Raw genomic sequence first — 57029 nt, 5'->3', positions numbered from 1 at the left:
ACCCCGTGCTCGGCGAGGGCGCGCGGCGCCAGTGAACGCACCAGGCCGATGATCCCGGCCTTGCTCGCCGCGTAGTTGGTCTGGCCGACGTTGCCCGCGACGCCCGCGATGGAGGCGGTGGCGACGATCCGGGCGCCCCGGCCGAGGGTGCCCGCCTTGAGCAGGTGGTCCGTGGTGCGCAGCACCGAGGCGAGGTTGACCTCCAGGACGGAGGCCCAGCGCTCGGCGGGCATGTTGGCGAGCTTGCGGTCCCGGGTGATGCCCGCGTTGTGGATCAGGATGTCCAGGCCCTCGGGCAGGGCCCCGGCGATGTGCTCGCCCGCGTCCTCGGCGGTGATGTCCAGCGGCAGCGCGCTGCCGCCCAGCCGGTCGGCCGCCTTCACCAGGTCGGCCTGGGCGCCGGGCACATCGAGCAGCACGACCTTGGCGCCGTCCCGGGCCAGCGTCTCGGCGACGGCCAGGCCGATGCCCCGGGCCGCGCCGGTCACCAGGGCGGTCCTGCCCTCCAGCGGGCGGGCCCAGCTGGCGGGCGCGGTCACCTCCGCTGCCCCTGCGCCGGAGACCTCGATCACCTGGCCGCTGACGTACGCGGACTTGGGGGAGAGCAGGAAGCGCAGCGTCGACTCGGCCGCGGCGGCCGAGCCGGTGCGCACCAGGGTCACCGCGCGGCCCTTGCCGATCTCCTTGCCGAGCGAGCGGACGAAGCCCTCCAGGCCCTGCTGGGCGGCGGCCTGGTGGTGGTCCTCCGGGTCCGGGACCGAGCCGAGGACCACGATCCGGCCGCTCGCGGCGACCGAGCGGACGACCGGGTGCAGGGCGGCGTGCACCTCGGCGAGGGCGGCGACATCGCGTACCCCGGTGGCGTCGAGGACGACGGCGGCCGGGCGCTCGGCCTCGGCCTGCACCGGCAGACCGGTGCGGCGCAGCACCTCCTCCAGCGGGTCGGCGAGGGCGGAGCCGCCCGCGGTGAGGTGCAGCAGGGGGCCGCCGAGGTCCGGCTTGCTGTCGCTGTACCGCTTGAGCGGGAAGGGCTGCGGCAGTCCCAGCCTGCTGGTGAGGAAACGGCCCGCGCCGGTGCCGGTGAAGTTCAAGTAGCGGTCGGCCATTGTCCAACTCCCTGCTCGGTCGTAAATTTACTTCTGAGTAAGGTTACTCAAGAGTCAGGAGCTGGTCGAGATGCAGTACCGCCCCGGGGACAAGGCCCCCGACGCCCGCCTGCCCCAGATCCGGCGGGTCGCCGTGGTCGGAGGGAGCCGGATCCCGTTCGCCCGCTCCGACGGCGCCTACGCCACCGCCTCCAACCAGGAGATGCTGACCGCGGCGCTGGACGGGCTGGCCGAGCGGTACTCCCTGTCCGGGCCCGGGGCGGTCGGCGAGTTCGTCGCCGGGGCGGTCCTCAAGCACAGCCGGGACTTCAACCTCGCCCGCGAGACCGTCCTCGGCTCGGCCCTCGACCACGCCACCCCCGCCTACGACCTCCAGCAGGCCTGCGGCACCGGGCTCCAGGCCGTCATCGCCGTCGCCAACAAGATCATGCTCGGGCAGATCGACTCCGGTGTCGCGGGCGGCGCCGACACCACCAGCGACGCCCCGCTCGGCGTCAACGACGAGCTGCGCCGCACCCTGCTCGCGGCCCGCCGCGGCAAGACCACCGGGGCCCGCCTGAAGGCGCTCGCCCGGATCCGCCCCGGCCACATCGTGCCGGACATCCCGGAGAACGCCGAGCCCCGCACCGGCCTCTCGATGGGCGAGCACGCCGCGATCACCGCCCGCAAGTGGGGCATCGGCCGCGAGGCGCAGGACGAACTCGCCTACCGCAGCCACCGCAACCTCGCCGCCGCCTACGAACGCGGCTTCCAGAACGACCTGGTGGTCCCCTTCCGCGGACTGGCCCGCGACAACAACCTGCGCCCCGGCTCCACCCTGGAGAAGCTCGCCACGCTCAAGCCCTGCTACGGCGTGCGGGACCCCGAGCCGACGATGACCCCCGGCAACTCCACCCCGCTGACCGACGGCGCCTCCACGGTGCTGCTGGCGAGCGAGGAGTGGTGCGAGGCCCGCGGGCTCAGCCCGCTCGCGTATCTGACGGTGTACGAGACGGCGGCCGTCGACTACGTCAACGGCGATGTGCGGGACGGCGAGGACGGGCTGCTGATGGCGCCGACCTACGCCGTGCCGCGGATGCTGGAGCGGGTCGGCCTCGGCATCGAGGACTTCGACCTGGTCGAGATCCACGAGGCCTTCGCCTCCCAGGTGCTCGCCACCCTCGCGGCCTGGGAGAAGCGCGGCCTCGCCCCCGTCGACCGCGAGAAGCTCAACGTCGCGGGCTCCTCCCTCGCCGCCGGGCACCCCTTCGCCGCCACCGGCGGCCGTATCGTCGCCAACCTGGCCAAGCTGCTCGCCGAGCGCGAGGGCCCGGCGCGCGGGCTGATCTCGGTGTGCGCGGCGGGCGGACTCGGCGTCACGGCGGTCCTGGAGAAGGTCTAGCCGGGCCGGGGACGAGCGGGCGCCGGGGAGCAGAGGGGCGCCGACCGGCCGCCCCACCCTCCTCACCTTCACCTTTTCCGCCCCGGCCCCCGCCGTCCCCGCTCTTGTCCCGCACAGCTCCCGTCGCATACGGTCCCGCAACCGCTGTACGCAAAGGAGTGCAAGTGCCCCGTAAGGCGTCCTCGCTGCCCGCCCTCGTCGCACCGCAGAAGAAGTCCGTCGACGGCGTCGTACGCGAGGTCGGCATGCCCGCCCTGGCCGCGCCGCCGGTGCACGGTTCGCTCGCCGACATCCCCTTCGACAACGCCCGCGAGGAGCCGGCGGCACGTGTCCTCGCGCGCAAGGACGCGGCGGGCCGCTGGCAGGACGTCACCGCCGCCGCCTTCGCCGAGGAGGTCGCCGCGCTCGCCAAGGGCCTGATCGCGCAGGGCCTCGCGCCCGGCGAGCGGCTCGCGATCATGGCGCGCACCCGCTACGAGTGGACCCTCCTCGACTTCGCCGCCTGGGCCGCCGGGCTGGTCACCGTCCCCGTCTACCCGACCTCCTCGGCCTTCCAGACCCGCGCGATCCTCCAGGACTCCGGGGCCGTCGCCCTCGCCGTCGAAACGGCCGCGGCGGCCGCCGCCCTCGGCCCCGAACGCGACCGCCTCGCCGACCTCGCGCACGTCTGGGCCTTCGAGGCGGGCGACCTCGGGCGGCTCGCGGAGCTGGGGCGCGCCGCCGGTGTCACCGACGCCGAGCTGGCGGCCCGCCGCGCCCGGCTCGGCCCCGCCGACCTGGCCACCCTGATGTACACCTCGGGCACCACCGGCCGCCCCAAGGGCTGCGTCCTCACCCACGGCAACGTCTTCGCCGAGATCGACAACGCCGTGCAGCTGCTCTACCCGGTCTTCCGCGCGACCAGCGAGGAGCAGCCCGCCACCCTCCTCTTCCTGCCGCTCTCCCATGTCTTCGGCCGGATGGTGGCGCTCGGCTGCCTGCGCGCCCGGGTGCGCCTCGGCCACGCGCCCAGCATCGCCACCGAGGACCTCCTCGCCGACCTCGCCTCCTTCCGCCCGACCTTCCTGCTCGCCATCCCGTACGTCCTGGAGAAGGTCTTCAACACCGGCCGCGCCACCGCCGAACGCCTCGGCCGGGTCTCCTCCTACGACCGGGCCGCCCGCATCGCCCGCCGCTACGGCGAGGAGACCGAGGCCCAGCAGCTCGGCACCGGACCGGGCCCCGGCGCGGGACTGCGCTTCGCGCGCGGGGTGTACGACCCGCTGGTCTACCGCCGGATCCGCGCGGCCCTCGGCGGCCGGGTGCGGTATGTCATCAGCGGGGGTTCCCCGCTCGGGCGGCGGCTCGGCACCTTCTACACCGGCGCCGGGATCGAGCTCTTCGAGGGGTACGGGCTGACCGAGACCACCGCCGCCATCACCGTGACCCCGCCGCAGCAGCAGCGCCTCGGCACGGTCGGCTGGCCGATGCCCGGCGCGCGGCTGCGGCTCGGGGCGGACGGCGAGGTCTTCCTGAAGGGGCCGCAGGTCTTCGCCGGGTACTGGGACGCGCAGAGCCGCGGCGCGGTGCCCGCCACCGAGGACGGCTGGCTGCCGACCGGCGATCTCGGCACCCTGGACGCCGACGGCTATCTGACCCTCACCGGACGCAAGAGCGAGATGCTGATCACCACCGGCGGCAAGAACGTCGCCCCGGCCCCGCTGGAGGACTGGCTGCGCGCCCACCCGCTGGTCAGCCAGTGCCTGGTGGTCGGTGACGGCCGGCCGTTCATCGGGGCGCTGTTCACCCTCGACCCGGAGGGCATCGCGCACTGGCAGCAGATGCGCCGCAAGAACGTCCCGCTGGAGCGGCTCGCCCAGGACCCGGAGCTGCACGAGACCCTGCAACGCGCCGTCGACGAGGCCAACAAGCTGGTCTCCCGCCCCGAGTCCATCCGCAAATTCGCCGTCCTCGCGGGCCAGTTCACCGAGGAGGCGGGCCATCTCACCCCCTCGCAGAAGATGAAGCGCGAGGCGCTGGTCCGCGACTTCGCCGGGGAGATCGACGCCCTGTACGAGCGGTAGGCGGGCGGCTTCGCGGGGCGGCGCGGACTCGCGTACAGCCGGAGCGGACTCACGTACGCCCGGGAGCGCACCCGGGCATGCGGATGCCCCGCCTCCGTGGTGCCGGTGGAGGCGGGGCACTGTGCCGCAAGGAGGTCGCCCGGCTGCCGGAGCAGTGGGGTCTGTGCACTTGCTGCGTAAGGCAGGAGCCCCGTGGTACCGCACGAGACGGGGGTGGGGCTCCTTGGGTACTACTTATCCGTTCCGGATCAGCTCCCGAGTGGCCTCGGGAACCTGGATCACACCGGGGTGACGTTCTCCGCCTGCGGACCCTTCGGGCCCTGCGTGACGTCGAAGGACACCGCCTGGTTCTCCTCGAGGGAACGGAATCCGCTCGCGTTGATCGCGGAGTAGTGAACGAAGACGTCCGGGCCGCCGCCTTCCTGGGCGATGAAACCAAAGCCCTTTTCGGCGTTGAACCACTTCACGGTTCCGGTAGCCATAAGCCCTCCTTGGGCCAAAGGGTTGCCCTGCTCCAGAACCTGCTGTTGTGACAACTGCAAAAGTCTGAAAACGACGAAAGCCTGCGGGTTACATGCTCCGCAGGCTTTAGTACTGCAAGGGAAACCAAACTGCAACTTGCGTTCAGCCTAGCACGCGGGCAGCCGAAAGCGATAGAGGGCAAGATCACGTCACCCGGATGTTTGACGATCGCGAGGATCGGGGTAACGCCGGACCGTCGGGCGGCCCTTAAATGATCTGACTTTTCTGCCCCGGCGGGGTGTCATGCGCGCGGCGCCGGGCGGGCCTCGTATCCGTACCGCCCGCCCCGAAGAGGGCCCCGGCTCCGCCGGACCCGGGCGGACGCACGCGGCGCGCGGCGCCGCCGGACCACCCTGGAGTTCGCACCGTACCGCACGAGGGCTAGCCTCGCGATGTGGACAATTCTCCCGCGGACTCGCTCGCCGGACCGGCCGCCGCACAGCCGCCGGCCGCAGAACAGGTGCCAGGACCCCGCCGCACCAGGCCGCGCGTCGGCCATATCCAGTTCCTGAACTGCCTTCCCCTCTACTGGGGCCTCGCGCGCACCGGGACCCTGCTCGACCTGGAGCTGACCAAGGACACCCCCGAGAAGCTCAGCCGGCAGCTGATCGAGGGCGAGCTCGACATCGCCCCGGTCACCCTCGTGGAGTTCCTCAAGGCGGCCGACGACCTGGTCGCGCTGCCCGACATCGCGGTCGGCTGCGACGGCCCGGTGATGTCCTGCGTGATCGTCTCGCAGGGCCCGCTGGAGGAGCTCGACGGCGCCCGGGTCGCCCTCGGCTCCACCTCGCGCACCTCGGTGCGGCTCGCGCAACTGCTGCTCAGCGAGCGCTACGGGGTGCGCCCCGACTACTACACCTGCCCGCCGGACCTCGGCCTGATGATGCGGGAGGCCGAGGCCGCGGTGCTGATCGGTGACGCCGCGCTGCGCGCCAATCTGCACTACGGGCCGAAGCTGGGCCTCCAGGTCCACGACCTCGGCCGGCTGTGGAAGGAGTGGACCGGGCTGCCCTTCGTCTTCGCGGTCTGGGCCACCCGCCGCGCCTATCTGGAGCGCGAGCCCGAGGCGGTACGCGAGGTCCACCGCGCCTTCCTCGCCTCCCGCGACCTCTCGCTGGCGGAGGTCTCCAAGGTCGCGGAGCAGGCGGCGCGCTGGGAGCTCTTCGACGAGGACGTCCTGGAGCGCTACTTCACCACGCTCGACTTCCGCTTCGGCGACCACCAGCTCGCCGCGGTACGGGAGTTCGCCCGCCGGGTCGGCCCGACCACCGGCTTCCCCGCGGACGTACGGGTGGATCTGCTGCACGACTGAGCCCGCTTCCGGGGGCCGCTTCCGCTGTCGCCGGGGCTGCCTCGGCTGTCGCCGGGGCTGCGGTATGGCGGTGCCGAGACGCCGCCGGGGTCCGGGCCGGGTCGCCTTCTCGGTGCCGTTCGCTGCGGGCGGAAAGCGGTTGCCCCGGCCTCGGCGCGTCGCCGGAAGCGCCGCGGTCCGAGGGGTGCCGGACGCGAGCCGCGAGGGCGCCGCGGGTAATAGCGGAATTCACCCGAGCGGAATGCCAGACGTGTGACGGTCAAGCGGAATCATTTATTCCGAGCGTTCGCCGCACGACCCGAAGCCTTTCCGTCCGCGCGCCGCCGAGGGCTTTCCCCCCGAGTCGCCGCCCGGTGGTCTCGCGGGCCCTCGGGAGTTTCCCGCCCACCGGAATGCGAATTCTCTGTGGCAGCGGTACGTCGGCCCGATGAACTCTTCCGCTCCGTGAGAGGGAAGGGCCCCGCCGGGCGGACCCGGACGGGTACCGCACTCTCCGGATAGGTCCTCGTAACTCTCCGGATGTGTCCTCGTACGTGCCCCTCACCGGCGCCGGAACCGGCGAATTCACCGCCCTGGAGAGGCCCTGGAGAGGACCTGGAGAGGTACGGGCAGGCCCCGGAGAGGCACGGGCAGGAAGCGGAGAGGAACGGACAGGTACCGGACGCGGGCCGGAGTGGGGCCGGAGTGGGCCGGGGAGGAATGCGCACCGCCCGGCCCCCGCTCGCGGGCAGGGCGGCCGGCCGCGGGAGCCCCGGCAGGAACCCGGGGCTCCCGCGGCGGCCGCCTCTGCCCCCGGAACCGTCCAGGGCCTACGCTGCTCGGTGCAGCCGGACAGCAGGGGGAGGCCATCGCGTGGGGGACAGCGCCGTGCAACCGCTGAACGCCGACGAGCCCGCGGCCATCGGCCCCTACCGCCTCCTCGGCCGGCTCGGCTCCGGCGGCATGGGGCGGGTCTACCTGGGGCGCAGCACCGGCGGGCGCACCGTCGCCGTCAAGGTGGTCCATCCGCACTTCGCCCTGGACGAGGAGTTCCGCGCCCGGTTCCGGCGCGAGGTGGCGGCGGCCCGCACGGTCGGCGGGGCCTGGACCGCGCCGGTGCTCGACGCCGACCCGGACGCCCCGGTCCCCTGGGTGGCGACCGGCTATGTGGCCGGGCCCTCGCTCACCCACGCGGTCGCCGGGTCCCCGGACCCCTCGCCGCTGCCGGAGCAGGCGCTGCGCGTCCTCGGCGCCGGTCTCGCCGAGGCGCTGACCGAGGTCCACGCCCACGGGCTGGTCCACCGGGACGTCAAGCCCTCCAACGTCCTGCTCGCGCTCGACGGCCCCCGGCTCATCGACTTCGGCATCGCCCGCGCGGTGGACGGCACCACCTCGCTCACCTCCACCGGCGCCTCCATCGGCTCACCCGGCTACATGGCACCGGAGCAGATCCTCGGCCAGGGCGTCACCGGCGCCGCCGACGTCTTCTCGCTGGGTGCCGTGCTGGTCTACGCGGTCTCGGGGCTGCCCCCGTTCCCCGGCGACACCTCGGCGGCGCTGCTGTACAAGGTGGTACACGAGGAGCCCGAACTCCGCGCCCTGACCGGGGAGTTGCGCGAACTGGCGGCCCGCTGCCTGGCCAAGGACCCCGCCGCGCGCCCGGCCCCGGCGGAACTCGCCCGGGCGCTGGCCCCGCAGGGCACCCGGCAGCTGATGACCGAGGGCTGGCTGCCGCGCCGCCTGATGGAAGAGGTGAGCCGCACCGCCGTGAGCCTCCTCGACCTGGAGGCCACCACGACCGACCCGCCCTCGACGCCCCAGGCGCCCCAGGTGCCGCCGACCCCGCCGCGTGCCACCGACTCGCCTTCGGTCCCGCCGCAGCTCAGCGCCTCGGACTCCGCCGCCCGGCACGCTGCCGCCCCGGACTCCGCTGCCCTCAACTCCGGCGCCCCAGACCCGGCTGCTTTCGCCTCCGCCGCCCCGGAAGCCTCCGCCCGGCAGGCCTCCGCCTGGCAAGCCTCCGCCTGGCAGGCCTCCGCCCCGGACTCCGCCCCCGGGCTCCCGGGGACCGCCCCGCCCCAGCCCGGCGTCTTCGGCCCCCCTGACCCCTCGTACGGAGACCTGGCCGCCGCGCCCGCCTGGCCCGCGCCCGCGGCCACCGGGGTGCCCTCGTACGCGACGGGCGGCGGTGAGCCGCGGGGCGGGACCGGCCCGGCGGACGGGGAGACGCGGCGCGGTCCCGGGCGGCTCTCGGTGACGGTGGACGCCCACAGCACCACCGTGGGCCCGAACAGCCGTGGCCGCAAGCTCAGTTGTACGGTCGCGCTCGCGGTGGCCGGTGCGCTCGCGGCGGTGACCTTCGGCTCCGTCTTCGTCTTCGACCTGCTGCCGGGCTCCGACTCGGACTCGTCCCAGGACGCCGGACCGGCCCCCGGCGCCAGCAGCCCCGGCGGACCGAGCACCGGCGGCGCCGCCTCCGCGCAGGTGCCCGCCGCGTACCTCGGCACCTGGGAGGGGCCCGCGTACAGCCGGGGCAATGAACTTCCCCTCGGAACCTTTAAGTTGACGGTCCATCAGGGAGTGCCCGGCAAGAAGTTCGCGGTGATGCGCCAGACGGACCCGCTCGGCGGTGTCTGCGAGGTGGACCTGAAGCTGGACCACAGCACCCCGCAGGAGGTCGTCGCGACCGGCCAGGGCAGGCCGGACAGCGCGGCGACCTGCACCAAGAACGCCCACACCGTCCACCTGGTACGCACCGGCGACGACCTCTCGTACATCTCGGAGAACGAGAAGGCGGGCCGTCCGAAGGCCAGGATGGAGAAGAAGGCGGAGAAGCCGTAGGGATCGGAAGGAACGGGGGGGGAACGGAGGGAACGGGGGAACGGGGAGATCGGAGGGAGCGGAGTAGCCACGCGCCCGGCGGTCCGGGCCCTGGCCGATCCGCCAACCGGTCGTACGTACAAGCCAGTTGAGCCCTTTCGGCCGGTCGCATATACAAGCGAGTTGAGCCGCTGCGGCCGGTCGCATGTACAAGCCAGTTGAGCCCCTGCGGCCTCAACTCCCGCCCCGTCCCGACCGGGTCAGTGCTGCGCCGCCGTCTGCGTGAGGTGGTAGACGCTGACCTCCGGGTGGGCGATCGGCAGGTCGGGGCGCCAGGTGCTGAGGACCTGGCCGCTCGGTACGAAGAGCGGGGAGGGCAACTGCTCGGGGGCGTGCCAGGTCCAGCGGGAGACCAGGTGCGGCTCGGCGGCGAAGGGGCGCCCGGTGAAGCGGTGCACCCGCGCCGCCATCGTCACCCGGGTGACCCCGCCGACCTCGTCGAGCAGCATGGCGAGCACCTCGACGTCCTCCGCGAGGGCCACCAGGCCTGTCTCCTCGGCGAGTTCACGCACCGCCGCCTCGGCGACCGGCTCCCCGCCCTCCACCTTGCCGCCCGGCAGCTCGTGCACCCCGGAACGGTGCCGCCCGAGCAGCAGCCGCCCCTCCTCGTCCGTGACGATCACCCCGACACCGACCGCCGCGTGCGGCACCGGCGGCTCGGGCGCCCGGGGCGCGGTGGTCACGGTCAGCCGGTCGCGGGGTGCCGGGTTCACGGGTCCTCGTCCTTCCTGTCGCCCCGGTGCGGGGCGCTCTGGTCCGTCGCAGGATCGGCCCCTGCGCGGGCCCGGTGGGGATTCTTCCGCAACGTCCGGCGCCGTCGTCCGCGAGGGTCGCGGGCGCACACGCCGCTCGGCCCCCGACGCGGGCGGCCACTGCGACGACGGCCACCCGGGAGGAGCGGAACGGAGGTTACTAGTCTGTCCACTGTCATCACAGACCGCATCGAGACGCGCACGCTGCCGATCCGGCGGCGGAGCGGAGACGCGGTAGGCCAGTGCCCGGGCCGAGGTCACCGGGCCCAGGAGGGGTGGGTTGCGGGGATGGAGCCGCTGCAGGCAGGCGATCCGCGGCAGTTGGGCAGCTTCCGGCTGCTCGGACGGCTGGGCGCGGGAGGGATGGGCCGCGTCTATCTGGCGCGTTCGCCCGGCGGCCGGACGGTCGCGGTCAAGGTGGTGCATCCGCACTTCGCCCAGGACGCCGACTTCCGCCTGAGGTTCCGTCAGGAGGCGCGGGTGGCCCAGGCCGTCTCCGGCCGCTACACCGCCCCCGTCGTGGACGCCGACACCGAGGGCCCGGTCCCGTGGCTCGCGACCGCGTACGTCCTCGGCCCCGATCTGACGGATGTGGTCGACAAGCACGGCGCGCTGCCCGAGCGCACGCTGCGCGCGCTCGGCGCCGGACTGGCGGCGGCGCTCCAGGAGATCCACGCCGCGGGCCTGATCCACCGGGACCTCAAGCCCTCCAATGTCCTGCTGGCCGCCGATGTACCGCGGGTCATCGACTTCGGCATCGCCCGCGCGGTGGACGGCAACCGGATGACGCAGACCGGTGTGGTGGTCGGCTCGCCCGGCTACATGCCCCCGGAGCAGGCGCTCGGCCGGGAGGTCGGCGCCGCCGGGGACGTCTTCTCGCTGGGCGCCGTGCTCGCCTTCGCCGCCACCGGACACAACGCCTGGGGCAATACGGGCTCGCACGCGGCGATGCTCTACAACGTGGTGCACGGCGCACCCGAGCTGAACGGCGTACCCACCTCGCTGCTCGGACTGGTCAGGGCCTGCCTGCTGAAGGACCCCGCCCAGCGGCCCGCGCCCGCCGAGCTGGTCGCCGCGCTGGCCCCCCAGGGCCTCGACGAGGCGCTCGCCGACTGGCTGCCCTCCGCGGTCTCCTCCACCATCGCCCGCCACGCCGCCGGGATCCTGGACCTGGAGGCACCCGGCACCGAGCCCCCCGCTGAGCCCGGCCCGGCCGCACCGCCCCCGCCCGCCTACGGCCCGGCGCCGACCGGCGCCCCCGCCCCCGGGTCCGCCCCGACCCACGGCACCCCCGGCCACGCCCCGACCCAGGTGCCGCCATCCGGCGGTTCCCCGAGGCGCCGCGTGCTGGGGCTCGCGGCGGCCGGTGCCGCCGTGGTGGCGGTCGCGGGCGGGGCCGGTGCCTGGGCGCTGACCCGGGACGCGGGCGGCCGGGACGCCGAGGGATCCGGCGGGCGGCAGGGCCCGGAGCCCGAGACCTTCAGCACCCCGCCCGAGGGAGTGGCACCGCAGCCGCTGTGGCACCGCACGGTCCCCGAGGACTCCCTCACCGCGAGCGTGCCGCCCGCCGTGCACGAGGACCTCCTGCTGATCAGCGCCGAACCCCTGGTCGCGTACGAGGTGAGCACCGGCAAGCCCCGCTGGACGAAGAAGGACGCCAACTCCACCGGAAATCCGGTGCTGTTGCGGGACGGCACCCTCTATCTGCGCGGCGACTCCGTGGACGGCACGGTCGTCGGGCGCGGCGCGGGCGACGGCAGGGAGAGCTGGCGCAGCCGCCTCGGCGAGGACGTGAAGGTCGCGGATGTGATCGCCGTGGACGACAAGCAGCTCTACGCCACGGTCACCGACTACAGCAAGAGCCGTTCCGCGACCGACTTCCGCACCGGTGTCGCCGGGATCGACCGGAAGTCCGGCAAGCAGGTCTGGCTGCAGTACCGGGACTGGGGGACCGACGACTACGACGTGCGCGCCGTGGTCTCCGGCGGCTTCCTCGTGTACACGGACTCCCGGTCCAATATGACGGTCCGCTCCACCGCCACCGGCGCACAGCTGTGGACCCGCAAGATCGGCTCGGACCTCGCCTGGGCGCCGACCGTCGCCGCGGGCCTCGTCTTCGTACCCGGTGACGAACTGCGCGCCTACGACGTCGAGAGCGGGCAGGAGCGCTGGAAGCTGTCGCCCCGGGGCAGGCGCGGCTTCAAGAACCCGGTCGCGGTGGACGGCGTCCTGTACGTCCGCGACCTCGACCGCGGGCTGTGGGCGGTGGACCCCGCCGAGGGCAGCCGGATCTGGCTGAACGAAGACGCGGGCGACTCCGGCGCGGAGAGCGATGTCGTGGTGCACGGCGGGCACCTGTACGCCTCCGGCATGGACCGGAGCGGCGTCGTCGCCCTCGACCGGAAGACCGGCGAACACCGGTGGACGTACGGCGACTCCGCGGACACCATCGAACCCTGGCGCCTGACACGTTCCGGCGCACGCCTGCTCGCCACCCACGGCACGGAGATCTACGCGCTGCCCGCGGTCTGAGAGCGGGGCCCCGGCCCGGCGCCGGGCCGGGACGGCGCCCCAGTAGGGTCTGTGGGCGGGCAGGACCGAACAGCGGCCCGGACGGCCGGCGGGGAGGAAGACGAGCATGCGAGTCCTTGTGACGGTCGTACGCGAGGGCGGGCGGCCGCAGGACGCGATGATCAGCACCGACGACACGGCCACGGCGGTGGACGTCGCCCAGGCCCTCGCGGCCTTCACCGACGGCGAGGCGCACCCGGCGGGTCAGCCCGTGCCGCAGATCGTCGTCCCCCTGCCCGGCACCCCGCTCTCCTCCGTCCCCGGCTTCGGGCAGGCGCCGGGAACGCGGACCCTGTGGGTGGACGGCGAGCCCTGCGACCCCTCCGCTCCGGTGGCGCAGATCCTCCGGGACGGCACGCGGGTGTCCGTGGACGACTCCGTCGGTCCGCTGCTGCGGCGCGGTGAACCCGTCGGCTGGTACGAACTGCGGGTCGCGGGCGGCCCCGCCTCCGGCCGCATCGTGCGGCTCGGCGCGGGAGCGGCCACCGTCGGCTCCTCGGACCGCTGCACCCTGTTCGTCCCCGACACCGAACTGCCCGCCCTGGCGATCCGCCTGACCGTCGACATCAAGGGCGAGGCGCGCCTGAGCCCGGGGCCCGGCGCCGAGGTCCTGCTCGACGACACCGCGGTGGAGGAGGAGACGAGCTGGCCGCTCGGCGGCGTCGTCCGCGCCGGGGACTCGCTGCTCGTGCTCGACCGGGTCCACGAGCCCGACGCGCACCTGTCGGTGATGAGCGAGGGCGGTCTCGCCTACAACCGCCCGCCCCGCCTCTCGCCGCTGCGCCCGCGCCAACGGCTGGTGGTGCCGCTGCCGCCGTCCCGCGCGGAGCGGGCGAAGTTCCAGTTCATCATGGCGTTCATGCCGATGATCTTCGGCCTGACCATGTACTTCATCACCAAGCAGATCTACATGCTGCTGTTCTGCGCGATGAGTCCGCTGATGATGTTCGGGCAGTGGATCAGCGACAACCGCGAGGGCAAGAAGAAGAACAAGACCTCGATGAAGCAGTACAAGAAGGACGTGGCCGCGCACGAGGTGGAGCTGGAGCGGGTCGGCAAGCAGGAGCAGAAGAACCGCCGCGAGGGCAGCCCCGACCCGGCCGAGGTCCTGCTCTTCGCCACCGGCCCCCGCCGCAGGCTGTGGGAGCGTCGGCTCACCGACCCGGACGCCGTCCAACTCCGGGTCGGCGTGGGCGGATTGCAGTCCGAGGTCGAGCTCGTCCTCGGCCGCGGCGGCGGCAACTACGACGAGGACAAGCCCGAGGCGCCGATCCTGCCCGATGTGCCCGTCAACCTGCCCTTCGCCGAACTCGGCGTCGTCGGCGTCGCGGGCGACCGGCCCCGAGCCCTGTCCACCGCCCGCTGGCTCGCCATCCAGGCCGCGGCCCTGCACAGCCCCCGCGAACTCTCGCTGGTCTGCCTCGCCGCGAACGCCGCCGCCGGTGCCGAGTGGGGCTGGGCGCACTGGCTGCCGCACACCGCGCCCGACCTGGGCCAGGACTGCATAGCCCTGGTCGCCTCGGACTCCGAGACGATCTCCCGCCGCGTCAACGAACTCCTCAACGAGCTCAACCGCCGCAAGGCCGCCCGCGAGCAGCAGAACATGCTCGGCCAGCTCTACCCGGACGCCAACGTCCTCGTCGTCCTGGACGGCGCCCGCCTGCTTCGCCGCATGCCCGGCGTGCCCCAACTCCTCGCCGAGGGGCCCCGGTTCGGCATCTTCGCGCTCTGCCTCGACGAGGACGAGCGGCTGCTCCCCGAGGAGTGCAAGGCCGTCGTCTGCTGGACCCCGGACCAGCCCCACCACGTACGACTGCGGGGCTACGGACTGGAGGAGGCCGGTGCCGTCCTCGCCGACCAGGTGACCTCGGAGTGGTGCGAACTCCTGGCCCGCTCGCTCGCCCCGGTCCGCGACGTCAGCCGCGACGACGCCGACAGCGCGCTGCCCACCGCGGCCCGGCTGCTCACCCTGCTCGGCATGCCCGACCCGACCGGCGCCGATGTGGAACGCGTCTGGGCGGCCGGCGGTTCGACCACCGCGGCGCCCATCGGCATCGCCGCGGACGGGCCCTTCGTCCTCGACATCCGCCGCGACGGGCCGCACGCCCTGGTCGCGGGCACCACCGGCGCCGGCAAGTCGGAGCTGCTGCAGACGATCATCGCCTCGCTCGCCGTCGCGAACCGGCCGGACGCCCTGAACTACGTGCTCATCGACTACAAGGGCGGCAGCGCCTTCATGGACTGCGCCCGGCTGCCGCACACCGTCGGCATGGTCAGCGACCTCGACGCCCACCTCACCGAACGCGCCCTGGCCTCGCTCGCCGCCGAGCTGCACCGCCGCGAGGAGATCCTCTTCAACACCGGCACCAAGGACATCGAGGACTACAACGACACCCGCAGGCTCCGGCCCGAGCTGGAGCCGATGCCCCGACTCGCGCTGATCATCGACGAGTTCGCCTCCCTCGTCGCCGAACTGCCCGACTTCATCGCCGGACTCGTCGACATCGCCCGCCGCGGCCGCTCCCTCGGTGTCCACCTCGTGCTCGCCACCCAGCGCCCCGCCGGTGTGGTCAGCGCCGACATCCGCGCCAACACCAACCTGCGCATCGCCCTGCGGGTCACCGACGCCTCCGAGTCGCAGGACGTCATCGACGCCCCCGACTCCGGCGCCATCGCCAAGTCCACCCCCGGCCGCGCCTTCGTACGCTCCGGCGCGCAGTCCCTGGTGGGCGTGCAGTCGGCCCGTATCGGCGGCCGCCGCCCCGCGACGGGCCAGAGCGGTCCCAAGGCCACCCTGCTGCCGCTCGCCTGGAACGCCTACAGCCGCCCGCTGCCCCAGCAGAGCGGGGCCGAGGACGACGGCACCATGGTCACCGACCTCAAGGTCCTCGTCGACGCGATCCGGGACGGCTCCGAGCGCATGGGCTTCGGCCCGCAGCGCAGCCCCTGGCTGCCGCCGCTCGGCGAGCACATCACCCTGGAGGAGCTCTCCGCCTTCGCCACCGCCGCGCCGGACACCGGCGATGTCGCGCCGATCCCCTTCGGCCTCGTCGACCTCCCCTCCCAGCAGAGCCGCCGCCCCATGTCCCTCGACCTGGTGCACGGCGAACACACCCTGCTGGTCGGCGGCGCCCGCTGCGGCCGCTCCACCGCGCTGCGCACCCTGGCCGGCTCACTCGCCCGCACGGCCTCCCCGTACGACGTCCATGTCTACGGAATCGACTGCGGATCGAACGCGCTGCTGCCGCTGATGAGGCTGCCGCACGTCGGCGCCATCGTCAGCCGCGACGAGCCGGACCGGGTGCGGCGCCTGATCGACCGGCTGCTCGGGGAGATCGCGCGGCGCCAGCAACTCCTCGCCATGGAGGGCGCGTCCAGCGCCGCCGAGCAGCGCGCCGCCGCCGCTCCCGAGGAGAAGCTGCCCTGGATGGTGGTGCTCCTCGACAGCTGGGAGGGCTTCACCTCCACCTTCGAGAACTACAACTACGGCCAGCTGATCGAGGCCATGCAGCGGGTCTTCCGGGAGGGATCCGCGGTGGGCCTGAAGGTGGTCATGACCGCGGACCGCAGCGGTCTGTCCGGGCATGTGTCCTCCGCCTTCGCGGACCGCCTCGTACTGCGCTTCGCGGACTCCAACGACTACTCCACGGCGGGCCTGCAGGCGCGTGAGGTGCCCAAGAGCATGCCGCCCGGCCGTGCGCTGCGCATCACCGACCGGGGCGTGGACGAACTCCAGATCGGCCTGCTCGACCCGGATCCGGCGGGCCAGGCCCAGGTCCGCGCCCTGCGCGAGATCGCGGAGTCCGCGGCAGCGCACTACGGACGGCTGCCCGCCGGGAGCCGCCCGATGCGCGTGGACGCCCTGCCGCCGCGGATCACGGCCTCCGAGGCGACGGCCCTGGACCCGGAGTTCCGGGCGCCGAACCCGCTGTGGGCGCTGATCGGCGTCGGCGGCGACGAACTCCGGCCCATCGGCATCGACTTGGAGGAGAACGGCCCCGGTTTCGTCATCGCGGGCCCGCCGAAGTCGGGCCGGTCCACCATCTTGCTCGCCGCCGCCGAGTCGCTGCTCGCCGCCGGTACGCGGCTGATCCTGGTCACCCCGCGCCGCTCGCCGCTGCGCGGTCTCGAGGGCCGGGACGGCGTCCTCGGCATGCTCAACGCCGAGAGCAGGGAGGACGACCTGGAGGAGCTCCAGGAGAAGGCGGAGGGCGGCCCCTACGTGGTCGTCGTCGACGACGCGGAACTCCTCTACGACACCCGCCTCGACGAACCCCTCGAAGGAGTCGTCCGCGCGGGCGCCGACGGCGGCGTGGGCCTGCTCGCCGCGGGCGCGACGGACAGCCTCTCCGGGCAGTACCGCGGCTTCGCGGTGGACGCCCGCAAGTCCCGCAACGGCCTGCTCCTGACGCCGCAGACCCCGGCCGAGGGAGAGCTGTTCGGGATCAGGCTGCCCGCCAACAGCGGCGGCGGCCCGGCGGGCAGCGGACTGCTCGTCACCGGCGGCACCTTCATGCCGATCCAGGGGGTCATGAACGGCTGAGCGCTCCCGGGTGGCCGCTCCCCGGTGGCCGGTCGCCGACCGGCCACCGGACGGCCGGGGGCCAACTCCCTTTTGCAGTAAGGGAGTTCGCGCTCAAATACGTCCGCGCCATATACACCGGGGCACCCCTCGCGTACCGCTTGCGAGGGGTGCCCCGGTGTATATGGCGCGGGTCGCCTTGCTCAGGTGGCGCGCTCGATGTTGTCCGCGCTCGTGTTCGCCGACTTGCTGGCGTTGTTCAGCGTGTCGACCCACTTCTCGAAGGTCGGCTTCACGTCGTGCCAGTCGTCACGGAACCGGTCGGCCTTGGGGCCCTTCCAGTAGCTCGTGCTGTCGGAAGTCGACGTCTGCAGGTCCTTGATCAGAACCTGAAGGTCGTGCGCCTTGCGGCTGTAGAGCTTGGACAAATCCCGGAGCCTAGGTAGATCTGCACCGCGATCCATGGCCACCTCCCCGTGTAGCAGAGTCAAACGGACCTCCCGTTTGCCTCAGGGGACGCTACCGCACCGCCCGTGGTTCCCGGAACCTGCCTCGGATTCGGCGATCGTCGCAGGCGGGAGACGATATCGATACGGCTCGCCACCACGCCGATCCGGTCGGTGGGCGCCCCGTTATGCTGGCGTTCCTGGAAGAACGGGGGAGGCCGATATGGCGAATCCAGACATACAGGAACTCAACCAGCGCGCTGCGCAGTTGCGTTCGCTCGCGGACCACATAGATTCGCTGGTCGATTCACCGAAAAGGCACAGCACCGTCACCATGAAGTCCTGGTCGGGACCGAATGCAGACAATGTACGGGGCAAGCTGAAGAGCTGGCACACCACCTGCGCGGCGGTCGCCAAATCCCTCCGTGACGAGGCGCACAAGTGCAGCCAGGACGCCAAGGATCTCAACGACCCGAAGAAGAAGTGACCCCGGCAGCACGTCACTTCACCGAGAGGAAACCGCTCACGTGCCCTCGTACGACAGCTCACGCGCCCGATTCCGGTTGGCGGACCGGCACATCGCCGTCTTCGCGCACCTCGTCGACGGTCAGACGCCGCCCGAGGAACTCTGGGAATCCCTGGTCGAGTTGCAGCGCATCGGCCTGGTGGGCGAGGAGGGCGAGCTGGCTCCGGTCCTGCGCGAGCTGCTCGGGGCGATCGCGGAGCCGCTGGTGATGATCAGCGTGGAGGTCACCGGCGCGCACGGGCCCGTGGAGCACGGCGTCGCGGTCGGCCAGGAAGCCGTCATCTCGTACGACGGCTGGCCGGGCGAGGAGGAGTCGGAGTTCGTCTCGATCGAGCCGAGCACCCTGGTCTGGGAGCTGGCCCGCAAGGTCAACCTGCACCGGGGCGAGCCCTGGACGGAGGAGCCCGCCGTCACCTGGATCGCCACCACCATGGCGGCCCTGGACGCCGCCTTCGTCGCCGTCGACGCGGCGGACGGGGACGAGGAGGCCGTCCGGGCGGCGGTCCGTACCGCCCTCGCCACCGCTGATCCCGAGCTGACCGGCCCCGGCCTCGACCGGCTGCTCGACCTCGTCCTCGCCCTCAACGCCACCTGGCGCGTCACCACGGCCTGGGACGGCGACCACGAGGGCGAACGCACCGCGATGGTACGGGCGTTGGCGGTCTGGGACTGCGGACCGGAGGGCTACTGGATCCGCGAACAGCCCGAGGAGCCGATCGTCTCGGGCCAGGTCGGCCCGGACAGCGCGCTGGTGGTGGCCCTGACCACCCCGGGACAGGTCTGGGACCGGGTCACCGATCTGCTGCCGGACAAGGAGGACCTCTTCCTCAGCGAGGACAGCCCCGAGGCGCGCGGCTGAACAGGGTTGGGGCGAGCGGCCGGGCAAGGCTGAGGCGGGCGGCCGGGCGGGTTCGCCGCGGTCGCCTGCGCGATGCCGCCTCCTGTCAACTGCGGGGCGCCGCACGTGAGATGAGCGCGGGCGGCGCCGACAGCTAGAACCAGTTCGCCGGGTTCGCCTTCTTCGCCACGCTCTTCGCGCCGTCGGCGATGCCCTTGCCGATGTCCTTCGCCTTGTCCTTGGTCCAGTCGACGGCCTTGCCCGCGCCCGCCTTGATGTCGTCCCAGTGCTCGACGACCTTGGCGCCGCCGTAGATGAGGCCGGTGCCGACGGCGAGGCCGATCGTCACCGGGTTCGGGGCGACCATCGCCGCGGTGAGCGAGGCGTTGAAGCCGACCTCGGCCACGTCCGCGACATAGCCGGCGCCCCGCTTCTTGAAGGCGTTGACCGGGCCGCCCGCCCGGATCGTCTGGTCGATGACGTTGGCGGCGCTGACACCGGTGGAGACGACACCGCCGACCACACCGGCGCCGCGGAGGAGGCCCGCGGCTTTCCCCGCCCCCGCGAAGGCCTTGCCGACGGACGCGGCCCGGCTGAAGTTCAGCCCGCGGGCCCTGCTGAAGATGTTGCCGCCCACCTTCAGCAGGCTGGCGTTGGCCGCGCGTCCGGGCACCTGCCCCGCGTGCGTCAGCCCACCGTACCGAGCGGCGATCTTGTCGGAGCCGACGATGAAGTCGATGGCCTTGTTGGCGCCGAGGTTGCGCATGAAGCCCATGCGCCGGGCCGCGTTGTAGCCGTTGCCGATGAGGTCGCCCCGCACACCGGCGGTCAGCGGGACGCGGGTGATGTTCTGGTAGGTGGAGCTCCGGGCCAGCAGGTTGCCCAGCTGGCCGGGAAGCCAGCTGCCCGGTGCGCTGAGGGAACGGATCTTGGGAGCCCATTTCACCAGTCCGTTGCCCGCATTGCGGATCAGACCGCTCTTCGACCCGCGCAGCACACTGCCCACCCGGATCTTCCAGGCGCGGACCGCGCCCTTCTGCAGCGAATTGCCCACCAGGATCTTGGTCAGCGTGGCGCCCTGGACGGTGACCACAGCCGAGGCCGCGCTGACCGCTCCCCAGTCCCCGACCAGCCCGATGACGGTGGCGATCGTCTCCTCGTGCGGCTCCAGACCGGGGATCTTGGCGACGGCGTGGGCCTCCAGCCGCTGCATCCACTCCGAAAGCGTCTCGTCCTTCTTGCGCTTGAAGGTCGAGGCATTGGGGTCGTTGCTCGCCGCCACGGAGTTGGCGAGCAACATCTGATCCGGACGGAGCCCCTCCTTCTTGAACTTCGCCAGATCCTTCTCGCTGAACCCGGCCCAGAGCAGTCCGGCAACAGGGTCGCCGCTCTCCAGCCGCGCGAAAATGGCACGCTTGCGCAAATCGGGAGCGGTTTCCCGTACCCAGGAGCGCATGGGTTTGAGGGTGCTCAACTTCTCGGAGACACCGAGCCGGGAGGCCCGCGTAAAGGCCTCGTCGAGTTTGTCCTGGACGCCGCCCCTGCCGTCGAGGAATTTCGCCAGCTGGTCCAGATGATCCGGGTTGGCAGTCCTCATCTTGATCCCCCCTGTGCTCCCCGAGACCTCCTCACCATAGTCGAGATCACAGCAGATACAGAGGTCAGGGAGGGGTCAGCGCCGGGAGCGCAAGAGGGCGTACGCGAAGACGAGGCGGCGGTCGAGCCAGGCCGCGTGCAGCAGGAATCGGCGGTTCTCGGCGGAGGCCATGACCAGTTCGCCGTCGGCCCGCCATTCCCGCGGACCGCGCGGCGCGACGTGGTCGCCCTCTTCCTCGCCGAAGATCGCGACCCGGCTGAGAAACGCCGAGGCTGCCTTGCTCGCGCCGCGCCAGGCGACATCGCCGGCGGAACCCTCGGCCCAGTCGTGCCTGCCGGCGACCTCCGGGTGCCCGGGCTGATCGAGGAACCAGGCCGGGTTGAGGGCCTTGCGCAGCGCAGCGGCGGTCCGTACGCGACCCACCTCGGCTCCCGCCGCGTCGCGTACCGGGAAGGAGCGCATCCCCTCCGCCGACTCGGCCGCGCCGACCGTGCACAGCAGTGAGGTGAGTCCCGGGTCCTCGTAGATTCGGAGATCCTGGCCCTTGGCCCGGTCCTTTTCCGGCAGGAACGCGCAGGGAGCGAAGACCCGCTGCTCGCGTCCGCCGCTCGGCACCCGGAAGGCCCGCGGCCCGTGTACCGCCTTCTTGCGCCTGCCGTACGCAGGACGCTCCTCGGTACCGAGAGCGAACTCCCAGGCATCGGCCCACCCCACGACCGCCACCGGCGGCTCTTCGGCACCCCTGGATCCACCGAACCTCACGCTCCGCCTCCCCTTGTTCTCGCTCGGGCCACCGAAGGAACGGTCTGACGACTCGACGGTTCCGACCTGAATGCCACCGGGCGGGGAAGGTCATGGCGCCCCCGTCAGCCGTCAGCCGTCAGCCGTCAGCCGTCAGCCGTTGCTCGTAGGCGATCGGCCGGCCCTCGACCTCCGGCCGTCAGTCGTCGCCGACCAGGGCGAAGGCGAAGGCCAGTCGGCGGTCGACCCAGTCGGCCTTCACGGTGACCGTCTTGCTGCCTTCGGATTCCATGACGACCTTGTCCTCCGCGCGCCACTGCAGCGGCCGCCGCTTCTCGGGCTGGTCGCCGCCCTCGTTGCCGAAGCTGGTGACCGCGTCGAGGGCGAGCGAGAAGGCGCGGCCCGCCGCGTGGCCCGCGATCTCCTTGGCGTCGCCGCTCAGCCATTCGTTGCGGCCGGTGATCTCCGGGTGCCCCGGCTGCTCGATGCGCCAGGTGTGCCGGAAGGGGCGCTTGGGCGGTATCCGCTTCAGGGTGCCGATGTGCCCGCCGTCTCCGTCGCGTACGGCGAAGTGCTGTTCCCCCGCGACGTCCACGCCTTCCTCGACGTAGCACAGCAGCCGTGTCCGCTCGGGGTCAGCGAAGAGGGTCAGCCGCGGCGCGGAGGGCAGACCGTGCTGCGCGGAGTCCCCGAGCCAGGCGCAGGGAGCGAGCACGCGGTGGTCCTTGCCGCCCTTGGGCACCCGTACCGCGCTCGGCCCCCAGCCCACCCGCTTGCGCTTGGCCGTCGCGGGCCGCTCCACCGTGCCGACGCTGAACTGGCGCACCCGCACCCAGTCGACCGGCTCGACCGGGGGCTCAGGGGGCGGCTTCCTGCCGAAGGCCATGCGAGGGCTCCCTGCCTGTGAGATCTGCGGGCAATGCTACGGGGGCGCCCGTCCCGCCGAGTCCGGGCCGGCACGTCACTTGCGCAGGCGGACTCCAGCGGTGGGCAGGGCTCGGGATGTCGGCGCGGACGGGGCGCTGGAGCGCAGCAGTTGCCTTCGCCGTACGGCGAGGAAGCCGCCACCGACCAGGAAGAACGCAGCGACGAGAGCGGTGCCGAGGATCGGCAGGCTGAGGTAGGGAGGCTCTTCCACCCACGCGCGGGAGAGTGCGGTGGCGGGGTGCTGCGGGTCGTAGGTGATCAGCAGGGAATCGCCGGGGGCAGCTTCGGGGAGCATTCCGGCGATTTCCTTCAACCGGACAAGCTCCTTCCCGGAGTCGGTACGGTATTCGACTTCGAGATATTTGGGTTTGTTGTCAACGGACTTGACCACGCCGAGGGTGGTGACGCCTCGGTCTCGGAGTTGGGAGACCAGAGAAGCGGCCTGCACCATGTAAGCAAGCAGGATGCCGAACATGACGAGGAAACCGATGAGGAACACGAGAATCGCTCGCCAGGAGGGAAGTCTGGGCATGGAGCGGGCTCGGTCCGAGATCTGCCCTTGCGTATTCATGTGAGCCATCCAGAGATCTTTCGCCCGGTCGCAGCGGCGGCATTCTCCAGCGTGTCCCCGGCTTCGCGTACTCCTTCACTCACCGCATCGGCGAGCTGTCGCCCCGTCTCTGTTTTGGCCGCGTAGGAAACGGCGTACCCCGTCCCGAACCCCGCAGCCACCCCCGCCGCGATCCCCCATCCCACCGGGCCGCCTGCGGTGGCGACCAGCGTCACCGCGGCCCAAGAGCCGAGGGCACCACCCGCGACGCCACCGGCACTTGAGACGAGGACCACGTCCTTCTCCTCGCCGTGTCCGATGTCCCAGGCGGCGCCCCCGAGGGTCAGCACCGTCCCCACCACCGGAGCTCTGCCGCCGAAGCGCAGCATGCTGCCGAACGCCCCGCCGGGGACGGCAAGACGCAGGCCCGGCAGTCTCCGTACGGCCCAGCTGCCGACGTCGGCGACCGAGGCCTCCATGAAGCGGGAAAAGGAGCCCAGCCCGTGCCGCGCGAGGATGCGCTCCGCTTCGCCCGCCCGGAGCCTGCTCGCTCTGGCGGTCTGCTTGGTCCTGTTCTTCAGCTCGCGCTTCGCGGCATTGCCGACCGCGGCCACGCGCCGGAGGTACAGGTCGGCCGCTTCCTGGCTGAACCGCTCGGCCTCCTCGAAGAAGCCCTCGGCGATCTGACCTTGAATCCCGACGACACCCGCGAGCAGCCCCACGGAATCGGGCCAGGTGTCGTTCGGGTCCAGCAGCTTCCCGGCGGCTGTCCGCGTGTGATGCCAGGCGAGCGCCCAGAGTTCAGGGTCGTCCCCCTGCATGAGGGCCCGGTTGAACACGGCACCCGGGTCGTTCTCGGGAAGATCCTCGTGGAAGAGGCCGAGCGTGCTGGTGAACCCGGGCGCGGGCACCTCGGCACGGACCGCCGTGGTGAAGGCCGCACCGAATGCCCTGACGTCGTCCTCTGCTGTTGCGCTTCCGGTGGCGGCCACGATCACGGCCAGGTTCCGGGCCAGCTCCGGACTCATCCGCGCGAAGAACGCGGAGGCGAAGTCGGGATCACTCCCGCGTACGGCCAGTGTCTCGGCGATGCGGTGGAAGGCGCTCCCGGCCGCGCCGGGCGCCAGATCCGCCGCTTCCCCGGCGGACACGGCCAGTTGACGGCCGTCGTCGCGGGCCTGGCGGGCGGTGGCGACCGGCTCATGGATCCGGACCATCGCCACGCGTGGGCCGCCGTCCCGCTCGTTCTCCATGGCCGCGGCGAGAGCCTGGCGGCGGCGCAGCATGGGGAGTTCGTCGTCGATCCACTGAGCGATCCGGCCCAGCTCGGTGAGGGCAGCCGTGCTGACGCCGTGCCTTTCGAACTTGGCGAGGTACCTGGCCTTCGCCCCGTGGAGCTTCGCCTCGGCGTCGTCGAGTGCCCCGATCATCCGTGCCAGCCGGTGCGGATTGATGCCGGAGAAGTCGGCGTCAACCATGTGCGGATACCGCGGAGACCCCGGATACTGCCGGCACCCCGGCAGCGGCGCGGTCCGGATCGACGGCGCTGGCGCTCCAGGCCGGTGCGGGATCCACCAGGATGCCCAGAACTCCGGATCCCTCGAGCACCGGTCCGAGGGAGTGCGCCGGGACGACCACCCAGGTTTGCTCGGTCCCCATGGCCTCAACCAGCAGAGCGAGGCGAGTGAAGGCGAGCGCCACCAGCCGTTCCTCCTGCCCGTCAATCTCGGCGGGCAGCAGCATCAGGTCGAGGCACCGGTCATTCCCCGGAGCACCCCCGGAGGAAAGCTCTCCGCTCAGGGTGGGCAGTACCAGCAGGGCCTCTTGTCTGCCGGTCGGGATCGGTTGCTTCCACACCTTCAGGACACTACCGACAGGGATGTGTCGATCGCAATGTGTAATCATCGAAGGTGGATCGCACCCGAACGGGGTGGCGGAGAGCCAAGTTGACGTCCCGCCGCCCCCGAAGCTCGTCGGCTCCTCCGTAGGCAGGCATGAAGGCACATCGGCAGAGCGCGAGCGAAACCTTGCTGCCTCCTGGAGGGTGAAGCATGATCGAAGGCGCCCGTGAGGTGCCCAACCCCCGCCGCGCGGAGCTGGAAAGGCTCCGCCGTGATCTGGCCAGAGAAGTGGAGACGCTCCGTTCAGCGCTCCGGAGTGCGCACGCCGACATGGCGGGTGACAAGGTATGGGTGGGCAGGAACGCTCGTAGCTGGCAACGGGAGTTGGGCGGGCGGGATCGACGCCTGCGAGAGCAGGTCGACGGGCTCCTGCCGTTGCTCGACGCGGCGATCCGCAAGGAGCCGGAGAGAGTCGCGGGGGCTGAGGCGCGCTCCTACGAACAGGGCAGCTGACGCCGCGAGACAGGGACGGCGCCCGCCCGCCGGGTGGGGGAGTGGCCCGCGGTGAGGCCCGATCGCTAGCCCCCGAGGGTCAGATCGCCGATGAAAGTCAGGCCCTGGTCGGCCGCGGTCAGTCTGCCGAGGGTGACGCCCGTCCTGATCGCCAGGGCCGAGCGGTCCTCGCTGTCCGTCATGGCGTCGGGGAAGACCTGCCAGCCCTGTTCCACCAGGCGGGCGCAACAGCGCTTCAGGAGCGCCTCGTTGGAGCGGGTCTCCTCGGGGTCCCAGCCCGCGATACGGACCGATCCGGGCTCGGGAGAGCCGAATTCGTCGTCGGGGTGGACAGCCCGCGGCGTGGCGGTCTTGATGGCGTCCCGGATCTCCGCCGAGATCAGCTGCTGTGCGTCTTCGGTCTTCATCGGTGCGCTGTCGTCCTCGGTCGGCTGGGCTCTGGGGTGGGTGCGGTTCCTGGTCCGGCGGTCGGGGGTCTCAGCCGGACTCCGGCAGGCCGCTGAAGGATACGGCCGCGGGCTGGCAGCTGAAGGCCCCGCCGCCGACGCCCTCCCGTACGGCGTGCAGGGTCGGCTCGGCGGCCTCCCGGTCCGGCTCGACGGCCCAGCCGCTGCCGCCGAGGTGGGCGGCGAAGGCGTCGAGCAGTTCGGTCGCCGTGCGTTTGTCCTCGGCGTCGAAGGCGGTGATCGAGACCACTTCCCTGGCCAGCGGCGAGGGGAGGTCCATGAGGGTGGCGCCGGGCATGACGCTGCTGATCGCCGACTTGACCTCGTCCACGAGCCGGTCCTTGGGCTGTTGCTGCGTCACGCTGCGCTCCAACTGATTGTCCGGAATGACGATGAGGGAATTCCACCAGAACGCCTGTCGGAGCCGATCGGGGCCGATCAGGTCCGATCGGGGCCCCTCAGAAGGGGTTCACGAAGTCGACGGCGGAATCGACGACGTCCTTGCCCTTGTCCAGGCCCTTCTCCACGGTGTCCACGCCGGTGTCGATGATATCGCCTCCCTTGTCGACCGTCGTATTCCAGGCGTGATCAGTGGTGTTGAGGATGTCCGTGCCCTTCTCGACGAAGGTGTCCTTCGTCCCCTTCAGGGAATCCACGACATCGTCGAAGTTCTCGCCGATCTCCGTCGGATGGACGAGGGTGTCGCCGATTTCCCAGACGGTGTTGCCGCCCGTGTGCAGGACACTGCCGGCCATGTCCTTTCCGTCGCTCAGGATCCGGCCGCCGTCGTCCTTCAGGGTTCCCCCGAGTTCGCGGACGTCCCCCAGCATGCGGGAGCCGCCGTTCTTGAGGATTCCGAGGAACTGGCGCGTGTTGTTCTGCAGCCTGTCGAACTGCAATCCCTTCACCACCGGCCACGTCAGCACCTTGAGCAGTCCCGTCGAGCCGCCCTTCGCCGCGAGTGCGGCGGATTTGGCGACCCAGTCCGGTGCTCCCTTGTCCTTGGCCGCCTTATAGGCCTGCTTGTACGCGATATCGCTCGCAAGGGAGTTGACCTCGTCGAAGAGGTCGTCGGGCTTCACCCGGTCGAGCATGTTGTGCTTGTTCAGAACGGCGTGCAGCGGCCCGATGATCTCCCTGAACGTCGTGCGGCCATTGACCAGGCTCTGCACGATCGGATCCAGATCGGCGCCCATGCGCTCGACGACTTCGGGGGGCACCCGCTCGTGCAGGAAGCCCACCAGCTTGCGCATCTCCTCGGCGCCGACCATCTCCTCGTCGAGGGTCGTGTCGGTGAAGGTGAGTTTCTTCTGGCCGCCGAACAGGATCGACTGGAGATTGGCGAGCGAACCGGTTCCCTCGTCGTAGTACATCGAGTGCCCGGTCGCCTTGTCGGTGCCGAGACGGGTGATGTCCTCGAAGTCCGCCGGGTCGTCACCATGCCCCTGGGTGTACGAGACGGGGTCCTTCGGCGCCCGCATCGCGAAGAACTTGGTGTTCGGCATATGGAAATCGGCGACCTTGTGGATATTGGGGCCGAGGCCGGGACTTCCCATGAACGTGACGGTGTCGATGTTCGTCAGGCCATTCTGCAGGGCCTTGCTGGTGACCAGGGTCCCGTAGCTGTGCGCGAAGATATTCGTCTTGGCATCCGACTTGAGGTTCACGGATATGCCCTGCCGGAAGGCGTTGAGCCGCCGGCCGCCGTCTTCTGCCTTCGCTGGGTCCACGGAGTCGCCGATCTCCGGGGTGTCGTAACCGAGCCAGCTCACGACGGCTGTGTCGGTTCGCTCGGTCTTGCCGTCCTTCATGAGTTCGTAGCCGCCTTTGCTGAACCCGTTGAAGTTGTCCAGCCGGTTGGTGATCCCCGGAACCCGGAAGGAGACGTTCTCGGCGTTCTCCAGGTCACCGACGACCTCCGCGACCCGGCCATCGGGAAAGGGGGAGGCCTTGGGGTCCGCCACGGAGCCCGCGTGGGGCTCGAACGCGAGGAACTGCCGGGGTACTTCTTCCGTCACCGTACGATGCGTCTTGGGATCGACGAACGTCTTCATACGGGGATTGAGGAAGCTGCGGAGGGTTTCGACGCGGGTCTTGGTCCGCTTGAAAGCGGGATCGGTCTCGGAGAGGCCGTCGAGATACTTCTTCTCTTTGTCGTACTGCTTCTGGATGGAGATGCGGTTCGCGGCGAACCGTACGTTCACGGGCACACCGTCGGTGTTCCCCACGAGCTCCGGATTGGCGATCGCCAACGCGGCCTGCTGTTCCGGCTTGAGGGTGGCGAAATAGCTCTTCACGGCCGCGGCCCGTTCCTGGGGAGTGGCATCCTTCTTGTCCGCGAGAACCTTCTTCAGCCCCGACTCGAATTCCTCACCCGCACCAGGCTGCTTCGCAAGACCGGTCGGCAGACCGAACTTCGACAACGATCCGAAGGGTGACTCCGAAGGCGCCCGCAGAATCCGCGCCTTCTTGCGCAGTTCGAGTGCCTCGTCGCCGAGCCAGTTCGCAAGCGCGGTGAGCCCGGAGACCTCACCCGACACTCCGAGGTTCGAGGCCCGTGTCCTGAGTCCCGGGATGGAACCCGCCTGAGAGTCCATCGACTTGGCGAGCCGGTCGAGCATGTCCGGATCCGCGAATACCAATCCCATGGCCGGTAGCCTAACTTCCGGAGAAGCGGGGCCAGTCGGCACGCAGGTAACAGTTCATGGACAAGGAGGTCCCTGTTATGGGAGAGAAAGACGCGACGGATCTGCGTAAATTGGCCGCAGATGTCAGGAAGTTGCTGGATGGTCCGGAGAAGATCGCCGCCGACGAGCAAGCGCCGCCGGATGAACGCTGGCAGGGGCCGACCGCCACTCGGGTGCGCGGCGAAATCCGGACGCGTAAGACCAAGTTGGACACCATGGCCACGAACATCGAGAAGGAGGCCGGGAAGCGCAAGGATGAAAAGGGCGGTTCGTAGTGGTGCGTAGCGGTCTGTGGGCTATGGGCCGCCTGGGGCAGCGGGTGCCGCCCGGCGGTTGCGCGGGCCGAGGTCAGCCCTTCCACTCCGGATTGCGCAGGCAGTCCGTGATCACATTGGTGAGGAGGGTCTGCCAGGTCTCTCCCTTTTCGCCGGATTCCTCCGGGGTGGGAAAGGCCGTGATCTCGATGAGACCCCTCACGCCCGACTTCTTCATCTGCAGCAGCGCGCCGTCCTCGTGGCCCGGCGGAGTGGTGCGCTCGGACGGGTCCTTGCGCCACTGCCTCTTGGCCAACTGATCGGCGACCGCGTTCACCAGCTCCCGCGAGGTGCGTGTGTCGGAGGTCTCCAGAGGAATCCGAATGGCGGCGGAAGCCCGCAGCTTGCTGGCGTCCTTACCGTCGAGAACATCCGCGCCGCCGCACTCCGTGTTCCCCCCGGGCAATTCCTCCACCTCGATACCGGGTACCGCTGCCTTCGTCGCGGCCAGCGCGTCCGGGTACATGGCGTCCATCGCCTGCCGATAGGTCGGCCCCGAACCCTTCTTCCCCGAATCGCCGGAACCGGATTCCCCGCCCCCACCGAGACTGCACGCCGAGACCAGTCCGAGCAGGGCGACGGCGGCGCTCATCCGCAGAATCGGGCGGGTGCTCATATGCTCTCCGTGCCTGTTGTCTCCGCCTGGCATTGCGGCGTGGTGGTGGCCTTGCTCCTGCGAGCCTAGCCGCGGAAGGCCGGGCGATGCCAGGTCGCCAGGGCCCGCCCCTCAGCCCTCCTCCGTCGAGTCCGCCGCTCCCGAGAACAGGCCGGACCCCTCCGGGAAACCGGCGAAACCGACGGTCGCGGGGGCGCAGCTGAAGAATCCCGCCCCCAGGCCGGCGCGTACGGCGAACAGAGACGCCTCGGACTCCTGGGTCTCGGCCTCGTCGATCTCCCAGTTCCGCCGGGCGACTTCGGCGGCCACCGCGGTGAACATCTCCGCGTCGGAGCGCGGATCGTCCGTGTCCACGGCGGTGAGGGTGAGGATTTCCTCGGGGTTGGGTGACGGAAAGGGAACAGGCGAAGCGCCGGGCAGCACCGCCATGATGACGTCCTGGACTTCTACGCCGAGTGCCTTCAGCCGCTGTTCCTGATCCATGGGTTCTTCCTGATCCACGCGCTCTTGCCGCTCCATCACGCCACTCCGTACATCCCTGTCCGCACTCCCGTACATCCCCGTCTGCTCCGGCAATCCTTTCCTCGTGCGGTTCTCCGCGCGATTCAGCGGTTGACCGACTGCACCTCTTCGACGACCACCTGCTGGTCCGCCCCGAAAGCACCGTCGGGCAGCCTGTTCGGGCCGGGTTCTCCGGTTCCCTCCCAGCTCACTTCCCACGTCACGGTCGCCCTGAGGTCGTACGAGCCCTTGCGGAGATAGGCGACACCGCACGGCGGGTCCTGCTCTGCCTTGCCCTTGGCATAGGGCTCCCCGATGGAGCCGTCGTCATTGATACGGCAGATTCCGGATCCGGGGAAGGTCTTGGCCTCGCCGGTGCCGGGTTCGAGTCTGAGGGCGACGGGGCGGGCGGTGGTGGTGGCTTGGATGTCGACGCCCTGGGCGTTCAGCGCGGCGGTGACGGAGACCTTCTTGAACTTCGCCTTGTCGAGCCAGGCCCATGCCGGGAGATTCACCTTGGAGGCGCCCGCGGGGGCCAGGGTGACCTTGGTGTCCGGCAGCTTGATCCGGTTGTAGGCGAGCTGGGCCAGGATGTCGGGCGAGACGGCATGGGGGTCGTTCACCGGGTCACCGTTCTTGACCCAGAAGGGCTGCCGGTCGCACATCTGGGCGGCGTCCTCCATCCAGCGGTCCGGGTCCTGTTTCGCCACCCACCAACTGCCTTCGTCGCCCTTGCTCTTGTTGTAGTTCTTGTACTTTCCGTCTTTGTAGATGTCGCGGAACTCGCCTACCGAGCGCTTCGCGTAGTTCGGCTGCCGGGGGTCGTCGGCCACCATGTGGAAGCCGCGCTCGGTGTCCTTGGCGAATTCGTCGGCGGAATAGGGCTCGTACCAGCAGGCGGGAGGCGTCCAGTTGCCCACGGGCTGCATGCCTCCGTTGCCCTTGCCGCCGTGCCCGCCGGTCTGGCCACGGAACGTGATGCGGGAAACGAGGGTGCGGTCGGACTTCTCTCCCTGTGGCGTTGCCGACTGCGAGTCTCCGCCGTGCCTCTTCTCGGCGTGCGCGGTCAGCGGCAGGGAAGTGAACCCCACCGCGAGCGCAGCGCAGACGAGGATGCGTCGAGCCGTTACGGCGTGCACTTCTTGTTCCCCCGTTCAGAGGCGAGCTGTGTGGTCTGCCAGATCCCGGTTTTGTTCTTGACCAGCTGGGCCTTGTAGTAGACGTAGGAGTCGTCGCTGGGCGTGGACTTGTCCAGCTTCTCCGTCTTACGGTCCTTGTCGAACACCTTCGTCTCGTCCGAGCAGTACGAGACGCTCGCCTTGGTGCTGCCGTTCTTTGTGACGGAGGGCAGGAAGTAGCGGGTGGTTCCGGTGAACGTGTAGTTGTCGCCGGTGTAGCCCGTGATCCACTTCGCCGCGTCCAGCAGGGCTTTGCCTTCGTAATAGAAGGGGACGGCGGGCGACTCCGGGTCGTTGTTCGTAATGGCGGCGTCGGTGGCGTTGATGCGTTCTCTGGTGTCGCTCAGTACGGCGTCGGAAACCGCGTCCGTGTCTTTCCAGTTCTGGAAGACGTTCTTGACGTCACCAGGGAGCGAAACCGAAGGGCGCTCCGTGTCCTTCGAAGCAGTGGCGCTCGGGGAGGCCGACTCCCCGTCGCCCGTCTCGGCCCCCGCGATCGGATCCTTCTCCTTCGGCGAGTCGTCATCGCTGCCGCAGGCGCTCAGCAGCAGTGCGGCGGCCGAGGCGAAGGCGGCGACGGCAGGCAGGGTGCGGCGCTTCACAGTGGTCTCCCGGTGGGGCGAGTGAGGTTCGACCCCAGGACGCTAACCGGCGGTCCCGGGTCGATGCCACTGAGTGTGTTCTCTTCCGCACCACCCGCACAGGGGGTTCAACTCCCGGCGTGTACAGGGACAGTGGGGATGAATCGGACGGTGGGGGAGGCCGGGAGGGCTCCAGGCGCCGCCCGGTCGACCCCCGGACCGCCCACCCGCACCGGCCCCCGTTCCCGCTCGGCTTCGCAGCCGTGTATCCGCAGGTCCCGCCAGGTGGCGCAGGGGGCGCCCGGGTGGTCGGCGGTGGCCGGATCCGGGTGCCCGGGAACCAACTGGCCGCCAGGAGCGTGAACGAGTGCGGAACGCGGGGTTCGAAAGGGGTTTCCGGGGTTGTCCACAGCCGCCCGGATGCGCCTTGAGGGCCTTATGTGCTGCTGATACGGTGCGGAGACTTGACATACGCGGCGGGTCGCGGGATCGGACCGGCGGACACGAAGTGCGGGGAATGCCCGGCCTGTTCCGCCTGTGTGCTGTGCGTGTGAAGTGTACGAGTTGACCGAAATCATCTTGGGTGTGCGGGGAGCTTTGCGTGAAGATCCAGGAGCGTGCGGGGGCGGGTAACCACCGCTCCAGCGCACCGGCCCAACCGGCCATGGGAGAGCGTCTTCCCTCGGCGCCTCGCGAGCGCAAACCGGCACTCGCCGCTCTCGCCGTGCTGCTCATCCTCGTCGGCGCGCTCGGTGCCACCATGCTGGTCCTCCAGGCGGGGGACCGGATCGAGGTCGTCAAGATCACCCAGGACATCCCGCAGGGCGGCTCCGTCAACAGCGGCAACTCGGCCCATGTGATGGTCGCCGAGGACAGCGGTATCCACTACGTGAAGTGGAGCCAGCGCGGCAAGCTGGCGAAGCTCAAGGCGGAGAGCGCTATCCCCGCCGGGGCCCTCGCCGTGGGCGAGATGTTCACCGCCGACGAGGGCCTGTCCGACGACGAGGCGTCCGTCGGCCTCTCGCTCAAGGAGGGCCAGTACCCGGCCCAGTTGAAGGACGGGGACATCGTCGCCGCCTACCGCGTCGGCAGCGACGCGGGAAGCAACGACAAGGACGACGACGCCGGTGCCCCCAGCGGTAGCACCCCGCTCGTCGCCCAGGCGCGCGTGGACAGCCTGCGCAAGAAGGAAGACGGCCAGATCTCCAGCGGCAACCAGACGCTGAACCTCATCGTCGGCACCGACGAGGCCGCCGCCCTGGCGTCGGCGGCGTCCGCGGGCGAGGTCGCGCTCGTGCGCGTCCCCGGAAAGAACTGAGGCGCGGGCACCCATGGCGCTCATCGCTCTCGCCGCGGACAAGGGTTCGCCCGGCGTCACCACCGCGGCTGTCGCCCTCGCCGCCGTCTGGCCCCGGCGGGTCCTGCTCGCCGAGACCGACCCGGCGGGCGGCGACCTGGTCTACCGCAGCGCCGCCGCGCACGGCGGCCCGCTGAACCCGAACACCGGGATGCTGTCCATCGCGGCCACCGCGCGCCGCGGCCTCGTACCGGATCAACTCTGGGACCACACACAGCCGTTGAGCGGCGGTCTCGAAGTGCTCGTCGGGCTCGGCATCTCCGAGCAGGCGGCCGGTCTGGCCGGACTGTGGCCCACCCTCGGGCGGGCCTTCGCCTCGCTCGCCGACTCGCCGCACCAGCCCGCCGACGTCATCGCCGACTGCGGACGCATCAGCGGGGACACCCCGGCCATCGAGCTGTTCCCGCAGGCCGCGCTGCTGCTGCTGGTCTCGCGCACCGAGCCCGAGGCGCTCGCCCGGGTGCGGGACAGGGCCGCGGCCCTGTCCATGAAGCTGCACGGCGGGCCGCGCGGCGCCGCCTCGCTCGCCACCCCGCTGATCGGCGTCATCCTGATCTGCGACACCGGCGACGCCCCCAAGACCGTGCACCAGGTCAACGACATGCTGATGGCCGCGCAGACCGGCGCCCGGGTCTTCGGCACCCTCGCCGACGACCCGGCGGGCGCCGCCCAGTTGGCGGGCCGCCGCCGCGGGCGCCTGGACAAGTCGCTGCTCATCCGCTCGGCGCGCAAGGTGACCGCCGACCTCTACCAGCAGTACGGCGCCGGCTGGCAGACGCCCGCCGCGGGGGCCGGGCGATGAGTTCCGCCGTCGACCACCAGCTGGTCAAGCGGTTCCGGCAGGACGCCGGTGACCGCATAGCCGAGCAGCGCCGCCTGGACCAGGTGTCCGGGGTCACGCCGATGTCCAGCGAGGACGAGCGCCAGTACGCCCGGGCGGTGATCGCGCAGATCCTGGAGGAGTACGCGCGCACCGAGATCAACGCCGGGCGCACCCCGCTGGACGCGGAGACCGAGGAGCAGTACGCGGCCGCCGTGCACGCGGCGCTGTTCGGGGTCGGGCGGCTGCAGCCGCTGCTCGACGACCCCGAGGTCGAGAACATCGACATCAACGGCTACGACCAGGTCTTCGTCGGCTACGCGGACGGCCGCGAGGTCAAGGGCGACGCGGTCGCCGAGACCGACGAGGAACTCATCGAGCTGATCCAGATACTCGGTGCCTACTCGGGCCTGTCCTCGCGCCCCTTCGACTCCGCCAACCCGCAGCTGGACCTGCGGCTGCCGGACGGCTCCCGGCTCTCCGCCGTGATGGACGTGACCCGCAGGCCGGCGCTCTCCATCCGCCGCGCCCGGATGGGCAAGGTCTTCATGTCCGACCTGGTGGGCAACGGCACGCTCACCCCCGAGGTGGCGCACTTCCTGGCCTGTGCGGTCCGGGCCCGTAAGAACATCATGATCGCCGGGGCCACCAACGCGGGCAAGACCACGCTGCTGCGCGCGCTGGCCAACGAGATCCCGCCGCAGGAGCGCCTGATCACCGTCGAGCGCGCCCTCGAACTCGGCCTGGACACCTTCGCCGACCTGCACCCGAACGTCGTCGCCTTCGAGGAGCGGCTGCCCAACTCCGAGGGCCAGGGCACCATTTCGATGGCCGAGCTGGTGCGGCGTTCGCTGCGTATGAACCCCTCGCGGGTCATCGTCGGCGAGGTGCTCGGCGACGAGATCGTCACCATGCTGAACGCGATGTCGCAGGGCAACGACGGCTCGCTGTCCACGATCCACGCCAACAGCTCCAGCGAGGTCTTCAACCGCATCTCGACCTACGCGCTCCAGGCGAACGAGCGGCTGCCCATCGAGGCCAGCCAGATGCTGGTGGCCGGCGCGGTCAACTTCGTCGTCTTCATCCAGCGGCGCAACAACTACCACAGCGGCGGCCGCCTCCAGCGCATGGTGACCTCGGTGCGCGAGGTCAACGGCGTCGACGGCCGCGTACTGTCCAGCGAGATCTTCGCCGAGGCGCCGAACGGCCAGGTCGTCCCGCACGCGCCCATCGCCTGCCTGGAGGACCTGGCCGCCTTCGGCTACCGGCCCACAGGGAGTTGGGGGTGAACCAGATGACACAGGACCCACACCCGGTGGGGATCGCCGTGGGGAACCTCGATTCCGTGGGTTCCATGGGCGGTCTCTTCTCCACCACCGTGCTCTTCTCGCTGATCTGCGGGGTCGCGGCGGGCGGCGGGCTCGCGCTGCTCGTGCTCGCGCTGCGCGGACTGCCCGCCAAGCCCGCGCACGAGAAGCACAAGGCCTCCGAACGCGCCTCCGAGCTGGTGCGCTTCGCGGGGCAGCGGGGCTCGATCGCCGTCGGCGCGGGGCTCGTGGTGCTGCTGCTCACCCGCTGGGCGGTCGCCGGTATCGCGGCCGGCATCCTCGTCTTCTTCTGGGACAAGCTGTTCGGCGGCGCCGCCGAGGAGCGCGCCGCGATGCGCCGGGTCGAGGCCCTTGCCGCCTGGACGGAGTCGCTGCGCGATACCATCGCCGGTGCGGTCGGCCTCGAACAGGCCATCCCCGCCTCCGCGCGCGCCGCGGCCCCCGTGCTCCGCCCGCACCTGGACGCCCTGGTCGACCGCCTGCGGTCCCGCACCCCGCTGCCGGACGCGCTGCAGATCCTCGCCGACGAGATCGACGACGCCTCCGCCGACATCATCGTCGCCGCCCTCATCCTCAACGCCCGGCTGCGCGGCCCCGGCCTGCGCCAGGTCCTCGGCGCGCTCGCCAAATCGGCCCGCGAGGAGGTCGACATGCGCCAGCGCGTGATGGCCCAGCGCTCCTCGACCCGGCGCTCGGTGCAGATCGTCGTCGCCGTCTCGCTGGCCTTCGTCCTCGGCCTGTCCGTCTTCAACCGCGAGTTCGTCAAGCCGTACGGGACGCCGGTCGGGCAGCTCGTACTGGCCTGCGTCTGCGGCTTGTTCGCGCTCGGCTTCTGGTGGCTGCGCAAGCTGTCCACCATCGAGACCCCGGAGCGCTTCCTGGTCCACGACGAGCCGGGCGTGCAGTTCGTCCGGCCGCGGGCGGGCGCGCCCGGCCCCGGTCAGCCGGGCGACGCCGAGGGCCCCCCGCAGCAGACTCTGCCCAGCCACGAGGAAGGGGTCCGCCGGTGAACCTCACCCTGCCGGTGGTCATCGGTGCCGTCCTCGGGCTCGGCATCTTCGTCCTGGTCCGCGCGCTGATGCCGTCCCGGCGCAGCGCCGTGGCCACCGTCGCCCGGATCGACGCGATGCGGGCCCGCGGCGCCGCCTACGAGTCCTCGCACCGCACCCAGGAGCAGGACACCGGGCGGCTCGCCGGAGTGCGCTCGGGCGTCGGGCGCCGGGTCGCCGACTTCTACCTCCAGCAGGGCTGGGAGCAGCGCTCGCTGCGCGCCGATCTCGCGGTCCTGGACCGCAGTTGGGAGAAGTTCCTCGCGACGAAGGTGCTGCTCGCCGCGGCCGGGCTCTTCTTCGGCCCGTTCCTCTTCGCGATCGTCTGGACCCTGGGCTTCGGCAGCAGCCCGATCATCCCGGTCTGGATGGCCCTGCTGTGCGCCGCGCTCTTCTTCTTCCTGCCGGATCTGGAGGTGCGCAGGGACGCCGCCGACAAGCGCCGGGACCTGCGCCGGGTCATCGGCGCCTATCTCGACCTGGTCTCGATGAGCCTGGCGGGCGGGCGCGGTCTGCCCGAGGCGCTGATGGCGGCCGCCGAGATCTCCGACGGCTGGGCCACCCAGCGCATCCGCAACGCGCTCGCCGACGCCCGGATCACCGGCATCAGCCAGTGGCAGGCGCTGGGTTCGCTCGGCGAGCGGCTCGGGGTGGAGGAACTCAAGGACCTCTCCGCCTCGTTGGCCCTGGTCGCCGACGACGGCGCGAAGGTCCGCGAGTCGCTCGCCTCCCGCGCGGAGACGATGCGGCACCGCGAACTCGCCGAGATCGAGGGCAGCGCGGGCGAGAAGTCGCAGTCCATGCTCGTGGCGCAGCTGCTGCTGTGCGCGGGTTTCCTCGTCTTCCTGATCTTCCCGGCGGCGATGCGTGTGTTCCAGGTCTGATACGTGTGCCCGCGACCGCAACCACGTCGTGCACCCTGGACGTGGCATCCCCCGGAACCCCGTACGCGGGGCGACCGACCGCAAGTCCCCTGATAGCAGAGGCCGTTGAGAGCAAGGGCCGCCGATGAGTGAGCAGGACCGCCGACGCGGACCACTGAGCACCGACCACCGAGAACACCGAGAGGACTGAGAGAGCCATGAACGGACAGCGATTCAGCCACCCCGCTGTGGACTTCCTGATCACTTTTCTGAAGACCCGTATCGACCGGGCGCGTTCGGGTGAGCTCGACCGCGGTGCCTCCGCGGTCGAGTGGGTCATCATCTCGGCCGTCGTCGTCGCGATCGTCGGCGTGGTCGCGGCCATCATCAACCAGGCGCTCAAGGGCGGCGCCGACAAGGTCAGCGACTGCATCGAGGGCGCGGACGCCAGCAAGACCTGCTGAGACGCGCCGGGCACCGGGGCCTTGGTCCACCGGTGCCGGGTGCCGGGGCCGTCCGTACACCGGGCGGCCGAAGAAGCGAACCGGGGAGCGAGTGACTGTGGTGCGCGTGCGCCGATGGGTCCGCCGCCGGGTGGAGGAGGCCTCCACCCGCGGTGACTCGGGCATGACCGCGATCGAGTTCGTGCTGCTCACGCCGGTGCTCTTCTTCATGATCTTCGCCACGGTGCAGTTCGCGCTCTACTTCTTCGCCGACCATGTGGCCCAGGCCGCCGCCCAGGCGGGCGCGCGCAAGGCCCGGGCCACGGCGGACAAGGAGCCCGGCTGGCGCGGCCAGGCGCGCGGGGTGGTCGACGACTACATCGAGCAGCTCGGCCCGAAGCTGGTGCTGCGCCCCCAGGTGAAGATGCTCCAGCCGGAGCCCGACACGGTCGGCGTCGAGGTCACCGCGGACATCCCGAGCGTCTTCCCCGGGCTCGACCTGACGGTGCACGCGCAGTCCTCGGGCCCGGTCGAGCGGTTCGTCGAGGATGTGGGCAACTGATGGCGGCGGCACGGCGGTTGAGTCCGGTGGCCGGTGCCCTGCGGCGCCGTGCTCGCGGTGCGGGGCGCCCGCCCGCGGACGACCGGGGCCTGTCCACCATCGAGGTGGTCATCCTCGCGCCGGTGATGATCCTGTTCATCCTGGTCCTGGTCGCCTTCGGCCAACTCGTCGACGGGCGCGGCGCCTTGGACGGCGCGGCCCGGGACGCGGCCCGCGCGGGCTCCATCCAGAAGGACCACGCGACGGCGATGGTGGAGGCCCGCAAGGCGGCGGAGGCAGATCTTGAGGACGTCTGCTCGGGCCCGGTGACGGTCCGTCAGACCAGCCCGGGCTTCGAGCCGGACACCCTGTTCACCGTCGAAGTCAGCTGCAAGGTAAGGGGACTTGCGATGCTCGGCCTCGACGTGCCGACCACCCTCACCGCGAGCTTCAGCTCCCCGCTCGACCCCTACCGGAGGACGGTGTGAACGCGGCGCGGCGGGCGGGCACTCCCGTACGACGAGGCTCCGGCGCCCTGTTCACCCGTACCCGGCAGCTGTGTGCGGCCCGCCGGGAGCGGATGGACGACCGCGGCAGCGGCGCGGGCGCGGTCATCATCTTCGCCCTGCTCTTCCTCTCCCTCTCCGCCTTCGTCATCGACGGCGGCATGTCCATCTCCAAGCGGGAACGCGCCGCGGACATCGCCGAGCAGGCCGCCCGCTTCGCCGCCCAGGACATCGACCGCGAGTGCCTCTACACCAACTGCGGCGAGGACGGCCCGATCAACTACGAGAACTGCGACGCCCGGGTCAAGACCTTCGCCCGCGAGATGGGCATGTCCGGCCCCGACATCGCGGCCACCCACTGCATCAACCCGACCGCCGCCCAGGTGGAGGTCGAGGTCCAGCTCACCTACGACCCCGTCTTCACCGGCATGTTCTACGGGGGCTCGGTGACGGTGAAGGGGCGGTCGGTGGCGGAGAACCTGGTGGGCTGAGACCGCCGGGTACCGGGACGGCGGGTTGCCTGCCGAGCAGTCCGCGTCCGCCCCCCAACAGCCCCGGATCGCCCGGGAGTTGAATTCGCTGCGCGAGCCCGCGGCAGGAGCCCGCTGCGCGAGTCGCTGTACGAGTCCGCTGTACGAGTCGCTGTACGAGGAGAGCCGAGCGTGCTGTACGAAGAGAAGCTTCCCCGCACCTACACCCGGGTCTGCCTGGCCCTGTACGTGGCGCTCGTGGTGTGGATGGGCGTCACCTCGCTGCCCGAGGACTTCGCCATCTGGCTCGGGCTGAGCGTGCTCTTCGGCGCGGTCGTCCTGCTGCCGCTCCTGGGCGTACCGCTCTCCAAGCGGATCTACCACCGCATCCGCATCGACGGCCACACCCTCCGCGTCGGCAGGGAACGCCTCCCGCTGGTCTGGCTGGACCCCGACTCGGTGGGCGCCGCCCTGCACGAGGCGGCCCCCGGCACGGCCCAGCGCTACGCGCACTCGGCGCAGCAGATCGACATCCCGGTGTCCGGTCTGCGGGCCCGCGACCGGGGCAACGCCCGTCTCGTGGGCGGCGGTTGGAGCGTCCCGATGGGCATGGACAGCGTCGTCGTCGCCACCCGGCAGGGGGAGGGCCTGACGATCGCCACCCACGACCGGACAGCTTTCCTCACCGCGCTGCACGGGGCGCTCTCGGGGGCCCAGGCCTAGGGCCTTTCGTTTGGATCGGGCTGGGCTCGCGGGGGCCGGCACGCACATCTGCGGCGTTGTCGTCGGTTGCCGACGCTCCGCGTCGACGCCCTCCTCCGCCTTGCAGCTGCACGCACCAGCCCCCGCTCCCTGATCCAGCCCGATCCAAACGAAAGGCCCTAGGGTCCCTCGCGCAGATCGGGCGGATCGGGCGGATCGGGTGGATCGGATGGATCGGGTCCCTCGGGTGGATCGGGCGGGGCCGGACCGCCGGTCCGGCCTCAGTCCGAGAGGTCCAGCAAGCCCTCCGTGAAGCGCCTGGTCTTCGCGATCACGGCCCCGCGGAAGCTCAGTTCCCGGGTGTAGACGCTCTCCAGCAGGACGCCGAGGCTGATGTCCAGCGCGTCCAGGGGGCCGCTGCCGGTGACCGTGATCCGGCGCGGGTTCATCCAGCTGGAGCGCGCGAAGTGCAGGGTGACGCCCGCCCTGGCCAGCGTGTGGTTCCGCTTGCTCGGCTGCTGCGCGTAGGTGTACTGCCGGTCGGCGGCGAGGATCCGCAGCGCCCGCCCCCGGCGGGTCAGGCCGCGCGGCCGGGACATGTCGCAGGGCCGGTACTCACCGGACCCCGGGTCGAGCAGGCTCAGCTGGTGGCTGCGCATGGACGGGCGGTCCGCCTGCTCGATCCCGGTGAAGGTGAAGGACGGAATGCGCTCGCCCTCGGTCCACGAGGTCCAGTGCTCGCCGTAGGTGCCGGCCTCCGGGTACACGAGCTTGACGGCACCGAAGGGCCCGGCCACCCCCTCCCAGAGGAAGCGGCGCTCGCTGCGGTGGACGCTCTTGTCCTGGATGCGCTGGAGTTCGAAGCTCAGGTTGGTCATCTCGGTCCTCAGGGGTGGCGGAGCGTTCCCCGGCGGTCTGCGCCCGCGTACGGGAGGGGCGGTATGCGGAGGTGAGGGCCTCTCACCGTGTCATGCGCCGGTGGCGAACTGCTCGGCCTCGGGCAGCAGATCGGTGATCTTCTCCCAGACCTCCTTGGCGGTGGTCTGCCGTACCCGCAGGGCGCTGTCCTCGCCGACCTCACCCTCGCGGATGGGCTCAGCCGGCAGTTCGCGTATCCAGTACCCCTCCAGGCCGCAGTCCCAGACGGCCAGCGCCGCGACGCTCATCCCGCCCTCCTCCGCTTCCTTTCCGCGCCAGGCGAGGGTGATCCGCCACATGCAGTTGAGCTGGGCCAGGATCTCGGCGAGCCGCGCGGGCGCGCCGACCTCCGCGCCCGCCTGCTCGAAGGCATCCTCCCCGTCCCCGACGGCCTCCAGAAGGCGGTCGACGGTGCCCACCGTGGAGTCGATCTGCTCGGTGGCATCACCGCGGTCGAGCGGCTCCGTGTGCAGGTCGACCATGCGCGCCAGTTCCCAGACGAGGTTGCGGACCTCCAGGGGCGCGTACACGGACTCGGTCTCTCCCGGCCAGCCCTCGTGGGAGAAGGCGAACTCGTCGCCGACGACGGCTCCGCTGCTCAGCACCCCCTGCGGGCCGGTGACCTCGATGCGCGCGATCAGGTGCGGGTCCATCAGCGTGGAGACCAGCGGGTACAGCTCCGCGTGGAGCGTGCCGTCCTCCAGGATCAGCCCGGCCTGCTCCAACGCGCCGCGCGCCTCGGCCAGTTCGGCCGCGAGTTCCTCCTCCTCGACGATCATTCCCAGCACGCTGATGTGGGAGTCGGAGAGACGCAGTCGTCGTCGGGCGTGGTCTATGGAGGGCATACGGACTTTCCTCAGGGAGTCGATGGGGGCGGGACAGGCAGGGCTACAGAGGCCAACGCCTCAGCGGCCAAGGCTTTCGGACGTCGCAGGGCGTGCGGTCGCAGGGCAGGCGGTCCCTTCTGGCGGGTTGACGGAGGGCGGTCGCCCGCGGTCGAAGGGCGGCGTGGCGACGGGGGCGCCATCCTGCGCACGGCTATGTCTCTCTCCAGGGGGTGTCACCGGATCCGGCCCGCTCAGTCGAACGGATTCAGCTTGCTGCCGAGTTTCTTCGCTCCGTCCACGGCCTTGCCCACGCCTTCCTTGACCTTGTTGCCCGCCCACTTGGCGCCGTCGGCCACCTTGCCCGGGAACTTCTTCACGGTGTCCCAGTTGTCGACGATGGTCGCCACTCCGTACACGGCGCCCGTCACCACGGCGGCGCCGATCGTGACGGGGTTCGGCGCGACCATCGCCGCCGTCAGGGAGGCGTTGAAGGCGACGCCGGAGACATCGGCGACGTAGCCCGCGCCGTTCTTCTTGAAGGCGTCGACGGGGTTGCCCTGCTGGATGACGTCGACGGCGCCCGCGACGGTGGCGACGGCGCTGCCGCCGACACCCGCGACCCGCCAGAAGCCCGCCGTCTTGCTCGCGGCGCCGAGGCCGGAGGCCAGCGAGGAGAACTTCCCGGCGCCGCCGGCCGCCTTGAGGGCCGCGGCGCTCTTGCCCGTCTTGAGGAGGTTGGCCTCCCAGGCCCAGAGCTTTCCGCCGTGGATCTGCGCGAGCTTGTTGGAGCCGGCCAGGAAGTCGAGCAGCGGGGCCGGTGTCCTGGTGCCGATCTTGATGCCCAGCTTGGCGATGCCCTTGGGGATGTAGCTCGGGGCCCGGCCGCGCAGGATCTGGGCCAGGGTGGTCCCCGGCGCCTTGAGCGGATTGTGGGTACCGGGCTTGAAGTACTTGATGAGGCCGAGCGTGCCGGTGGCGACCATCTTGAAAGCGCCGGGGACCGTCGAGGTCATGCCCGTCAGCTTGATGTAGTCGCTGACCGTCTCGCCCAGCTTCTCGTTGTTGGTGAGCTTGCCGACGGCCTCACCGCGGACCCGGATCGCCCACTGGCTGAACGACTCGTTCTTCTCCCGTTTCAGCCACTCGAAGTCGCGGTCCCCGCTCGCCGCTCCGGCCATCGCGAGCAGGGCGATGTCCGGGTGGAGCGCCAGCCGCGCCGCGTCCTTCTTGGAGAATCCCGCCCACAGCAGCCCGCCCAGCGGATCGCCGTTCTCCGCCCGGGCGATGGCCGCCCGCTTGCGCAGATCGGGCGCCGTGTCGGTCAGCCAGGACCGGATCGGCTTGAGGGTGGCGAGCTTGTCGGAGACGTTGAGGTTGCGCGCCCGGGTGAAGGCCTCGTCCAGTTTGTCCTTTGTGCCGCCCCTGCCGTCGAGAAGCTTTGCCAGCTCTTCGAGTTGCTCAGGATTGACAGTGCGCACGTCTGGTCCCCCGGGTCGGTGTGAAAGTGAGGCGCCGGCAGTGGCGGACGTACATCATGCTGTCTCGAAAGCGTTGTTGACCATGCGGGGTACGTCGCTGTCCCTTTGCGTCATGACCTTGGCGGTTTGGGGTTGTTGTGCCGTTGTGCGTCCTCTCGGGCGACTCGGCGGACCGGCGGAAGCCGCCCCGCCGCCGGACCGGTGAGCCGGCGCATCCGGTGCATCCGGTGGGGACAAGGCTCCCGCCGCGATGGCCGGAACCCGTATCCTCACGCGCGAACCGAGCGGGATTCCGGTACGCATGACGCGGGTGTGCCGACCGTTCGCCGCGAGCCGGGGCGTCCGGAACGCCCCCCGGGGTGTGCTTCCGCCGCCGGACCGCCCCGGCACGCCGCTCCCCCCACGCCGTGCACAGGAAGGAAGAGCAATGGAGGGCAAGAAGAGGCCGGACCCGCCGGACGGTCCGCTCGGCGGCCCCGCCCCGGAGGCGTTCGCCGTCACCGACCTCGAACGGCGGGCCCCGGACAGCAAGCCGGTCAGGGGCCGCCTCGCGGTCCGCGTACCACGGTCCGAGGAGGGCACCGAGCACTTCCCGCCGCGCCTGTGGGTGGTCCCCGCCGAGGACGCGAGCCGCGGCTACGAGCTGTACGAGACCGGCGAGGAGGCCGCGCTGCTGTGCCGCGTCGAGCCGGTGCCCGGCGCGGGCGGCGAGCGCTTCCGGGTGAAGGACGAGCTGGGCACCGAACTCGGCACCGTCCAGCGCACGCCCGCGGCCAAGCGCACCGTCCAGCACAGCTGGTGGATCCAGCAGCCGGGGCACGGCGAGGCGGTCGCGCGCTACCACTGGGCGAAGCCCGCGGTGGTGGAGGCGGGCGAGGACAGCGGCGGCAGGCTGTTCGGCGGGATGCTCGGCGCCTTCACCGACCCGGGGGCCGAGGGCGGCGAGGCGGTGCCCTTCATCCGCCGACCGGTCACCTGGGAGGCGGACAACGAGGTGGTCCTCACCGCGCAGCAGCACACCGGCTACCGCTCGTACCGCGTGCACGCCGACTGGTTCGACGCCCGGCTCGGCTACGCCCTGGCCCTTCTGCGGGAGAGCTGAGGGGCGCCGCCGATCGGCCGCGTACGGGAGGTCGGCGGGGTCGCGTACGGAGGTCGGCGGGCCCCGGAGCTCAGCGGCCGGCGGGAGCCCCGCCCCTCACCGGTTGACGGACTGGATCTCCCGCACGTTCAGGTCCTGGGTGGTCTCGAAGGTGCCGTCGGGGAGGTCGCCGCCGGTGTTCTGGGAGCCCTTCCAGGTGATCTCCCAGGTGACGGAGGCCTTCAGGTCGAAGTCGCCCTTGCGCAGGTAGCGGATGCCGCAGGGCGGGGACTTCTCGCTGCTGCCCTTGGTGTACGGGGCGCCGATGCTGCCGTCCTCGGCGACCTCGCACTCGCCGGAGGCGGGGAAGGTCTCGGCGTCCTCGGTGCCCGGTTCCAGGTGGAGGCTGACGGGCCGGGCGGTGGTCTCGGCCCAGACGCCCACCTCGTCGAGGGAGGCGCGCACCGTGACGTCCTTGAAGACGCCCTTGTCCAGCCACACCCAGGTGGGCAGATTCACCGTGGACCTGGCCGCCGGGCGCAGCTCCACCTCGGTCTCGGGGACCTCGATGTGGTCGTAGGCGAAGGCGGCCAGGGTCTTGGGCCTGGGCGCGTGCGGGTCGTCGGGGATGGTGCCGGCGTCCTGCCAGAACATCACCCGGCCGCAGTCCCAGGCCTTCTGGTCGTCCTCGTGGCCCTTGCGGACGACGCTGCGCCAGAACTTGCCCTGCTCGCCGATGTTGTAGTTCCTGTACCCCTCGGCGGTGGAGTTCCCGCCGGAGCCGTCGTTGATGTCGAAGTTGTCGGCGGGCTCACCCTTGTCGTAGTGGTCGACGAAGAGGCCCTTGGTCCACCACTCGTGGGCGTTGACCGCGCCCATGCCGTCGAGGCCGTCGACGCTCCTCTTGAGCTGCTCGGGGGTGAAGACGGGTTCGTACCAGCAGACCGGTGGTTCCCAGTCCGGGTCGGTCGAGGTCACGGAGCCGACCGGGACGCCCTTGGGGGCGTCGGGGGCGGTGACCCGGATCTGCGAGTCGGTGACCGAGGCGATCAGGCCGCCCTTGCCGTCGGTCCCGCCCGAGCCGCCCCCGTTCTCGTGCCCGGGGCCGCCGAGGGCGGAGGCGGCGGTCGGCAGGAGCGCGACGGAGAGCGCGGTGACCGCGACCAGGGTCGCTCCGGCAGCCTTCCGGCACGCCGGGAGGGGACGTACCGCGGGGGTGCGGCGTCCCGCGGTGGAGCTCCGTGCCGCGCGGGTGCGGCGTATCGGGTACGAGGGGCGGGTCACCGGCAACCTCCTGGCTCCGACTCGACGGACGTCGTCACCCAGACCCCCTGCGCGTTCTTCCGCAGGGCCGTCCGGTACTGCACCTTCGGGGACTCGCCCTTCGGAGTCCCCTCCTTCTTCCCGGTCTTGAGGTCCTTGCTGAAGCCCTTGCTCTCGTCGACGCAGTAGAAGAGCGTGGCCGCGCCTGCGCCGGTCAGCCGGGCCCGCGGGTCGTAGACCCTGACCTCGCCGACGAGGGTGAGGCCCTCATATCCGGCCACCCATTTCCGGCCCGACTCCCGTGCGCCCCGGGCGCTGTAGAAGGACAGGTACGAGGCGTCCGGGTCGGCGTCGCCGATGGCCGCGTACGAGCCGCGCAGCCGCTCCTTGCCGTCGTCGAGGACCGCCTGCGCCTTCGGGTCGCTGTCCGTCCAGCCGGTGAACTCGGCCCGGAATCCGGCCGGGAGGGTGATCTCGGGCCGGTCCGCGCGCGGCGAGGCGGAGGCCGAGGGCGACGGCGACCGGGAGCCCTTGTCCGCGCCCTCGATCGTGTCCGGGGAGTCCCCGTCCCCGTCACCGCCGCAGGCGGTCAGGAGGAGGGCCGCGGCGGTGGTCAGGGCTGCGGCGAGGTGCAGGGTGCGGGTGCGGCGGGCCACGGTTGCGGTTCCCCTCGGGTCGGTCTTGGCGGCGGTGTGCTGGGCGGCCTTGCCGGCGGGAGCGCTGGCCGGTTCCAGGCCGTCGACGAAGCTATCAGCAGGGCCTCGGCCGGGGGCGGGCACCGGCTGGTGATCCTGTGCACGTTTGGGAAGGCCGCTCGGGGCCGGGGCTGGGGCACGGGCATCCGCTCCCTGGTGGACGTCGGACAGGCGCCGGAGCGAGGGCTCCCGCAGCGCTTCGTGGCGCTTCGTGGTGCCGGGCTTCCTGGGTTCGCGGCGCCGGGTCTCCTGGGTCTACGACGCGGTGCGGCGCCTCGGCAGTTCCCCCGGGAGCGGTCATCCGCCCTCGCCGGTACGGGGTTTGGGCGGCCGGGGCCGTGAACTGTGCGCGGATGGTGCGCACTTCGCGAACGCGGGGTGGGCCGGGCGCGGCCGGTCGGCGGAGGGAACCGGGCGGGCCGTTCTCGGCGTCCTTGCACGAGGCCGGGCGGGGTCGGGTGAGGCCGGGTGAGTCCGGGCGGGCCGGGGCGAGGTGGCCGGAAACCGCCTCTCCGTACACGAATCCGTACTTTCGCGTCCCATGCCGCAAGCCCGACCCAGGGTTATCCACAGGCCTGCCCGGCCTTCGACACTGTCCGTACGATCTCAGTAGGGTCGCCTTTCCGGCTTCCTTCCTGTCACCTGCACCTGGCCCGCACCGCACGCCCGCACCACCCCGCTGCTTCCCCTACTCCACCACTCCACTACTCCCCACAGGATTTCCGTCATGGCGCGCTCCACCTCACGCTCGACCGGCTCCGGCGGCCGGCCGAACCAGCCGCGTACGCAGACGTTGCCGCGGAGCCGTACCTTCCTGGACTTCGTGCGGGCGTTCTTCGCCTTCGTGGCGCTCGTGGTGCTCCTCGTCGGGGTGCCGGGCGCGCTGGCGGTGACCGTCGGCTGGCCGCTGCCGGACGGTCCGCCGTCCATGGACTGGCTCCAGCAGGAGATCACCGTCGAGACCTTCGTGGGTGTGCTCACGGTCGTGGTCTGGCTGGCCTGGGCGCAGTTCACCGCCTGTGTGCTGGTGGAGATCAAGGCCGCGATCACCGGGGTCGGGGTGCCCGGGCGGGTGCCCGGCGCGGGACCGAGCCAGCTGCTCGCCCGGCAGCTCATCGCCGCCGTCCTCCTCATCGGGGCGACCGCGGCGAGCTTCGCGCCCGGACTCTCGCAGCTCGGCCAGCAGTTCCAGGAGCCCAACCAGGCGCCGGTGGCCTCGGCGCAGCAGACCCCCGGACTCTTCGGGCAGGGGCAGCAGACCGCCGAGCAGACCGCGAGCGCGGTGGCCGAGCAGGCCCGGCACGCGGGCGAGCAGGCCGCCGAACAGGGCGGCGCCGCGGCGCAGGACGACACGAAGTTCTACCGGATCCAGCCTCCGGAGGGCCGCCACCACGACTCCCTGTGGGAGATAGCGGAGCGGCACCTCGGCGACGGCCGCCGCTACCACGAGATCTACGAACTCAACAAGGACCGTGCGCAGCCCGACGGTTCGAAGCTCTCCGAGGCGAGCCTGATCCGGCCCGGCTGGATCATGGAGATGCCCGGCGACGCCCGCGGCGGCGAACTCGTCGAGATGCCGCACGCGGCGCCGAGCGTCTCCCCGGACGTCCAGGAGCAGATCGCCGACTACGCCAAGACCGGCGACCGGGGCGCGGGCGGCGGCCAGCAGGGCGGCAGGGTCGACCAGGACACCACCAACATCGCGCTGCCCACCCAGCGCCCGGCCCCCGACGCCGGCTTCGAGCACGCGGACCTCAAGGGCGGCGGCCACCAGGCACCGCAGGCCGCCGACTCCGAGAGCGGCTTCTCCTTCGGCCTGCCCGAGGCGCTGCTCACCGCCCCGCTGCTCGCGGCCGGGCTGCTCGGCGCGCTCGGCGCCCGGCGCCGCCAGGCCCTGTGGCAGTCGGCGATGGGCGCGGTCCGCGGGCGGGGCATGGAGCCGCCGACGCCGACCGGTGACGCCGCCGATGTCCAGGACGCCCTGCTCGTCGGCGCCGATCCGGAGGGGGTGCGGCTGCTCGACCTCTCGCTGCGCGGCCTGGCCGCCTCGCTCGCCGAGGACTCGCGCCCGCTGCCCACGGTGTACGCGGCCTGGCTGAGCAACGGCGATCTGCACCTCCAGCTCGCCCAGCCCGCGGGCAACCCGCCCGCGCCCTGGCAGCTCGGCCAGGACCAGACCTTCTGGATGCTCGCCCGCGCGGACGCCGCCCGCTACGGGGACGTGGACACCGCGGCCCCGTACCCGGGCCTGGTCTCCCTCGGCACCCTGGAGGACTCCCGGCTGCTGCTCAACCTCGAAGCGGTGCCGGGCATCGTCTCGCTCAGCGGCAGCGCCGAGGACCGGGCGGCCGTCTTCGCCTCGGTCGCCGCCGAACTGGCCACCAACGGCTGGTCGGACCGGATGACCATCACCCTCGTCGGCTTCGGCCAGGACCTCACCCCGCTGGCGCCCAACCGGCTGCGCCACCTCGACGGCATCGAGGCCCTCATCGAGACCATGGAGGCCGAGACCCGCCAGCGCCGCGGCGCGCTCGGCGCGGCCGGACACGACTCCGTCCTCACCGGGCGCACCGGGCCCGCCCAGCACACCCGCTGGGCCCCGCACCTGGTGCTGCTCGCCGCCGAACCGGAGGCCGAGGACGCGGTCACGCTCGCCGAACTCGCCGCCGACGCCAGCAGGTTGGGCATCGGCTACCTGGTCGGTACGGGCTCCGGGGACCTGCCGGGCGCGGCCTGGGAGATGGAGATCACCGCCGAGGGACGGCTGCTCGCCCCGCTGCTCGGCCTCGAACTCGACGCCCAGCTGCTGCCCGCTGCCCAGCAGCGCGCCGTGGTCGACCTGTTCGTCGCGGCCGACCCGCAGCAGGCCCGGCAGGGCGGGGAGTCCGCCACCGCCCCGCCGCCCTTCCTGGTCGACATCAGCGAACAGGGGCGGCCCGCGGTCTACGCCCGCCTGGTCGGCCCGTACGAGATCATCGGCCTGGAGACCCCGGACGGCGAGCGCAGCGCCCAGCTGCACGAGGCGCTCGCGCTGCTCCTGCTGCACCGCGAGGGCGTGCATCCGCGGGTGCTCGCCTCGGCGCTGTGGCCGCGCGGGGTCACCGAGGACGTACGGGACGCGCTCATCGCCCGGCTGCGGGAGTGGCTCGGCACCGACGCGGACGGCATGGCCCGGCTCGGCACCGACGCCACCGGGCGGCTCACGCTCGCCAAGTCGGTCGTCTCCGACCTGGACGTGCTGCGCTCGCTGTACCACGAGGCGACCCAGGGCCGCGGGGTCGACTCCCGGGCGATCAGGGGCCGGTTGCTGACCGACGCCCTCGTGCTCGTCCGCGGCCCGCTGCTGCCGGAGCGCCCGCGGGGCCGGTACGGCTGGCTCACCCACGAGATCATCGACGCCCAACTGCCGCTGCTCGTCGCGGACATCGGGCTCGCCCTCGCCGACTTCCACCTGGAGAAGGACCGGGCGCAGAAGGCGATCGAGGCGCTCGACGCCGCGCTCGGCTCGGCCCCCGCCGACGAGCGCCTGTGGCACGAACTGCTCCGGGCCACGCACGCCCTCGGCGACACCGACCGCCTGCGCGCCCTCGCCACCGACCTGATAACCCGCAGCGGGGCCCGCGGCCTGCCGCCCCGCACCGAGGCGCTCCTGGACGAGCTGTTCCCGGCCTGGCGCGAGACCCCCTCGGCCACGGGCTGACCACCGGCACGACCGACGAGCACCCCTACGACGGCGACCAGGACGACGAGCACGGCCATGACGACGACGGTGATCAGGACGACGACTGCGACCAGGACGACGACTGCGACCAAGGCGATGAGCACGGCCCCGGCCTCGGCTCCGTCCTCGACTCCGGCCCCGGCCCCGCCGGCTCGCAGCCGTGAGGGCCGTGAGGGGTACGCGTACCCATGAGTCCGGAGAGCTGGCTGGTCCTCGTCGCCCTGCTGTGGGGTGGCGCCGCGGGGTGGCTGCTGCCCCGGCCCGTGTACCGGCTTGCGGTGCCCGCGGGGGAGGAGCGGCCGGAGCGGACCCCGCAGGGGCGGGAGTTCGGCGGGCCGTTCGGCGGCTGGCTGGGACCGGCGCGGGCGGGCGGGGAGCGCTACGGCCCCTCGGCGCCGCCGACCGCGGTGGCCACCGCGCTGGTGTGCGGAGCGCTCGCCGCGGCCACCGGCACCCGGCCCGAGCTGGGGGCCTGGCTGCTGCTCGCGCCCGTGTTCGTGCTGCTCGCGATGGTCGACTTCCGGGTGCAGCGGCTCCCGGACCCGCTGACGCTGCCGCTCGCGGGCGGCGCGCTGCTCCTCCTCGGCGGCGCCGCGCTGCTGCCGGAGCACGGCGGGGACTGGACCGGGGCGCTCCTCGGGGCCCTCGCCCTCGGCCTCTTCTTCTTCGTACTGTTCCTGATCAACCCGCGCGGCATGGGCTTCGGCGATGTGAAACTCGTCCTCTCGCTCGGCGCGGTCCTCGGCTGGTACAGCTGGGGCGGACTGCTGCTCGGCACCTTCGTCGGCTTCCTGCTCGGCGCGCTGTACGGGGTGGGCCTGGTCGCCCTGCGCCGGGCGGACCGCAAGACCTCGATCCCCTTCGGCCCCTTCCTCATCGCGGGCGCGCTGCTGGGCGTACTGATGGGGGCGTACGCCGCCTGAGCAGGCACCCCGCGCCGCCGCGTGCCGGCACCCCGCCCCGGCACCCCGCCCACCGGGCGATTCTGTGCCGAGGGCCCTGGCGTACGCTGGACCGGTCCGTCACGCCATGAACGTTCCCCCGGGAGTTCCGGGAGATCCCCGCCGGAGCGTCGTGGAGCACCTGTCGAAAGGACCCCGGTGACCGAGCAGGCCGACCTCACCTCTGTGGACGTCCACGCCGTACTCGACCGAGCTGCCGCGGGCGGACGGATCAGCGCCGAGGAAGCGCTCGCCGTGTACCGCGACGCGCCGCTGCACGCGCTCGGCTCGGCCGCCGACGCGGTGCGCCGCCGCCGGTACGCGGGCACCGAGCACATCGCCACGTACATCATCGAGCGCAACATCAACTACACCAACGTCTGCGTGACGGCCTGCAAGTTCTGCGCCTTCTACGCGGCGCCCAAGGACAAGGCCAAGGGCTGGACCCGCGACCTCGACGACATCCTGCGCCGCTGCGCGGAGACCGTGGAGCTGGGCGGCACCCAGATCATGTTCCAGGGCGGGCACCACCCGGACTACGGCGTCGAGTACTACGAGGAGCACTTCTCCGCGATCAAGAAGGCCTACCCCCAGCTGGTCATCCACTCGCTGGGCGCCTCCGAGGTCGAGCACATGGCGCGGATCTCCAAGGTGAGCGTGGAGGAGGCGATCACCCGCATCCACGCGGCGGGCCTGGACTCCTTCGCGGGCGCGGGCGCCGAACTGCTGCCCGCCCGCCCGCGCAAGGCGATCGCCCCGCTCAAGGAGTCCGGCGAGCGCTGGCTGGAGATCATGGAGATCGCCCACGGCCTCGGCGTCGAGTCCACCTCGACCATGCTGATGGGCACCGGCGAGACCAACGCCGAACGCATCGAGCACCTGCGGATGATCCGCGACGTGCAGGACCGCACCGGCGGCTTCCGCGCCTTCATCCCGTACACGTACCAGCCCGAGAACAACCACCTGAAGGGCCGCACCCAGGCCACGATCTTCGAGTACCTGCGAATCCTCGCGGTGGCGCGGCTCTACCTGGACAACGTGGCGCACATCCAGGGTTCGTGGCTGACCACGGGCAAGGAGATCGGGCAGTTGTCGCTGCACTACGGTGCCGACGACCTCGGTTCGATCATGCTGGAGGAGAACGTGGTCTCCTCGGCCGGTGCCAAGCACCGCTCCAACCGCCTGGAGATCATCGATCTGATCCGCCGTGCGGGCCGGGTTCCCGCGCAGCGGGCCACCACCTACGAGCACCTGGTGGTCCACGAGGACCCGGCGAACGACCCGGTCGACGACCGCGTGGTCTCGCACATCTCCTCCACCGCCATCGAGGGCGGCACCGCCCACCCCGAACTCAAGCTGCTGGCCCCCAACTGACCGGCCCCGATCCCGGCCGGGCCGCCCGGAGGCGGACCACGCGATGCTGACCCTGCACCTGGCCGAGGCCTCGCCCGGCACCGCGGTCCTCGTCTCCGGTGCGCTGATCGAAGCGGTCGGGCCGGGCGAGGAGCTGGCCGCCGCGTACCCGGGGGCGCGGGAGCGGCGCTGGCCCGGACTCCTCACGCCCGGACTGGTGCACCCCTTCGGGCCGGAGCTCCTGGAGCGGACCTACCATCCCGATCCGCGCGAGGCCGCCGACCTCGGCACCGAGCCGCTGACCGGCGCGGCCGCGGCGGAGCTCCTCGCCGCCGACCCCTCCCGGCCGGGCGCCAGCGCCCGGCGCGGAGTGCAGCGGCTGCTCGCCCACGGCGTGGTCGCCCTCGCGGGTGAACTGCGGCTGCGCGCCGCCCTCGACGCGGTACGGCGCTCCGGGCTGGCCCAGGTGGCCTGGACCGGGGGGTCGGAGGGGGCGTCCGTCCACATTCCTGGAGTCGGCGCCGGGACGGCGACCGGCACGGGGACCTCGACCGGCAGCGGCAGCGGCACCGAGACCGGGACCCGCACCCGCACAGGCACCGGCTCCGATACGGGCACCCGCACAGGCACAGGCACCGGCACCGGCACCGATACCGGGACCGGCACCGCAGGCGCGGCCGGTCCGGGGGAGGCCGGTCCGGGCGGAGGCCGGTGGCCCGTGCTCGATCCGTACGGCTGCGGGGTGCCGGTGGTCACCGGGGCGCCGCTGGTCGCGGGCGGCCCGGCGGCCTTCGCCGTCTTCGACGCCGCGGACCCCCGGGAACTCGCCGAGCGGGGCGGTGCCTGCTGTGTGGCCACGGTGCTCGGCGGGCGGTTGGTGCACCGCCGCCGGTGAGCCGGGGGCTTGCTGCCACAATGGGTGCGTGACCCGCGCATCCCTGGACAAGCAGCCGCACGAAGTCGCCTCGATGTTCGACGACGTGGCGGACCGGTACGACCTCACCAACGACGTGCTGTCGCTCGGGCAGGCCCGGCTGTGGCGCCGCGAGGTGGCCAAGGCCGTGGACGCCCGCCCGGCCCAGAAGATCCTGGACCTCGCCGCCGGCACCGCCACCTCCTCGCTGCCCTTCGCGCAGACCGGCGCCTACGTGGTGCCCTGCGACTTCTCCCTCGGTATGCTCCAGGTCGGCAAGCGCCGCCACCCCTGGCTGCCGCTCACCGCGGGCGACGCGACCAAGTTGCCGTTCCAGGACGACACCTTCGACGCCGTCACCATCTCCTTCGGCCTGCGCAACGTCCAGGCCACCGAGTCCGCGCTGCGCGAGCTGTACCGGGTGACGCGCCCCGGCGGCCGGGTCGTCATCTGCGAGTTCTCGCAGCCGACCTGGGCCCCCTTCCGCACCGTCTACACCGAGTACCTGATGCGCGCCCTGCCGCCGGTGGCCCGCGCGGTCTCCTCCAACCCGGAGGCGTACGTCTACCTCGCCGAGTCGATCCGCGCCTGGCCCGACCAGCCCGCGCTGGCCGCCCTGCTGCAGAAGGCCGGCTGGTCCAAGGTGGCCTGGCGCAATCTCAGCGGGGGGATCGTGGCCCTGCACCGCGGGGTCAAGCAGGGCTGAGACGGCGGTGCCCCTCGGCGGTCGGGGGAGGCGTCTTCCGGCCTTGCGACAGCCGGAGGCTCCGGGCCTTCCGACAGCTGGAGGTCCCGGCTTTGCGGTAGGCGAGGCTCCCGGTCCTGCGGCAGCGGGGCTCCTGGCCTTGTGTCAGCGGGACTCCCTGCCGTGCCGTAGCCGTCGGGGGCAACTCCCGCCGTTCGGGCGGTGGTTGCGCCGCCCCCTCGCTCTCGCGCCACCTGTCCCGGATACCAAGGGGCGGCGTTCGACCCGGCCTTGAGCGTGCCGTCCTGCCAACTCCCGCTCCTCTCCTGGCGGTTCCGGGATTTCCTGGTGATCACGGGAACCGGAACCCCCGGGAAATATGTCCGTTGTTCACGAACCCAGGGGCGCGTCACCCGCTCTGACGCGCCGTCACCGGGGCCCCGGCCCCGGCGGGTTCGCCTCCCCGTCCGCTCAACGCCTCACTCGGAGCATCCCCATGGCGTCCTGCCCGCACTGCGGTGCCCAGGCTCCCGACGAGGCCCGTTACTGCATGCAGTGCGGGCGTCAGCGCAGACCGGAGGCGGCCGAGACCGCCTCCGCCTCAGGAGCCGTCCCCGAAGCCGACCGGCCCGCCTCCGCCGACCCTGCCGACTCCGCCGCCGACCCCGGCGGGCCGAACGGTGACGGAGACCCGGAGGACCGTGAACTCCCGCAGAACCCGGGGGACTTGGCGGAACCCGAGGACTCGCACGGCCAGACGGACGCGGGCGGCCCCCGGCCCGGGGAGACGGTCCATGCCGCGTTCATCACCGAGGTGACCGTGGTCGCGGAGGACGCCGACTCCGAGGCGGGGCAGGGCGGTTCGGCCACCCCGGAGCACCCGCCCACCGCGACCGACTCGGCTGCGGCGCCACTCGCCCGGTCCGTCTCCGGTTCCGCCACGGCTCCGTCCGCTGGGTCCGACTCCGGGTCCCCCACGGCCCCGTCCGCCGGGGCCGCTCCGTCCGCGAAGCCCACCCCGCTCACGAAGACCCCTCCTACGACGGCGCCGTCCACCGAGGCCCCGTCCACGGAGCCCCCGCCCATAGAGCCCGCAGCCGCGAAGTCCGGTACGGAGGACGCCAGTTCGGAGGCCCCGGGCACCGCCCCGAGCCCGCCCGAGCAGCCTCCTCCCGCCCCCGCCCAAGCCCCTCCGACCCCGCAGCAACCCCCCGCGCACCCGCCCACGGTGACCGGACTCTCCGCCCCGTCGACCCCGTCGGCCCCGTCGGCCCCGTCGGCCCCTCCCACCCCGCCCGCGCAGGCGCCGGTGCCCGGCGCTCCCGCCCAACCCTCCGCCGCAGGCCTGTTCTTCGGGCGGATGCTGCGCGGTGACTGGGCCGGGGCCGCGCAAGCCGCCTTCGTACCGCTGGGGGTGCTGCTCCTCGGGGCGTTCGCGCTGGCCCTGCCCAAGTACGGGCAGGGGGACGAGGTGGTCGTCGGGTACGCCGACCGGATGCGGATCGCGCTCGCCCTGCTGCTCAAGTCGGTCGGCGGCGGCTTCTCGCTCGGGGTGGAGGTGAACCGGCCCGCCAACCCCTTCGGCTCGGGCGGCGGTTCGGACGGGCCGTACGGCTCCGGTGGCGTCTACGGCGGAGGCGGCGCCGAGGAGGCGCTGTCCGGCAGCGCCACGCTCTCCCTGGTGCCCTTCACGGTGACCCTGCTGTGGATCGTCGCCCTGGTGGTCGGTGTCCGTCTGCTGCGCGGCCGGATGCGGCAGGGCGGGGCGGCCTGGGGCCCGACCGCCGGTCTGGAGGCGGCAGTTCGCCTCGCCCTCCTGGTGGGGGCGGGCACCCTGGTGCTGGCCCTGGTGGCGCAGCCCGACCTCCAGGAGGCCGAACTCAGCTCCGCGCCCCTCCTGTCGACGCTGGGCGCGCTGCTGCTCGCCCTGCTGATCGGCGGCGGGATGCTGGAGCGCGAGCGGCTGCGCTGGTGGCTGGCGGCGCGGCCGGGTGCCCGGAGCGCGGTACGGGCGGGCGGCACCGCGCTGCGGGCCCTCGGCGCCGCGCTCGCGCTCAGCGCCCTGGTCACCTTCCTCGCCCTCACCCAGGTCGAGGACCTGGACGAGCTGACCGATCTCAACGGCAGCGGCATCAGCCCGCTGCTCGCCGCCCTGCTCCTGCTGCCCAACATCGCCGTCAGCGGCCTCTCCCTCGCCTGGGGCGCGCCCGTGGAGGCCGAGGCCTCCGGGGCGAGCGGCCTCGGCGGCGGCTCCGACCGGGCGGGTTTCGGCCTGTCGGAGCTGGCGGATGTGACGAGTTCCGGTGCCGTCGTGGGCGCGCTCGCGCTCGGCACCGTCTGCGCGCTGCTCATCGGGATCCTCACCGCCCGCCGCTCCGCCAACCGGGGCGAACAGCTGCTCGCGGCGGGCCTGAGCTACCTCGGCTTCCTGCTCCTCGTCGCCCTCGGCGGCATCGGGGTCGAGGGCGCGGCGGGCCCGGGCGGTCCCGGGGGCGGCGGTTCCGTCGAGGCCGGTACGCCGTTCCCGGAGGCGATGCTCTTCGGCCTGCTGTGGATCGGCGCGGCCACCTTCCTCGCCCCCTTCCTGCTCCGCCTCGCCCCGGGCGCGGCCGCGGCTCCCGGCACGCCCGCGGTGCCGGGTACCACCGGAGTCCCGGGTGCCACCGGAGTCCCGGGCGCCTCCGCGGCCCCCGGCGCCCTCGCGGCCCCGGGCACCTCACCCTCCACAGCGGCCACTCCCGCCGCACCGGCAACCTCCGCCGCGTCAGGGGCACCCGGCACGCCCGCTGCCCCCACCACACCCACCCCACTCGCCTCACCCGCAACTCCCGCCACCCCAACCCCAGTTGCCCTCACCCCCCACCAGGCCCACCCCGCCGAGCAGGCCTCCGCCCCCACCCCGTACCCGTACGCGTACCCCGCCGAGCAGGTGCCCGGGCCGTACCCGGGGCCCTATCAGCTCGGCCCCGTCGAGGCGGGCGCGGGGCGTGGGCCGGGCGGGGGCCGGCGGCGGAGTCCGGCCGTGGTGTGGTCGGCGACGCTGGTCTGCGCGCTGCTGCTCGGCGGGGGCGCCGCGGCCGGGGTGGTCCTCTGGGACCGGGACGGCGGCGACGGGAAGCAGAGCGACGACAAGGCCGGTTCCGGGCCCTCCCGGCCGGGCGGGGACCGCGAGGACCCGACCGGGGGCGCCACGGACGATCCGGCCGGGGGCGAGGACCCGGCGACCGGGGACCCGGGAACCCAGGACCCCGGGACCCAGGACCCGGATGTCGCCGAGGAGCCCACGGGGGCGGCGAGCGTGCCCGCCGGGTACCACGAGGTCTCCAGCCCGATGGGCTACTCCTTCGCGGTGCCGGACGGCTGGCAGAAGCGCAAGGTCGAGCGCGGCACCCAGACCGTCTTCGCGCCCGCCGGGGGTCCGGAGAGCTTCGTGGTCGGGGTGATCACCGACGCCGGGTACACCTCGTACGACAACTTCCTCAGCATGGAGCGGACCGCGAAGAAGCGGCACGGGGACTACCGGCGGATCCGGCTGGAGCCGAACATCTTCCAGGGGCGGTCCGGAGCGGTCTGGGAGTACACCTACACCGATGAGGCGGGGAGGCTGATCCACGCCAAGGACCAGGGGTACGTGGACAGTTCGGGCACCGAGTACGCCACCCAGCTGCTCGGGCCCGACGAGGAC

The 57029-nt window shown here is 71.9% G+C and carries 48 protein-coding genes and 1 pseudogene (2 of these 49 only partly in view); 27 read left to right on the top strand and 22 right to left on the bottom strand.

Annotated features, from left to right (window positions below):
* Window positions 1-1106 carry the 5' portion of a 3-oxoacyl-ACP reductase gene (locus MID12_RS11670; protein WP_040249689.1) on the bottom strand. Its footprint begins 217 nt before the window's first position, so the window shows 1106 of its 1323 coding nt (coding positions 1-1106); it begins with the start codon at window positions 1104-1106; the stop codon falls past the left edge of the window.
* 70 nt (window positions 1107-1176) lie between these two features.
* Between MID12_RS11670 and MID12_RS11665 the strand changes: the two genes are divergently transcribed.
* Both MID12_RS11665 and MID12_RS11660 read left to right on the top strand, forming a co-directional pair.
* The gene (locus MID12_RS11665) at window positions 1177-2487 is read left to right on the top strand and encodes an acetyl-CoA C-acetyltransferase (protein ID WP_052482270.1); all 1311 of its coding nucleotides are present in this window, start codon (window positions 1177-1179) and stop codon (window positions 2485-2487) included.
* Between the two features lie 158 nt (window positions 2488-2645).
* Window positions 2646-4550, top strand: coding sequence for an AMP-dependent synthetase/ligase (locus MID12_RS11660; protein ID WP_411576943.1), 1905 nt, complete (start codon window positions 2646-2648; stop codon window positions 4548-4550).
* Between the two features lie 278 nt (window positions 4551-4828).
* On the opposite strand, the gene MID12_RS11655 is transcribed toward MID12_RS11660, so the two are convergent.
* On the bottom strand, window positions 4829-5032 hold the full coding sequence (locus MID12_RS11655; RefSeq protein WP_003998944.1) for a cold-shock protein: 204 nt from the start codon (window positions 5030-5032) through the stop codon (window positions 4829-4831).
* Between the two features lie 500 nt (window positions 5033-5532).
* Here MID12_RS11655 and MID12_RS11650 point away from each other — a divergent pair, with 500 nt between their 5' ends.
* The gene (locus tag MID12_RS11650; protein ID WP_263173082.1) at window positions 5533-6384 is read left to right on the top strand and encodes a menaquinone biosynthetic enzyme MqnA/MqnD family protein; all 852 of its coding nucleotides are present in this window, start codon (window positions 5533-5535) and stop codon (window positions 6382-6384) included.
* Window positions 6385-7236: 852 nt separating this feature from the next.
* Window positions 7237-9204 (top strand): protein kinase domain-containing protein, encoded by a 1968-nt coding sequence (locus tag MID12_RS11645; RefSeq protein WP_411576942.1) that lies wholly within the window; start codon window positions 7237-7239, stop codon window positions 9202-9204.
* A 239-nt stretch (window positions 9205-9443) separates the two neighbouring features.
* Here MID12_RS11645 and MID12_RS11640 read toward each other — a convergent pair whose 3' ends face one another.
* Complete coding sequence (locus MID12_RS11640; RefSeq protein WP_317633374.1) at window positions 9444-9956, bottom strand: nucleotide triphosphate diphosphatase NUDT15; 513 nt, start codon at window positions 9954-9956, stop codon at window positions 9444-9446.
* Between the two features lie 327 nt (window positions 9957-10283).
* Between MID12_RS11640 and MID12_RS11635 the strand changes: the two genes are divergently transcribed.
* Together MID12_RS11635 and MID12_RS11630 are read left to right on the top strand one after the other, a co-directional pair.
* On the top strand, window positions 10284-12527 hold the full coding sequence (locus MID12_RS11635) for a serine/threonine-protein kinase (RefSeq protein WP_263166716.1): 2244 nt from the start codon (window positions 10284-10286) through the stop codon (window positions 12525-12527).
* 106 nt (window positions 12528-12633) lie between these two features.
* On the top strand, window positions 12634-17109 hold the full coding sequence (locus MID12_RS11630; protein ID WP_263166713.1) for an FtsK/SpoIIIE domain-containing protein: 4476 nt from the start codon (window positions 12634-12636) through the stop codon (window positions 17107-17109).
* Between the two features lie 182 nt (window positions 17110-17291).
* Here MID12_RS11630 and MID12_RS11625 read toward each other — a convergent pair whose 3' ends face one another.
* The gene (locus MID12_RS11625) at window positions 17292-17552 is read right to left on the bottom strand and encodes a WXG100 family type VII secretion target (RefSeq protein WP_263166710.1); all 261 of its coding nucleotides are present in this window, start codon (window positions 17550-17552) and stop codon (window positions 17292-17294) included.
* A 205-nt stretch (window positions 17553-17757) separates the two neighbouring features.
* Here MID12_RS11625 and MID12_RS11620 point away from each other — a divergent pair, with 205 nt between their 5' ends.
* Together MID12_RS11620 and MID12_RS11615 are read left to right on the top strand one after the other, a co-directional pair.
* Window positions 17758-18021 carry a WXG100 family type VII secretion target gene (locus tag MID12_RS11620; protein WP_263166708.1) on the top strand — a complete coding sequence of 88 codons (264 nt, stop codon included), beginning with the start codon at window positions 17758-17760 and terminating at the stop codon, window positions 18019-18021.
* A 40-nt stretch (window positions 18022-18061) separates the two neighbouring features.
* Window positions 18062-18919, top strand: a complete 858-nt coding sequence (locus MID12_RS11615) for a hypothetical protein (RefSeq protein WP_263166706.1) — start codon at window positions 18062-18064, stop codon at window positions 18917-18919.
* A 133-nt stretch (window positions 18920-19052) separates the two neighbouring features.
* Here MID12_RS11615 and MID12_RS11610 read toward each other — a convergent pair whose 3' ends face one another.
* The 6 genes from MID12_RS11610 to MID12_RS11585 form a co-directional block, all read right to left on the bottom strand.
* The gene (locus MID12_RS11610; RefSeq protein ID WP_263166704.1) at window positions 19053-20495 is read right to left on the bottom strand and encodes a PE-PGRS family protein; all 1443 of its coding nucleotides are present in this window, start codon (window positions 20493-20495) and stop codon (window positions 19053-19055) included.
* Window positions 20496-20570: 75 nt separating this feature from the next.
* The gene (locus MID12_RS11605) at window positions 20571-21218 is read right to left on the bottom strand and encodes a hypothetical protein (RefSeq protein WP_263166702.1); all 648 of its coding nucleotides are present in this window, start codon (window positions 21216-21218) and stop codon (window positions 20571-20573) included.
* Window positions 21219-21435: 217 nt separating this feature from the next.
* A complete protein-coding gene (locus MID12_RS11600) occupies window positions 21436-22122 on the bottom strand; it encodes a hypothetical protein (RefSeq protein WP_263166700.1) in 687 nt (228 codons plus the stop codon).
* Between the two features lie 75 nt (window positions 22123-22197).
* On the bottom strand, window positions 22198-22743 hold the full coding sequence (locus MID12_RS11595) for a DUF3592 domain-containing protein (RefSeq protein WP_263166698.1): 546 nt from the start codon (window positions 22741-22743) through the stop codon (window positions 22198-22200).
* A complete protein-coding gene (locus tag MID12_RS11590; RefSeq protein ID WP_263166695.1) occupies window positions 22731-24191 on the bottom strand; it encodes a hypothetical protein in 1461 nt (486 codons plus the stop codon). The genes MID12_RS11595 and MID12_RS11590 overlap by 13 nt, the downstream gene beginning before the upstream one ends.
* Complete coding sequence (locus MID12_RS11585; RefSeq protein ID WP_263166692.1) at window positions 24184-24570, bottom strand: SAV_915 family protein; 387 nt, start codon at window positions 24568-24570, stop codon at window positions 24184-24186. Before MID12_RS11585 ends, MID12_RS11590 begins: the two co-directional genes overlap by 8 nt.
* A gap of 194 nt (window positions 24571-24764) precedes the next feature.
* On the opposite strand from MID12_RS11585, the gene MID12_RS11580 reads away from it, so the two are divergent.
* Window positions 24765-25067 (top strand): hypothetical protein, encoded by a 303-nt coding sequence (locus MID12_RS11580; RefSeq protein WP_263166690.1) that lies wholly within the window; start codon window positions 24765-24767, stop codon window positions 25065-25067.
* A 65-nt stretch (window positions 25068-25132) separates the two neighbouring features.
* On the opposite strand, the gene MID12_RS11575 is transcribed toward MID12_RS11580, so the two are convergent.
* The 3 genes from MID12_RS11575 to MID12_RS11565 form a co-directional block, all read right to left on the bottom strand.
* A complete protein-coding gene (locus MID12_RS11575; protein ID WP_263166687.1) occupies window positions 25133-25474 on the bottom strand; it encodes a hypothetical protein in 342 nt (113 codons plus the stop codon).
* Window positions 25475-25544: 70 nt separating this feature from the next.
* Complete coding sequence (locus MID12_RS11570; RefSeq protein WP_263166685.1) at window positions 25545-25874, bottom strand: hypothetical protein; 330 nt, start codon at window positions 25872-25874, stop codon at window positions 25545-25547.
* Window positions 25875-25971: 97 nt separating this feature from the next.
* The gene (locus tag MID12_RS11565; protein ID WP_263166682.1) at window positions 25972-28161 is read right to left on the bottom strand and encodes an alpha/beta hydrolase family protein; all 2190 of its coding nucleotides are present in this window, start codon (window positions 28159-28161) and stop codon (window positions 25972-25974) included.
* 56 nt (window positions 28162-28217) lie between these two features.
* Here MID12_RS11565 and MID12_RS11560 point away from each other — a divergent pair, with 56 nt between their 5' ends.
* Complete coding sequence (locus MID12_RS11560) at window positions 28218-28475, top strand: hypothetical protein (protein WP_263166679.1); 258 nt, start codon at window positions 28218-28220, stop codon at window positions 28473-28475.
* A 73-nt stretch (window positions 28476-28548) separates the two neighbouring features.
* Here the strand turns inward: MID12_RS11560 and MID12_RS11555 are convergent, their stop codons facing one another.
* The 4 genes from MID12_RS11555 to MID12_RS11540 form a co-directional block, all read right to left on the bottom strand.
* A complete protein-coding gene (locus tag MID12_RS11555) occupies window positions 28549-29130 on the bottom strand; it encodes a hypothetical protein (RefSeq protein WP_263166677.1) in 582 nt (193 codons plus the stop codon).
* Window positions 29131-29241: 111 nt separating this feature from the next.
* Window positions 29242-29613: a hypothetical protein gene (locus tag MID12_RS11550; protein ID WP_263166675.1), complete on the bottom strand. Its 372-nt coding sequence runs from the start codon at window positions 29611-29613 to the stop codon at window positions 29242-29244.
* Window positions 29614-29735: 122 nt separating this feature from the next.
* The gene (locus MID12_RS11545) at window positions 29736-30560 is read right to left on the bottom strand and encodes a hypothetical protein (RefSeq protein WP_263166672.1); all 825 of its coding nucleotides are present in this window, start codon (window positions 30558-30560) and stop codon (window positions 29736-29738) included.
* Between the two features lie 197 nt (window positions 30561-30757).
* Window positions 30758-31411, bottom strand: coding sequence for a hypothetical protein (locus MID12_RS11540; protein ID WP_040249658.1), 654 nt, complete (start codon window positions 31409-31411; stop codon window positions 30758-30760).
* A gap of 580 nt (window positions 31412-31991) precedes the next feature.
* Between MID12_RS11540 and MID12_RS11535 the strand changes: the two genes are divergently transcribed.
* The 10 genes from MID12_RS11535 to MID12_RS11490 all read left to right on the top strand — a co-directional run bounded on the left by MID12_RS11535 (window position 31992) and on the right by MID12_RS11490 (window position 39490).
* Window positions 31992-32708: a hypothetical protein gene (locus tag MID12_RS11535; RefSeq protein WP_040249655.1), complete on the top strand. Its 717-nt coding sequence runs from the start codon at window positions 31992-31994 to the stop codon at window positions 32706-32708.
* Between the two features lie 13 nt (window positions 32709-32721).
* Entirely contained in the window at window positions 32722-33549 is an 828-nt protein-coding gene (locus MID12_RS11530; RefSeq protein WP_040249652.1) for a hypothetical protein, read from the top strand.
* Entirely contained in the window at window positions 33546-34856 is a 1311-nt protein-coding gene (locus MID12_RS11525) for a CpaF family protein (protein ID WP_040249649.1), read from the top strand. The genes MID12_RS11530 and MID12_RS11525 overlap by 4 nt, the downstream gene beginning before the upstream one ends.
* A 5-nt stretch (window positions 34857-34861) precedes the next feature.
* A complete protein-coding gene (locus MID12_RS11520; protein WP_263166666.1) occupies window positions 34862-35905 on the top strand; it encodes a type II secretion system F family protein in 1044 nt (347 codons plus the stop codon).
* Window positions 35902-36828, top strand: a complete 927-nt coding sequence (locus MID12_RS11515; RefSeq protein WP_040249647.1) for a type II secretion system F family protein — start codon at window positions 35902-35904, stop codon at window positions 36826-36828. Before MID12_RS11520 ends, MID12_RS11515 begins: the two co-directional genes overlap by 4 nt.
* Before the next feature lie 197 nt (window positions 36829-37025).
* The gene (locus MID12_RS11510; protein WP_168542488.1) at window positions 37026-37271 is read left to right on the top strand and encodes a hypothetical protein; all 246 of its coding nucleotides are present in this window, start codon (window positions 37026-37028) and stop codon (window positions 37269-37271) included.
* Window positions 37272-37377: 106 nt separating this feature from the next.
* Window positions 37378-37812 (top strand): TadE family protein, encoded by a 435-nt coding sequence (locus tag MID12_RS11505; RefSeq protein ID WP_397915721.1) that lies wholly within the window; start codon window positions 37378-37380, stop codon window positions 37810-37812.
* The gene (locus MID12_RS11500) at window positions 37812-38279 is read left to right on the top strand and encodes a TadE/TadG family type IV pilus assembly protein (RefSeq protein ID WP_263166663.1); all 468 of its coding nucleotides are present in this window, start codon (window positions 37812-37814) and stop codon (window positions 38277-38279) included. The genes MID12_RS11505 and MID12_RS11500 overlap by 1 nt, the downstream gene beginning before the upstream one ends.
* A gap of 92 nt (window positions 38280-38371) precedes the next feature.
* Entirely contained in the window at window positions 38372-38788 is a 417-nt protein-coding gene (locus tag MID12_RS11495) for a Tad domain-containing protein (RefSeq protein ID WP_107071493.1), read from the top strand.
* A 171-nt stretch (window positions 38789-38959) separates the two neighbouring features.
* Window positions 38960-39490, top strand: a complete 531-nt coding sequence (locus MID12_RS11490; protein ID WP_263166661.1) for a hypothetical protein — start codon at window positions 38960-38962, stop codon at window positions 39488-39490.
* 260 nt (window positions 39491-39750) lie between these two features.
* Here MID12_RS11490 and MID12_RS11485 read toward each other — a convergent pair whose 3' ends face one another.
* From MID12_RS11485 to MID12_RS11475, 3 genes are all read right to left on the bottom strand, one after another.
* Window positions 39751-40347, bottom strand: coding sequence for a hypothetical protein (locus MID12_RS11485; protein ID WP_263166659.1), 597 nt, complete (start codon window positions 40345-40347; stop codon window positions 39751-39753).
* A gap of 90 nt (window positions 40348-40437) precedes the next feature.
* The gene (locus tag MID12_RS11480; protein WP_263166657.1) at window positions 40438-41232 is read right to left on the bottom strand and encodes a hypothetical protein; all 795 of its coding nucleotides are present in this window, start codon (window positions 41230-41232) and stop codon (window positions 40438-40440) included.
* A 233-nt stretch (window positions 41233-41465) separates the two neighbouring features.
* Window positions 41466-42692, bottom strand: coding sequence for a mucin-2 (locus MID12_RS11475; protein ID WP_263166655.1), 1227 nt, complete (start codon window positions 42690-42692; stop codon window positions 41466-41468).
* 427 nt (window positions 42693-43119) lie between these two features.
* On the opposite strand from MID12_RS11475, the gene MID12_RS11470 reads away from it, so the two are divergent.
* A complete protein-coding gene (locus tag MID12_RS11470; RefSeq protein WP_263166653.1) occupies window positions 43120-43794 on the top strand; it encodes a hypothetical protein in 675 nt (224 codons plus the stop codon).
* A gap of 96 nt (window positions 43795-43890) precedes the next feature.
* Here MID12_RS11470 and MID12_RS11465 read toward each other — a convergent pair whose 3' ends face one another.
* On the bottom strand, window positions 43891-44940 hold the full coding sequence (locus MID12_RS11465) for a hypothetical protein (RefSeq protein ID WP_411577056.1): 1050 nt from the start codon (window positions 44938-44940) through the stop codon (window positions 43891-43893).
* A 113-nt stretch (window positions 44941-45053) separates the two neighbouring features.
* Window positions 45054-45815 carry a hypothetical protein gene (locus MID12_RS11460; protein WP_263166650.1) on the bottom strand — a complete coding sequence of 254 codons (762 nt, stop codon included), beginning with the start codon at window positions 45813-45815 and terminating at the stop codon, window positions 45054-45056.
* A gap of 643 nt (window positions 45816-46458) precedes the next feature.
* On the opposite strand from MID12_RS11460, the gene MID12_RS11455 reads away from it, so the two are divergent.
* The 6 genes and pseudogenes from MID12_RS11455 to MID12_RS11430 form a co-directional block, all read left to right on the top strand.
* Complete coding sequence (locus tag MID12_RS11455) at window positions 46459-49431, top strand: BTAD domain-containing putative transcriptional regulator (RefSeq protein ID WP_263166648.1); 2973 nt, start codon at window positions 46459-46461, stop codon at window positions 49429-49431.
* A gap of 209 nt (window positions 49432-49640) precedes the next feature.
* On the top strand, window positions 49641-50375 hold the full coding sequence (locus MID12_RS11450; protein WP_263166647.1) for a prepilin peptidase: 735 nt from the start codon (window positions 49641-49643) through the stop codon (window positions 50373-50375).
* A 177-nt stretch (window positions 50376-50552) separates the two neighbouring features.
* Entirely contained in the window at window positions 50553-51767 is a 1215-nt protein-coding gene (gene mqnC / locus MID12_RS11445) for a cyclic dehypoxanthinyl futalosine synthase (protein WP_040249620.1), read from the top strand.
* Between the two features lie 43 nt (window positions 51768-51810).
* A pseudogene (locus MID12_RS32435) lies at window positions 51811-52209 on the top strand (imidazolonepropionase-like domain-containing protein); the annotation flags it as partial.
* 460 nt (window positions 52210-52669) lie between these two features.
* Window positions 52670-53365, top strand: coding sequence for a demethylmenaquinone methyltransferase (locus MID12_RS11435; RefSeq protein WP_168543278.1), 696 nt, complete (start codon window positions 52670-52672; stop codon window positions 53363-53365).
* A 475-nt stretch (window positions 53366-53840) separates the two neighbouring features.
* Window positions 53841-57029: the 5' portion of a zinc-ribbon domain-containing protein gene (locus tag MID12_RS11430; RefSeq protein WP_263166642.1), read on the top strand. The gene runs 69 nt beyond the window's last position; the window shows 3189 of its 3258 coding nt (coding positions 1-3189); the start codon lies at window positions 53841-53843; its stop codon lies beyond the right edge, outside the window.

The organism is Streptomyces sp. SCSIO ZS0520 (assembly GCF_025643355.1).
GTDB lineage: Bacteria > Actinomycetota > Actinomycetes > Streptomycetales > Streptomycetaceae > Streptomyces > Streptomyces physcomitrii.
The sequence above is the reverse complement of the archived record's forward strand: the minus strand, read 5'-3'. Positions and strand labels throughout refer to the sequence as shown.

What these genes read in the sequence shown, in the direction of transcription:
- MID12_RS11665 (WP_052482270.1), top strand. Translation starts at nt 1,177, where the DNA reads ATGCAGTACCGCCCCGGGGACAAGGCCCCCGACGCCCGCCTGCCCCAG.
- MID12_RS11655 (WP_003998944.1), bottom strand. Translation starts at nt 5,032, where the DNA reads ATGGCTACCGGAACCGTGAAGTGGTTCAACGCCGAAAAGGGCTTTGGT.
- MID12_RS11635 (WP_263166716.1), top strand. Translation starts at nt 10,284, where the DNA reads ATGGAGCCGCTGCAGGCAGGCGATCCGCGGCAGTTGGGCAGCTTCCGG.
- MID12_RS11630 (WP_263166713.1), top strand. Translation starts at nt 12,634, where the DNA reads ATGCGAGTCCTTGTGACGGTCGTACGCGAGGGCGGGCGGCCGCAGGAC.
- MID12_RS11625 (WP_263166710.1), bottom strand. Translation starts at nt 17,552, where the DNA reads ATGGATCGCGGTGCAGATCTACCTAGGCTCCGGGATTTGTCCAAGCTC.
- MID12_RS11620 (WP_263166708.1), top strand. Translation starts at nt 17,758, where the DNA reads ATGGCGAATCCAGACATACAGGAACTCAACCAGCGCGCTGCGCAGTTG.
- MID12_RS11610 (WP_263166704.1), bottom strand. Translation starts at nt 20,495, where the DNA reads ATGAGGACTGCCAACCCGGATCATCTGGACCAGCTGGCGAAATTCCTC.
- MID12_RS11600 (WP_263166700.1), bottom strand. Translation starts at nt 22,122, where the DNA reads ATGGCCTTCGGCAGGAAGCCGCCCCCTGAGCCCCCGGTCGAGCCGGTC.
- MID12_RS11595 (WP_263166698.1), bottom strand. Translation starts at nt 22,743, where the DNA reads ATGGCTCACATGAATACGCAAGGGCAGATCTCGGACCGAGCCCGCTCC.
- MID12_RS11590 (WP_263166695.1), bottom strand. Translation starts at nt 24,191, where the DNA reads ATGGTTGACGCCGACTTCTCCGGCATCAATCCGCACCGGCTGGCACGG.
- MID12_RS11580 (WP_263166690.1), top strand. Translation starts at nt 24,765, where the DNA reads ATGATCGAAGGCGCCCGTGAGGTGCCCAACCCCCGCCGCGCGGAGCTG.
- MID12_RS11575 (WP_263166687.1), bottom strand. Translation starts at nt 25,474, where the DNA reads ATGAAGACCGAAGACGCACAGCAGCTGATCTCGGCGGAGATCCGGGAC.
- MID12_RS11565 (WP_263166682.1), bottom strand. Translation starts at nt 28,161, where the DNA reads ATGGGATTGGTATTCGCGGATCCGGACATGCTCGACCGGCTCGCCAAG.
- MID12_RS11560 (WP_263166679.1), top strand. Translation starts at nt 28,218, where the DNA reads ATGGACAAGGAGGTCCCTGTTATGGGAGAGAAAGACGCGACGGATCTG.
- MID12_RS11555 (WP_263166677.1), bottom strand. Translation starts at nt 29,130, where the DNA reads ATGAGCACCCGCCCGATTCTGCGGATGAGCGCCGCCGTCGCCCTGCTC.
- MID12_RS11550 (WP_263166675.1), bottom strand. Translation starts at nt 29,613, where the DNA reads ATGGATCAGGAACAGCGGCTGAAGGCACTCGGCGTAGAAGTCCAGGAC.
- MID12_RS11545 (WP_263166672.1), bottom strand. Translation starts at nt 30,560, where the DNA reads ATGCAGCCCGTGGGCAACTGGACGCCTCCCGCCTGCTGGTACGAGCCC.
- MID12_RS11530 (WP_040249652.1), top strand. Translation starts at nt 32,722, where the DNA reads ATGGCGCTCATCGCTCTCGCCGCGGACAAGGGTTCGCCCGGCGTCACC.
- MID12_RS11525 (WP_040249649.1), top strand. Translation starts at nt 33,546, where the DNA reads ATGAGTTCCGCCGTCGACCACCAGCTGGTCAAGCGGTTCCGGCAGGAC.
- MID12_RS11520 (WP_263166666.1), top strand. Translation starts at nt 34,862, where the DNA reads ATGACACAGGACCCACACCCGGTGGGGATCGCCGTGGGGAACCTCGAT.
- MID12_RS11510 (WP_168542488.1), top strand. Translation starts at nt 37,026, where the DNA reads ATGAACGGACAGCGATTCAGCCACCCCGCTGTGGACTTCCTGATCACT.
- MID12_RS11500 (WP_263166663.1), top strand. Translation starts at nt 37,812, where the DNA reads ATGGCGGCGGCACGGCGGTTGAGTCCGGTGGCCGGTGCCCTGCGGCGC.
- MID12_RS11495 (WP_107071493.1), top strand. Translation starts at nt 38,372, where the DNA reads ATGGACGACCGCGGCAGCGGCGCGGGCGCGGTCATCATCTTCGCCCTG.
- MID12_RS11485 (WP_263166659.1), bottom strand. Translation starts at nt 40,347, where the DNA reads ATGACCAACCTGAGCTTCGAACTCCAGCGCATCCAGGACAAGAGCGTC.
- MID12_RS11480 (WP_263166657.1), bottom strand. Translation starts at nt 41,232, where the DNA reads ATGCCCTCCATAGACCACGCCCGACGACGACTGCGTCTCTCCGACTCC.
- MID12_RS11470 (WP_263166653.1), top strand. Translation starts at nt 43,120, where the DNA reads ATGGAGGGCAAGAAGAGGCCGGACCCGCCGGACGGTCCGCTCGGCGGC.
- MID12_RS11455 (WP_263166648.1), top strand. Translation starts at nt 46,459, where the DNA reads ATGGCGCGCTCCACCTCACGCTCGACCGGCTCCGGCGGCCGGCCGAAC.
- MID12_RS11450 (WP_263166647.1), top strand. Translation starts at nt 49,641, where the DNA reads ATGAGTCCGGAGAGCTGGCTGGTCCTCGTCGCCCTGCTGTGGGGTGGC.